Source organism: Burkholderia sp. BCC1972 (assembly GCF_905339605.1).
GTDB lineage: Bacteria > Pseudomonadota > Gammaproteobacteria > Burkholderiales > Burkholderiaceae > Burkholderia.
This window is the reverse complement of record NZ_CAJPGH010000001.1, coordinates 284,462-342,132: the sequence shown is the minus strand read 5'-3', so window position 1 is coordinate 342,132 and position 57,671 is coordinate 284,462. Positions and strand designations below refer to the sequence as shown.

Here is a 57,671-nt window from a genome sequence, read left to right as displayed (position 1 = left end):
CGTGGTTTTCGTCGATTCAAAAAATTTGCTCATTGAGTTCTGATTATTTGAATCATTTCGCCGCGCAAATGCCGTAGCATTGCCATCAAACCGGTGTCATTTCTGACAGGGCATCGATGAAGGCAATCGATTGAGAATTTCCATGATCCGGATTGGCACACTTCACGTTTTTCTCGACAGACGTGAAATTCGCTCGAACGGCAAACTGCTGCGTATCGGCAGTCGCGCATTCGAAATTCTCGAACTCCTGATTCGGGCGAACGGCGCATTGGTATCGAAAGACGAAATCATGCAGCGCGTGTGGCCGCACACGATCGTGGAGGAAAACAACCTGCAGGTGCATATCGCCACGTTGCGCAAGGCGCTGGCCGACGACCGGAACCTGATCGTCACGGTGGCGGGGCGCGGCTACCGGCTGGTCGGCCGGCAGTCCGAAGGCGCGACGCCCGCGCGTCCCGCGACGTCGCGGCTGACGGCCGCACCGACCGCGCTCGTCGGCCGTGAGCAGGCCGTCGCCGAGGTCCTCGCGGCGCTCGACACCGCGCGCGTCGTGACGCTGGTCGGCGCGGGCGGCATCGGCAAGACGCGGGTCGCGCTCGAAGCCGCGATGCGGGCCGAGGGGAGCTATCCGGATGGCGCCGCGTTCGTGTCGCTGGCCACGGTCGCGTGTCCGCAATTCGTGCCCGACGCACTGGCTGGTGCGTTCGGCATCGCCCAGCCGGCCGGATCGCTGACGCTCGAAGCGGTGCTGGCCAGCGTGGCGAACCGCCGGATGTTGCTGGTGCTCGACAATTGCGAACATCTGCTCGATGCCGCCGCGCAGATCGCGACTGCACTGACCGAGTCCGACGCCGGATTGCGCGTCCTCGCGACCAGCCGCGAGGCGCTGCGGATCCAGGGCGAGCGCTTGTGTCCGATCCTGCCGCTCGACGTCCCCGGCGAAGGCGCCGACGATGCGGAGATCCTGGGCGCCAGCGCGGTGCAGCTGTTCTCGGCGCGCGCGTGTGCCGCCGATCCCCGCTTTCCGCTCGACGAACGCAGCGTGGCGCTGATGGCATCGGTGTGCCGGCGTCTCGACGGCCTGCCGCTCGCCATCGAACTGGCGGCGGCCCGCGCGGCCGTGCTCGGCATCGACGTGCTGGCCGCGCATCTCGACGACCATTTCAGGTTGCTGACCGGCGGTTTTCGTACGGCGTTGCCGCGTCATCAGACGCTGCAGGCGATGTACGACTGGAGCTACCGCTTGCTCGGGGACGCGGAGCGCCTGCTGTTGCGGTGGCTCGGCGTGTTTCGCGACAGTTTCTCGATCGATGCGGTGCGGAATATCGTCGGAACGAAGGGGCTGGCCGATGCGGACCTGCTCGATACGATCGCCGGCCTCGTCTCGAAGTCGCTGCTGAGTCTCGAGAGCGCGCACGGCGCGCCGCGCTACCGGCTGCTGACCACGACGCGCGCCTATGCGCTGCAACAGCTCGAGAACAACGGCGAATGCGCGGCCGCGGCACGCGCGCATGCGAACTACTTCCATGCGTTGTTCAGGCTTGCGCCCGGCGCCGGCGACGGGCTGCGAGCCGAATCGCGGCTCGACGTGGTCCGGCGCGAACTCGGCAATCTGCGCGCGGCGCTCGACTGGGCGTTTTCGCCGAATGGCGATGCGGACGTCGGCATCGCGCTGGCGGCTGTCGCGGTCCCGTGCCTGTTCGATCTGTCGCTGGCGGACGAATGTCGCGAACGGGCGCGCGCAGCGCTCGATGCCATCCGGAACATGGACGAGACTCGGGCGCGCGCGGATGCACGCGTGTGCCTGCTGGCCGCCTATGCCGCCGCGCTCGCCCATACCTCGGGGCCGCCGCGCGTCGTACACGACGCATGGTCCGAACTGCACGCACTCGGGTTCGAGGCGGGCGAGGCCGAGGTGCCGCCAGGCGAATCGTAACGGCGCGCATCGCCGGCGAATTCAGAACGTTTCAGCCTCGACACAGGACCTCCCCGGCCGGTGCGTCTACATTGCATGTACGGCGCCCCTCGGCGATTGGCACGCATGCGGCCGGGAGACCGGCTCGCCCGGCATGCGTCGATGTCGCGACGCCACTGAATGCCAGCGCGGGGCGGCGGCACATGCGTTGCCGCCGCGACTTCGCGCGTCATTGAACGACTACCGCATGAAACCTGTCCAGTCCGACCTGTCTCGCCACGATTCGCTGCCGGCGGCCGCTCGCCGGATCGGGTAGCGCACGCCATGCAATCGCGCAGATTCTCCGCCCGCCGCGCGGCACGCACGCGGCCCGTTCCGGCATGCTGAGCGTGTCCGCCACGGTCGCCTGGGGCGTGCCGATCGTCGTGGCCGACCTCGCCGCATGGCGGTGGCTCGGGCCGGGCCGTTCGACGACGAAGGCGGTCTGGCGCTGCGCGTCGTTCGCCGCGCTGACCTATGTGCTGTTCGCAACCGGCGTGAGCCCGCTCGCGGTGCCGCCGTCACCCGACCGGTTCGACCGGCTGGCGATCCAGGCGATCGGCGTCGCGTGGTGGCTGCAGTGCGCGCTGGTGTTCAGCCTGTTGCTCGACCATCTGCTGTTGCCGCGCGCGTGGCGCAACCAGCGGCTGTTTCACGACATCGCCGCAGGCGCCGTGTTCGGTGCGGCCGCGGTCGCCGCGCTGGGCTATGTACTGGGCCTGCCGCTGAGCGGCCTGGTCGCGACCTCGGGCGCGGTGGCCGTGATCCTGGGCCTGGCCGTCCAGAACACACTGAACGACGTGTTCTCGGGCCTCGTGCTGAATACGACCCAGCCGTTTCGCCTGGGCGACACGGTGGCGATCGGCGAGCTGGAAGGGCAGATCGTCGAAAGCAACTGGCGCGCGACCAAGCTGATCAACAGCCTCGGCAACCTGGTCGTCGTGCCGAACAGCGCGGCCGCGAAGGCGACGATCGTCAACCTGAGCGAACCCCCGAGCGTGCACGGTGTGACGCTGGCGATCGAGATCGATCCGGAAGTACGGCCGGCCGTCGTCGTCGATGCGCTCTACCGCGCCGCCGCCAGTTCGCTTGACGTGCTGGCCAGCCCCGCGCCGGTCTCGGTCGTGAAGGCATTCAGGGCCAACTCCGTCGAATACGAGCTCGTCTGTTACGTCGACGCGCTGCAGAAAAAGGTGGCGGTGCGTAACCGGCTCTACGATCTGGCCCACCGGCACCTGGCCGCCGCCGACATCGCGCTGCGCCCGCTCGGCGGGACGGCTGCTGCTCACCGGCCGGTGTCGCGCGGTCAACGGCTGCTGCGCGCGGTCGAACTCTTCCGGCAACTCGGCGACGACGATCTGGCCGTGCTGGCCGATGCGCTGGCGTCACGCGTATTTCACAAAGGGGAAGTCATCTACGCGTCGAATGCCGATACGCGCCTGCTGACGATCGTCGGGTCCGGTGTCGCATCGGTGTTCGTGCCGGGCGCGACCGGCGACATCGAGGTCAGGCGGATGGCGCCCGGCGATGCGATCGGCCAGTCCGTCGTGCTGGCCGGCACGCAGCTTCATGCGAGTGTCTACGCGGTGACCGCCGTGACGGCTTATCAGTTGAGCAGCCGCGACCTGACGCCGCTGATCGCGAAGAAGCCCGAAATCGGACGGCTGATGTGCGAATCCCTGAGCGAACACATCGCGACCGAGGAGAAGATGATGATCCCGCCGGCCGCGAAGGCGCATGCGTCGTTCAACCTGATCGAGTGGCTCGAGAAGGAGATGAAGCGCCTGCACGATTCGTTCGGCTGATGCGGCGGGAAAATGCGGGGAAACGTTCGACCGGGCGGCGCGGCCGACGAGCGGCGGAATCAGGCGAGCGCGGTGAACCGGTCGACGAGATCGGGGCGGGCGAGCTGATCGACCCACCAGTGCAGCGCGCGGCCGGCCTCGTCGCCGCGCCACGCGATATAGCAATGCGTCGTGTCGCGCATGCCGGTCACCTGGCGTGCGACGAGCTTGCCCTGCGCGATCGCGCGTGCCGCGATGCAATCCGGCAGCGTGCCCACGGCGAGCCCTTCGCACTGCGCGGCCAGTTTTGCGGCGAGCGTGGGGACCGCGAGATACGGCTGCCCGGCGTCGACGGCGACCGAGCGCGGCTGCAGTTCACGAGAGGTATCGCTGATGACGGCGCCGCGATGCTCGACGACCGACGCCATCGACAGCGGTTCGGGCAACGCGGCGAGGGGATGGGTCGGGGCCACGGCGAACACATGCTTGAGCGTGCCGATCGGCTTCGCGACGATGTCCGGCAGTTCCGGCGGCTCGCCGGCCGCGCCGACGACGAGATCCGCGCGGCGCGAGATCAGCGCATCCCACGTGCCACCGAGGACTTCGGTGGACAGGCGCAGCCGCGTGTTCATCTCCAGTCCATAGAACGTATGCACGTAGGGCCACAACGCCTCGAACGGCAGGATCTCGTCGATGCAGATGCGAAGCTCGGTTTCCCAGCCCTGCTGCGCGCGCAACGCCTTGAGTTCGAGCTGTTCGGCGGCATGCAGCAGCCGGCGGCCCTCTTCGACGACCACGCGGCCTGCGTGCGTGAGCTTCGCCCGCCGTCCGCTCCGGTCGAACAGTGCGACTTCGAGGTCGCTTTCGAGCTTTTGTACGAGATAAGTCAGCGCAGACGGGACGCGGTGCAGGAGTTCCGCGGCTTCGGCGAACGTGCCGGTGCGGTCGATCGCGTCCAGTGCCTCAAGCGCTTCGAATGACAGCTTCATAGTGAATTCCACGGGCGTCGGGCTGTCATGTTATCGCCAAGCACCGTCGAGTCCAATACGAATCGGAACAAATCGTCCGGGGGCGGAGCCGCGGCGCCATCCTGTTCCGGGCCGGATGGGCGCCTGCGGATGCAGCATCCGGTCAGCGTGGGGTACGACGATGTCTATCGACGCTTCTTTCCGGCGGCATCGGATGCCTGCGCACCGGGCAGGGCGCCGAACATGTGCTGGCTGCACTTCGCGTCACTCCATGCGGTTCGCAACTGGATCCCCGAGAGCATCCGGCGTGCGATCGGCAGGATCTGTTCGCCGGCAAGAATGCCCAGCAGGCCGGCCAGCGCGATCGTGGGCGGAGCGGGAGATTGCACGCCGATCAGGTAGTAGACGGCACCGGCGAGCATTCCGGCCAGCAGCGATGAAATATATGGCTTCATGATTCGGATGCAAGTAAATGACAACCGTTAAAAAATACGGATAACTACTGATCCGGAGGCGAGCATGAATTCATTCGATAGCGTAGCAGGTCTTTTTCGATGTGATCAATCGATTCGGCGGTTTTAAGATCTTTTAAGGCCTTTATTTAGGGATTTTATTAATCGATTTGATTAAGTGGCGTTAGCATGATTTCGCGTGTTGAATGACAACGGCTGGTAGCAGAACCTCCCGGCACAGCGCATTGGGCACCTCCCGGCTTGTCGGAGAGGCAGGCTCACTTTTCACCCGCGTCAAAGGACATGATCGCCATGAGCAATCCAAAACTTGAAGTACTCACCCCCCATAACAGCCAGCTGATCTTCATCGACCAGCAGCCGCAGATGGCGTTCGGCGTGCAGTCGATCGATCGCCAGGTGCTGAAGAACAACGTCGTCGGGCTCGCGAAGGCCGCGAAGGTCTTCAACATCCCGACCACGATCACGACGGTCGAAAGCGACAGCTTCTCGGGCCACACCTATCCCGAGCTGCTCGACGTGTTCCCGAACCAGAAGACGCTCGAACGTACGTCGATGAATTCGTGGGACGACCAGAAGGTTCGCGACGCGCTCGCCGCGAACGGTCGCAAGAAGGTGGTCGTGTCGGGCCTGTGGACGGAAGTCTGCAATACGACGTTCGCGCTCTGCGCGATGCTCGAAGGCGACTACGAGATCTACATGGTCGCCGACGCATCGGGCGGCACGACGCAGGCTGCGCACGACTTCGCGATGCAGCGCATGGTGCAGGCGGGCGTGGTGCCGGTCACGTGGCAACAGGTCCTGCTCGAGTGGCAGCGCGACTGGGCACGCCGCGACTCGTACGACGCAGTGATGGCGATTGCGAAGGAGCACTCGGGCGCGTACGGGATGGGCGTCGACTACGCATACACGATGGTCCACAAGGCACCGCAGCGCACCGCGACGCCGCACGAGTCGATCCCGCCCGTGCCGGCGAAGTAACCGCAGGCCGTTGCGACTGTCGATGCCGGTGCGGCGTGTTCCGGACGAACACGCCGCACCGGCGATACGAAATCGCGGGCGGCGGTACGTGGTCGATTCACGTATGCCGCCCGCCGCGTGTTTGCCAGGACGTTACGACCTGCATTCCAACCTGTCCGAGAAATTGATCGTATGGAATCCTATCTGGTTTCCCTTGGTGCGGGCTTGCTGATCGGTGTCATCTACAGCGCAATCAAGGTTCGCTCCCCGGCACCGCCGCTGATTGCCCTGGTCGGGTTGCTCGGCATGGTAATCGGCGTGCAGGCCATCCCCACCCTCAAACAGCTTTTTGGCTTCTGATCGAAACGAGGTGATGTATATGACCGCAACCGAGTCCCAACCGGATCTGATCCTTCACAACGGAAGGTTCACGACCCTCGACCGCGCCAACCCGACCGCGACGGCGGTGGCGATCGCCGCCGGCCGCTTCGTCGCGGTCGGCAGCGAAGCGGACGTGATGCCGCTCGCCGGCCGTGCGACGAAGGTCGTCGACCTCGGGGGCCGCGCCGTGCTGCCGGGCCTGATCGACAACCACTGCCACGTGATTCGCGGTGGCCTGAACTACAACATGGAGCTGCGCTGGGATGGCGTGCCGTCGCTCGCGGTGGCGATGGACATGCTCAGGCGCCAGGTCGCGATCACGCCCGCGCCGCAATGGGTGCGCGTGGTCGGCGGCTTCACCGAACACCAGTTCGCCGAGAAGCGCCTGCCGACGATCGAGGAACTCAACGCGGCCGCGCCCGATACGCCGGTGTTCATCCTGCACCTGTACGACCGCGCGCTGCTGAACGCGGCGGCACTGCGGGTGGTCGGCTACACGAAGGACACGCCGGAGCCGCCGGGCGGCACGATCCTGCGCGATGCCGCGGGCAACCCGACCGGGCTGCTGCTCGCGAACCCGAACGCGACGATCCTCTACGCGACGCTCGCGAAGGGGCCGAAGCTGCCGTTCGAATACCAGTACAACTCGACGCGCCACTTCATGCGCGAGCTGAACCGTCTCGGCGTGACGGGCGTGATCGATGCAGGCGGCGGTTCGCAGAACTACCCCGACGATTACGAGGTGATCCGCAAGCTGCACGACGCGGGCGAGATGACGATCCGGATCGCGTACAACCTGTTCACGCAGAAGCCGAACGCGGAGAAGGAAGACTTCGTGAACTGGACGAAGAGCGTCAAGTATCACGACGGCACCGACTATTTCCGCAACAACGGCGCGGGCGAGATGCTGGTGTTCTCGGCGGCCGATTTCGAGGACTTCCGCGTCGCCCGCCCGGACCTGCCGGCGCAGATGGAAGACGATCTCGAAGGCGTCGTGCGCGTGCTCGCGCAGAACCGCTGGCCGTGGCGCATGCATGCGACGTACGACGAAACGATCAGCCGCGCGCTCGACGTGTTCGAGAAGGTCAACAAGGACATTCCGCTCGACGGCCTGAACTGGTTCTTCGATCACGCAGAAACGATCACCGAGAAATCGATGGACCGGATCGCCGCGCTGGGCGGCGGCATCGCGGTGCAGCACCGGATGGCGTACCAAGGCGAATACTTCGTCGAGCGCTACGGCGCGCAGGCGGCCGAGGCGACGCCGCCCGTCGCGAGGATGCTCTCGAAGGGCATCAAGGTGTCGGCCGGTACCGACGCGACGCGTGTTGCCTCGTACAACCCGTGGGTGTCGCTCGCGTGGCTCGTGACGGGCAAGACGGTCGGCGGGCTGCGCATGTATCCGCAACGCAACCTGCTCGATCGCGAGACCGCGCTGCGGATGTGGACCGAATACGTGACGTGGTTCTCGAACGAGGAAGGGAAGAAGGGGCGTGTCGCGGTCGGGCAGCTCGCCGACCTGGTGGTCCCGGATCGCGATTTCTTCACCTGCGCGGAGGACGAGATCATCGACACGACCGCGCTGCTGACGGTGGTCGGCGGCAAGATCGTGTGGGGCGCAGGGCCGTTCGCGTCGCACGACGCGCCGATTCCGCCCGCGATGCCGGACTGGTCGCCCGTGCGCGAGTACGGCGGCTATGGCGGCTGGGGGGCGACGCAACGCAGTGGCGCACCGCTGCAGCGTGCGGCGGCTGCCGCGATGTGCGGCTGCGCGAGTGCGTGCAACGTGCACGCGCATGCCCATGCGAGCGCGTGGGGCAGCGCGTTGCCGACGTCGGACGCGAAGGGCTTCTGGGGCGCGTTCGGCTGTTCGTGCTGGGCGATCTGACATGTCGACGGCAACCGGCCGGTACAGCCCCGGGTGGATTCGTGTCGTGCTTGCGCAGCCGTGGGTCGCGGTGCTGGTACGGCTTGCGCTGGTTTCCGCCTTTTTGGTCGGAGGCATCAACAAGGCGATGCACTTCGGCGAGGCAATCGCGGAGCTGGCGCATTTCGGCCTGCACCCGGCCGCGCTCTGGGCTGCACTGGCGGTTGTGGTCGAGATCGGCGGTTCCCTGTGCGTGGTATTGCGCCGCTTCACGTGGCTCGGCGCCGGCAGCCTCGGCATGCTGACGTTCGTCGCGATGCTGGTGGCGAACGACTTCTGGAACCAGGCGGGCGTGGCGCGCTTCATGGCGCTCAACAGCTTTTTCGAGCACCTGGGCCTGATTGCCGCGCTCGTCCTCGTCACCATGCTCGGCGATGTTCGAAGTGGCGACGGTGACGGTCGCGCCTGATTTTCTCTATACATCGAGGCAGGAAGAAAATTCGATCCTTGGGGCACGGTCGCACGACCGTGCGCCGCGTGCCCACCTCCGATTGCCGGGGCGCATCGTAGGCCGTCCCGGACTGACCACCATGAGCATGCGGTAGCCGGATCGTCTGAAGGTCGTAGAGATCTCGATCGAGCAGCACTGCCAACTTCTTCTTCAGCCCCGTATTCTCCCGCTCGAATTGCTTGAGCCGCTCGACGTCGGCCGCCGCGAGGCCGCCGGCATGCCGCCGCCAGTTCCGAAAATTCCACGGCAGTTCACCCGCGCGCGATCGATCCGTTTGGCGTGCGTCGGCGCGATGCCGTAACGGCCGGGATCGCAAGACGTCGACGAAGCGCGACGGATCGAGTGATCGACGCATCCGTTGTCAATTGACTAGAGCGCCCTGTCTAACCGTCAGCGCAGTTCGATTGAACGTGCTTCACTTCGCCTGCTGGTGCGAAAACGTTCGTTTGTGTTCGTTTTTATTCGTTTTCGGGTGTCGGTGTTCGCCGTGGCAAGCGATCGATGCAGGTACGGCCGACACCACACGCGCGACGTTTCAACGTCGAAAACGTCGCCGCATCAGCGATTCTCGCGTCCTCATCCTCAAGCAATTGACACGTACGTAAAAAATGGAGAGCAAGATGAGCAGATCGATACGAGCGAAGACAGCGGCGGCCGTGGTCGCATTCGCGATGAACGCGGCGCCTGCCGCGAGTGTTGGAACCTTTTTGTCGCTGGCCGGCGCGCATGCCGCTTCCGCCGCGACGACCGCGGTCGACGATTATGCGGCGACCAAGTACCCGATCATTCTCGTGCACGGGCTGACCGGCACCGACAAGTATGGCGGCGTCGTCGAGTACTGGTATCACATTCCTGAGGATCTGCAGGCGCACGGCGCGAAGGTCTACGTTGCCAATCTGTCCGGCTACCAGAGCGACGATGGCCCGAACGGGCGCGGCGAGCAATTGCTTGCCTACGTGAAGCAGGTGCTTGCGGCGACGGGCGCACAGAAAGTGAATCTGATCGGCCATAGCCAGGGTGGCTTGTCGTCGCGCTACGTTGCATCCGTTGCGCCGGAGCTGGTCGCATCGGTGACGACGATCAGCACGCCGCACTGGGGCTCGCAATTCGCGGACTTCGTCCAGCAACTGCTGCAGACGGATCCGACCGGCCTGTCGTCGGCCGTCTTCAGCGCGTTCGCAAATGCGCTCGGCACCTTGACGAGCAGCAACTTCAACACGAACCAGGACGCGATTCAGGCGTTGTCGGTGCTGACGACGGCGAAGGCCGCCGCCTACAACCAGAAATTCCCGAGCGCAGGTCTCGGTGCGCCGGGTTCGTGCACGACGGGCGCGTCGACCGAGACGGTCGGCGGCAATACGCACCTGCTTTATTCGTGGGGCGGCACGGCGATCCAGCCGACCGCGACGATGGCCGGCGTGACGGGTGCCGTCGATACGAGCGTGAGCGGGGCTACCGATCCGGCGAACGTGCTCGATCCGTCGACGCTGGCACTGCTCGGCAGCGGTACGGTGATGGTCAATCGCGGCGCCGGCCCGAACGACGGCGTCGTGTCGCAATGCAGCGCGCTGTTTGGCCAGGTGCTGGGCACGTATCACTGGAATCACACCGATGCGATCAACCAGATCCTCGGCGTACTCGGCGCGAATGTGGAGGATCCGGTTGCGGCGATCCGCACGCACGCGAACCGGCTGAAAACCCAGGGCGTGTAATCGATGACCGGTAGCAAGCGCGGTATCGCGCGACGCATCGCGCTTTACGGGGTAGCGGGCGTGGTCGCGGCTGGCGCAGCCTGGTATGCGATCGGCGTTCGGAAGACGCATGACGCCGGCGAGTCCGGCGTCGTGCGTGCCGAGGCCGTATCGTTCGCGTCGGTGGGCGCGGCGGCCAGCACCGTGCCCGGTTTCGGCGCAAGCGCGCTGCCTCCGGCACTCGTCGGCTCGACCGCGCCGCGCCTGCCGCTCGACGCGCGCGGTCACCTCGAAAAGGTCGTGGCGGTGCGCGGCTTCTTCGATTATTTCCTGACCGCGCAAAACCAGCTGCGCCCCGTGGAACTGGATGCACTCGTTGCACGCGCGATTGCCGCGCAGCTCGACGGTACGGTTGCACAACGCGAGGCGCTCGACGTCTGGAAGCGCTACCGCGCGTATTTCGCCGGACTTGCGAAGCTGCCGGGCGGCGGCGCCGTGGACAACACGCTCGACCTGCAGGCATTGCAGCTCATGCTCGACCAGCGCGCGACGATCGCGAGCCGCACGCTGGGCGACTGGGGCGAGCCGTTCTTCGGCGCCGAGCAGGCGCTGCAGCGTGACGATCTCGCGCGCTTGAAGATCATCCGCGATCCGTTGCTGACGGACGACCAGAAGGCGGCACGTCTTGCCGCGCTCGAGCAGCAGCTGCCGGCCGATCGGCGTGCGGGGCTGGCGCGCCAGAAGGAGCAGAACAACGCGATCGCGCAGATCGACAAGGCACAGAAATCGAACGCGACGCCCGATGAAATGCGCGCGCAGCTCGCGCAAACGCTCGGGCCGGAGGCTGCCGAGCGAGTCGTGAAGATGCAGCAGGCGGACAACGCGTGGCATGCGAAGTACAACGAATATGCGGCGCAGCGCGCGCAGATCGATGCGCAGAACGTGTCGGCACAGGATCGCGATGCGCAGATCGCGCAATTGCGACAGCGCTACTTTACGGAGCCGGGCGAGGTGCTGCGTGCGGCGTCGCTCGATCGCGGCAGCGTGTCGACGCGCACGCAATAGATCCTGGCGCGATCGAGCGGATCGTCGTGCATCGAGCGATGTCCGCAACGCGTCGTCGACAACGATCGACGGGGCCTCGTTTTTGTCAGTGCTTCCGCGCGCTCGAGACGAGCCTCATTGCAGAACCGTCATGCCGGTCTAGAGCCATCGCTCTGAATCTCCATTGCACTGCCGCATAAAGCGGTCGCCAGCCGATGGAGATATACGGCACAAATCATTTCCCACACATTCGACACGATTCGCCGCGTTCCCCGGATACGCCCGTCCGGCAAGGGACACGGTTGATTTGCCGAGGTCGTTCCACCGCTTGCCGGGGCCGCTTTCGAGCATCCGGTTCGCGATCTGCATTCAAGCGACGAATGTGTGCATCGCAACAATCCATTTCATTCGCGGCAGTCGCGGCGGTAAGGTGAACGTACGTTCGAATTTGATCGAGCGAAGCGAATCCACCACTCGGCGATGCCATGAAAACGACTTCCGATCGACCTGCGCAAGCGGCACCCTCGACCTCCGGCGGCGCGCCGGAACGCGGCGGCAATGCGCACGCGACGGGCCTGCGCCTGCCGGCCACGCTGGTGGGCCCGATCGTGCTCGGCACGCTGCTCAATGCACTGAACTCGTCGATGATCGCGGTCGCGCTCGTCAGCATCCAGCAAGCGTTCAACCCGCACGCTGCCGCGCACGAACGCATCGACACGATGTGGCTCGTGTCGGGTCTCTATCTCGCGACGGCCGTCGGCCAGCCGACGATGGGACGGCTCGCCGACCGGTTCGGCGCGAAGCGGATCTTCTGCATCGGCCTCGCGATCGTCTTGATCGCGTCTGCGCTCGCGCCGTTCGCGCCGTCGCTCGGGTGGCTGATCGCGTCGCGCGTCGCGCTCGGCATCGGCACGTCCGCCGCGTATCCGGCCGGCATGGCGATGATCCGCACCTGGTCGCAGCGGCACGCGAACGGCGCGACGCCGACGGGCGGCCTCGGCGCGATCTCGGTCGCGGCGCAGGTGGCCGTCGCGTTCGGTCCGCCGCTCGGCGGCGCGCTCGTGCAGTTCGCCGGCTGGCGCGCGATCTTCTGGATCAACGTGCCGATCGTGCTGCTGGCCTTCGTGCTGGCGTGGCTGTGGATTCCGGCCGACGTCGTCCGGCGCGCCGTGCAGGGCCGCCGCACGCTGCGCGGCACGCTGAACGAACTGGACCTGCCGGGCGTCGCGCTGTTCATCCTGACGCTCGCGAGCCTGCTGCTGTTCCTGCAGTCGGTGACGCGCGAGCCCGACTGGCTGCTGCTCGTCGCGACGCTGGTCCTGTGTCCGGTGCTGGTGCGGCGCGAGCGGCTGGCCGCGTCGCCGCTGATCGACATCCGCATGCTGAGCGACAACCGTGCGCTCACTGGCACCTACCTGCGCTGCGTCGGCACCTACGCGGTGTTCTACGCGATCTTCTATGCGCTGCCGATGTGGTTGCAGGAGGCCAAGCACCTGTCCGCCGCCGACGCCGGCCTCGCGATGCTGCCGATTGCCGCGGTCGGCACGGTGGCGACGATGTTCGCGACGCGCCTCGCGCACCGTCACGGCTCGCGGCCGGTGCTGATCATCGGCTCCGCGATGCTGTGCGTCGGCAGCGTCGTGATGAGTCTGCTCACCAGTGCGATGCCGGTCTGGTCGATCGTGCTGCTGTCGATCGTGTTCGGCGTGCCGAACGGCTTCAACAATCTCGGCAACCAGGCGGCGCTCTACCAGAGCGCGCCGCATGACCGGATCGGCACGGCCTCGGGGCTGTACCGCACCGCGCAGTATGTCGGCGGCAGCCTGTCGTTTGCGCTCGTCGGGCTGGCGCTCGGCCATCCGGCGAGCGATCGCGGCCTGCGCGAGCTGGCCATCGTCCTGGCGGTCATCAGCGTGCTGCTGCTGCTCAACGCGGCATCGAGCCGGCACCTGGATGCCGCCGCTTCTTCCATCTCCCAACAGAAGTGAGGTTTCAACATGTCCATTCCGACGCTCAATCGCACGGTCGCCCTGGTCGCCATCGATCTGCAGAACGGCATCGTGTCGCTGCCGGTCGTGCCTTACACCGGCGCGCAGGTCGTGGCGAAGACGGTCGAGCTCGCGACCGCGTTCCGCGCGCTGCAGCTTCCCGTCATCTACGTGCACACGAGCTACCAGCCGGACGGCGGCGTTGCGCTGAAGGTCAGGACGGATGCGCCGTCGGCGCCGCCGAATCTCGATCCCGAATGGAGCGCGTTCGCGCCGGCGCTCGGCGTGGGGCCGTCCGACATCGTCGTGACGAAGCACCAGTGGGGCGCGTTCACCGGCACCGATCTCGACGTGCAGCTGCGCCGGCGCGGGATCACGGACATCGTGCTGACGGGAATCGCGACCAACATCGGCGTCGAGTCGACGGCGCGCCAGGCATACGAGAACAACTACAACGTCGTCGTCGTCAGCGACGCGGTCAGCACGTCGTCCACCGACGCGCAGACCTTCGCGCTGACGCAGATCTTCCCGAAGCTCGGGCAGGTCGCCGCGACGGCCGACGTGGAGGCGGCACTGGAGCAGGCCTATTCGCGCTGAACGAAGCGGTGTGTTCGGCGTGCACCATTCATACAGAGCCATTTAACGAGGCATGACGATGATCAAGACCGATGCATGGGTTCTCTACGCAGGACCGGAACCGAGCAGGAAGCAGGCGCCCGTGGCGGGCGAGCTGCGTCGCGAGACCTTCGAATTCTCCGACCCGGAAGCCGACGAGGTGCTGGTCGAGCCGCTGTACGGATCGTGGGAAGCGAACCTCGACCACGCGCTGTCGCGCAATCCGGTCGACATCTGCCGGCAGCGCCGCGAGGACAAGATCGTGCTCGGCAACGGCGCGCTGGTGCGCATCGTGGAGCGCGGCAGCGGCGTGAAGACGCTGAAGGAAGGCGATATCTGCATGGTGATGCCGTTCGGCAAGCGCGACGAATACGGGTTCGCCGAGCTCGTCTATGCGTACGACGCGCCGGGCACGATCGGCGTGATGGCGCAGCGGACCAAGATGCGCGCCGACAACCTCGTGGCCGTGCCGACGGACAGCCGGCATTCGCTGCTGCAATGGGCGACGTACGGCCGCTACTTCACCGCGTGGGACAACTGGAAGGTGGCGTCGGCATGCTGGCGCTCGCAGCTGCCGGACGTCGATCCGGCCGACTACCTGGTATTCGGCTGGGGCGGCGGCACGACGCTCGCCGAGCTGCAACTCGCGAAGCGCGAGGGCTTTCGCGTCGCGATGACGGCGAGCAACGACCGGCGCCTCGAGGAGCTCGCGAAGCTCGGCATCACGCCAGTCGATCGCCGCAAGTTCCCGAATCTCGCGTATGACGACGAGCGCTACAAGACCGATCCCGAGTACCAGGCGAGCTATCGCGAGTCGGAGCGCGTGTTCGCGGAGACGATCGCGGAACTGAGCGGTGGCCGCGGCGTCGCGATCTTCCTCGACAATCTCGGCGGCGCGCTGTATCGCGCGACGATGCGCGTGGTCGGCCGTACCGGCATCGTCACCACGGTCGGCTGGAAGACCGGGATGCGCCTGTGGAACCTGCGCGCGACGGAATGCATCAACCGCCGCCTGCACATCCACACGCATGCATGGCGCTACGACGACAGCATCACGATCCGCGACTTCCAGGAAACGAGCGGCTGGATCGGCCAGGAGCCGACCGAGATCTTCGATTTCGACGAGGTGCCGAAGCTCGCGTCCGACTATCTGAACGGGAAGATCCAGACGTATTTCCCGATCTACCGGATCAACGCCGTCTAAGCGGCAGGTCGCGCGCCGCGCCCGCATCGCAGCACGACGATTAGTCATGCAGACGATATCGGCGCGGCGTGCCGAGCAATTCATCTGACTGGAGAACGGCATGGCCACTGTGGAACTCGGAGACGTCGACGCCGGCGCGGCGTCGGACGCCTCCAAACCGGCGCCGCTCGACGGCATTCGCGTGATCGACGCCGCGACGTTGTTCGCGGGCCCGCTCGCGGCGACGATGCTCGCGGACTACGGCGCCGACGTGATCAAGGTCGAGCATCCGGACGGCGATCCGGCGCGCAAGTACGGCGCGCGCCGCGACGACGTGCCGTTGTGGTGGAAGGTGCTCGCGCGCAACAAGCGGGCGGTCACGCTGAATCTCGGCACGGCCGACGGCCAGCGGATCTTCCGCGAACTGGCGGCGCAGGCCGACGTGGTCGTCGAGAACTTCCGGCCCGGCACGCTCGAGCGCTGGGGGCTCGGCTACGACGTGCTGTCCGCGCTGAATCCGCGGCTCGTGCTCGTGCGGGTGACGGGCTTCGGCCAGTTCGGCCCGTATGCGAGCCGCCCGGGCTTCGGCACGCTGGCCGAGGCGATGAGCGGGCTCGCATCGATCACCGGCGAGGCGGACGGCCCGCCGCTGCTGCCGTCGTTTCCGCTCGCCGACACGATCGCGGGGCTGACCGCCGCGTTCGCGATCATGACGGCGCTCAAGGCGCGCGAGCGCACCGGGCGCGGCCAGGTCGTCGATCTCGCGATCATCGAGACGATGCTCGCCGCGATGGGCGCGCAGGTGGCGAGCTACGACCAGACGGGGCGGGTGCCCGAGCGCACCGGCAATCGTTCGCCGAACAATTCGCCGCGCGGCGTCTACCGCACGTCGGACGGCAAATGGGTCGCGCTGTCGACGTCGGCGCACAGCATCGCGGAGCGCGTGATGCACCTCGTCGGCCGCGCGGACCTGATCGACGAGCCGTGGTTCGCGAACGGTGCCGAGCGCGCGGAGCACGCGGACGAGCTGGATGCGGCGGTCGGCGGCTGGATCGGGCAGCGCACGCGCGACGAGGTGATCGCCGAATTCGAGCGCGCGCAGGCGGCGGTCGCGCCGATCTACGACGTCGCCGACGTGCTGCGCGATCCGCAGTACGCGGCGCTCGGCTCGGTCGTGTCGGTGCCCGACGCGGAGCTCGGCGCGTTCCGCACGCACAACGTGCCGTTCCGGTTGTCCGACACGCCCGGCGCGATCCGCTGGGGCGGGCCTGCACGCGGCACGCACAACGACGAAGTATTCGGCGCATTGGGACTGGAGCGGCGCGAGATCGCCGACTTGACCGAACGAGGCGTTTTATGAAAACCAGCGCAACTTACCGCAGTTACCTTTACGTGCCCGCGCACAAGGCGCAGGTGGTCGAGAAGGCGTATGCGAGCGAAGCCGACGCCGTCGTGCTCGACCTCGAGGATGCCGTGCCGGCCAGCCACAAGGCCGAGGCGCGCGAGGCGGCCGCCGCGATTCTCGCGGAAGGCCCGCCGAAGCCGACGTACGTGCGAATCAACCCGATCGGCAGCCCGTGGTGCCGCGACGACGTCGACGCGATCGCGCAACCGGCGCTGCAGGCGCTGCGCCTGCCGAAATGCGACCTGCCGCAGCAGATCCAGGAAGTGGCGGGCTGGCTCGATGCGCTCGGCTGCGATGCGGGCATCCAGATCCTGATCGAGTCGGCGTACGGCGTCGAGACGGCTTACCAGCTCGCGAGCGCATCGCCGCGGCTCGAACGGATCGGGCTCGGCGAGAGCGACCTGCGCGCGGACCTGCAGATCGGCGTCGACAATTTCACGCTCGAGGTGTGCCGTGCGCGCTGCGTGGTCGCGTCGCGCGCGGCAGGGCTGACCGGGCCGATCCAGACCGTCTATCACACGCTGCCCGATCTCGACGGCCTGAAGGAATCGACGCTGCGCGCGAAATCGATGGGGTTCCTCGGCCGCTTCGCGATCCATCCGTCGCAGCTGCCGGTGATCAACGCGGTGTTCACGCCGTCGGAGGACGAGATCCGCGCGGCCGAGCGCGTGCTCGAGGCGGTCGATGCGGCGGCGGGCAAGGCCTCGGCGTCGTCGGTGTTCGTGCTGCCGGACGGCCGCGTGGTCGCGCCGCCGTTGATCGCCAACGCGCGCGTGACGCTCGCGCTCGCGAACAATCTTCGACTCAGTGGAGCACTGGCATGAGCACACCCGAGACGCTTTCCGCGCCGGCCGCGACGCACCGGCCCGCGCCGCCCGACGGGATCGTCGGCGCGCTGGGCCGCTTCGCGGCGGAGGTGCGCGCCGAAGGGCTGGATCGCCGGCTGCGTGTCGAGGCCGCCGCGCGCGTGCTCGACGTGATCGGCAACAGCCTGATCGCGCATGACGAACCGGTCGCGCAGTCGGTGCTGCAGGTCGCGCGGCGCTGGGCCGGCGTCGGGCCGGCGGGCGTGATCGGCGCGCCCGACCGGCTTCCGGCCGCGAGCGCCGCGCTCGTCAACGGCACGCTCGCGCACGCGATGGACTTCGACGACTCGCACATGCTGTCGGTGCTGCATCCGAGCGCGTCGGTGATCCCGGCCGCGCTCGCCGCCGCGCAGGCGAGCGGCGCGTCGGGCGCCGCGCTGCTCGATGCGATCACGGTCGGCACCGAGGTGTGCATCCGGCTCGGCGTCGCCGCTTACAACGAGCGGCTCGGCAATTCGGTGTTCTTCGAGCGCGGCCAGCACGCGACGTCGATCTGCGGCACGGTCGGCGCAGCGGCGGCCGCGGCGATGCTGTTCGGGCTCGACGCCGCGCAGATCGCGGCGGCGCTCGGGATCGCCGCGAGCATGGGCGCGGGCCTGCTCGAGGCGAACCGCACCGGTGGCTCGGTGAAGCGCATCCACTGCGGCTGGGCGGCGCACGCGGGCGTGAGCGCGGCGGAACTCGCAGGCGCGGGCGTGACCGCGCCGCCGACCGCGCTGGAAGGCCGCTTCGGCTTCTTCCACGCATGGTGCGGCGAGCTGGCCGACGTCGACGCGGTGCTGCGCAACCTCGGCGACGAGTGGGAGACGAGCCGGATCATCTTCAAGCCGTACCCGTGCAATCACTTCACGCATCCGGGCATCGACGCGGCGTTGCGGTTGAAGGCGGAGGGCGTGACGGCCGACGACGTGGTGTCTGCCGAGCTGCGGGTCGCGACGTCGACGCTGCGCACGATCGGCGAGCCGGCGGAGCTGAAGGCGAATCCGCCGAACGGCTATGCGGCGGCGTTCTCGGGGCCGTACACGGTCGCGGCGGCGCTGCTCGGCGGCGGCGGGCTCGGCGTCTGGTTCGACGATTTCGACGATGCGCTTGCGCAGGACCCCGCACGGCGCGCGCTGGCCGCAAAGGTGCGTTGCGTCGCGGATCCGTGGTGCGACGAGCGATTCCCGCACTTCCTGCCGGCCGTGCTGCGCGTGGTGCTGCGCGACGGGCAGGTGCGCGAGGCGCGGATCGATTCGAGCAAGGGCACCAATGCGCGGCCGCTGACCGAGGAGGAACTCGTCGCGAAGTTCGTGCTGGCGGCGAGTTCGGTCATCGGCATGCCGCGCGCGCTCGAACTGCGCGACGCGGTGCAGGCGCTCGTCGACGACGCGCCGCTCGACGCGCTCGCGGAGCTGACGTCAGGTTCTGAAGGAGGACACCGATCTTGAGTGCACCGCGGTGGAAAAAACGGCCGCCCGGCTCGAACTGGGGCGATTTCGGCCCCGACGACCAGAAGGGTCGGCTGAACTGGCTGACGCCGGACAAGGTCAGGCAGGGCGCAGCCGAGGTTCGGGAAGGGCTGTCGTTCTCGTTGAGCCTGCCGCTCGACGTGCCGCGCGGCGGCGGGCTGAACGCGCGGCGCCGGCCGCCGGCGATCATGCCGGCGCTGCTCGGCGGCAAGCCGTATTTCGGCTATCGCGCGGACGAGCAGGTTGCGAACGCAACCGATGTGGTTTGCGACGATTCGTTCTGCATGCACTCGCAGTTCTCGACGCAATGGGACGGCCTGTCGCACGTGGGCGGCCTGTTCGACGCGGACGACGACGGCGTGCCTGAAATCGTGTTCTACAACGGTTTCCGGATGGGCGAGCATCTGCGGGTGCCGCAGGAAGGCGACGCGACGGGCGGCGCGCGCTCGCTCGGCATCGAGGTGATGGCGCAGACGGGCGTGCAGGGGCGCGGCGTACTGATCGACCTGCGGCGTCATTTCGGCGACGCACGCACCAAGGTCGGCTTCGCGCAACTGATGCAGGTGATGGACGCGGACCGCGTGCAGGTCGAACGCGGCGACATCGTCTGCATTCACACCGGCTTTGCGGATCTGCTGCTGAACGACGACGGCGGATCGCCGGCGACGGTCGCGAGCGCGTGCGTGCTGGACAGCAGCGACGCGCGGCTGCTGCAATGGATCGACGAATCGGGGCTGGCCGCGCTCGTGGCCGACAACCACGCGATCGAGGAGCGCCCGCAGCATGCGCAACCACTCGCGCAGCCGGGCGCACTGATGCCGCTGCACGAGCTGTGCCTGTTCAAGCTCGGCATTCACCTGGGCGAGCTGTGGCACCTGACGCCGCTCGCGAACTGGCTGCATGCGCACTGCCGGAACCGGTTTCTGCTGACCGCGCCGCCGTTGCATATCCGCGGCCTGGTCGGCGCGCCGGTGAATCCTGTCGCGACCGTTTGAGCCTGCGGGCGGCTGCTGTGGGGGCGGCCGCCCGCACTTTTTTTGCAACGCGACCGGGTTGCGGCAATCGGGAATTCAGCCGTCGATTGGCACGGTATCCGGAAGAATCGGCGCCAAACGTTTCAATTAAGTTAAAAACTTAACCAATGTCGTCCGACACCTAAAAATATTGGCAAGTCAAGATTGGACTATTCTTGTGCATTGCACTAAATATCAGGGGATTGCTCCCGTTGCGGAATATCGCAACCGGAGGCGGTGATTAACCTGTTTAGTGGATGGTCGCAAACATGAATTTACGTTCGATCGATCTGAACCTGCTGGTCATACTCGATGCGCTATTGACGGAGAAACAGGTCACACGGGCCGGCCAGAAGGTCGGCCTCACGCAGCCGGCCGTCAGCAACGCGCTGGCGCGGCTGCGGTTCCTGTTCAAGGACGAGATCCTGGCGCGCACCGCGGTCGGCATGGAATTGACGCCGCGTGCGCAGGCGCTGGCCATGCCGATTCGACAAATCATGCAACAAATCGAGGAATTATTTGAATCGGATTATCAATTCAATCCTTTTACGTCCGAGCGCCATTTTACGGTGCGCATGTCGGATCTCACCGAATTGCTGTTACTGCCGGCCCTGTTGCGCTGCATGCGATTGACCAGCCCGAATATCGGCATGGACGTCGTGCACATGAGCGCCGCCAAGACCGCCGACGCGCTCGAATCGGGGCTGCTCGACCTGGCGGTCAGCGCGGGCCTCGAACATTCGGGCACGCTGTCGTCGCAAATCGTGTTTCATGACCGGATGGTCTGCGTGATGAGCCGCAGTCATCCGGATGCCGGCAAGCCGCTGACGCTCGAACGATTCCTCGCGCTCGACTTCCTCAACGTGACGATCAACCCGGTCGACCACAGCCTGGTCGACAACCTGCTCGCGAACATGAACTGCACGCGGCACATCGCGCTCAACGTGCCGCACTGGCTCGTCGTGCCGAACATGCTGGACGCGCTGCCGTACGCGGTGATCATGTCGGAGCGGCATGCGGTGAGCCTCGACGATGCGCGGCTCGTGATCCGCGAGCTGCCGCTCGCGATGGAGCCCGTCGCGTGGTCGCTCTACTGGCACCGCCGCTACGACGGCAGCAACGCGCACGCGTGGCTGCGCGGGCGCATCGTCGAGGTCGCGGACGCGCTCGAGCGGCCGGGCGTCGCGGCGGAGGCCTAGGGCCTGCTCACGCGGGTCGGCCGACGATGAGCAACGGCGGCAGCGTCGCGACGTCGGGCTGCTCGTCGAGCCGCCACAGGTAATCGAGCGCCGCGCGGGTCTGCGTCGGGCTCCAGTGCCGCCGGCAGTTCTTCGCGAACTTCGTGTCGTAGTCGTCGCGCTGCATCGGCCGCGTCGGCGAGCCGGGCAGGTCGTCCACCTGCTTCGCGCAGGTCGTGCCGTCTTCGCACACGGCCGTCACCCGGTTCGGCGCCTGCGCAGGATACCGGGCGGTCAGCGCCGGGTCCTCGTGCACCGTGATCCGCTCGATCAACGCGCGCAGCGCCGGATCGTGCAGTGCATCGTGCCGGTAGCTCTCGGTCGTGATGTCGCCGTCGAGCATGGCACGCGCGACGATGTACGGCAGGCTGTGATCGGCGGTTTCGTGGGTCGACGGCGCCCATTTTTCGCGGTCGCGGCCGGCCGTCACATAGCCGACCGCGGTCGTGTGGATCTCGATGCGCCGGATGCGGCGCAGGTCGCCAACCTGCGCGGCGACGTCGAGCGCGGCCGGGATCGCGGTTTGCGTGAGCCCTTGCGCGGGATAGAGCTTCACGAAGCACTTGCCGATCCGGAACGCGCCGCCGCGCCCGCCGAATTCGCGCGTGTCGACGGCGAACGGCCCGGACACCTGCGGAAAGAACCCCGCCATGCCTTCGAAGATCGGCGCGGGGCCGGTCAGCCCGGCGCGGGCGAGCTGCGTCGAGAACACCGCGTTGCGCGCCGCGTCCGCATCGGCGAGCGCCTTCCAGTTCGACAACTGCTGCACGCGCGTCTGGTTCAGCGCGAGATGGCCGTTGATCGACAGGTTCACCGCCTGGACCAGTTGCGGCGCCGGCATGCGCATCAGCGTGCCGGCGGCGAGCGCGACGGCGGGCAGGCTGTAGCACGTGTGGTCCCAGCCGCGCGGGCTGATCGCGGCGGCATCCATCAGCCGGCACGCGATCTCGTACGCGATCGCGATCGACAGGATCAGGTCGCGGCCGTTCGCATGCTGCGCTTCGGCGACGGCGAGGCACGCGGACATGTTGTCGCTCGGATGACCGGTCTCCTTGCCGGCGTAAGCGTCGTTGAAATCGTAGTAGCGCAGCGCGGCGCCGGTCGCGAACGCGGCGAGATCGGCGCTCGTGCGCTGGTTCGTGCCGACGATCGTCGATACGCCGGCCGGCGCCGCGAGCGCCGCGTCGCGCGCGATCCGCACCGGGCGTTCGTCGTGCGCGGCGATCGCGCACCCGAGCGCGTCGATCAGGTGTGCCTTGATCGTCTCGATCGTCGCGGCGTCGAGGTCGCGATACTGCAGCCCGGCCGCGTAGTCGGCGAGCTGTTGCGCGAGATCGGGACGGTCGGCGGCCGCCGGCAGTGCGCCGGCGCGGACACGGGCGAGCGGCAGCGCGAGCGCGGCGCCCGTCAGCGTGGAAAGGAAGTGGCGGCGGTTCATGGTTTGAGGACTCCGAAAGTTCCTGAAAGTGCGGGAGAGGCGGGCTCAGAACAGCTTGCGCAGGCCGAGTGCCGCGCCCGCGCTGCCGGCGCGGTCGGCAGCCAGCGTGTAGTGGAGGAAGTTGTAGTTGTAGTTGTCGAAATCGAGCGCGGCGCGACGCGCGTAGCCGCCCGCCAGGTACAGCGTGACGGCCTTCGACAGAAAGTAGTTCAACTGCAGCGTGACCTGCTGCGGGTTGGCCGGGTGCGGCGCAGGCGTCCGCGCGTTCGGCGGATTCTGCGTGCGGATGTCCTCGTAATAGAACGCGCCGATCGCCTGCAGGTAAGGGGTGACCGCGTAGCGCACGCCGGCCCACCAGAACGTGTAGTGCGTCACGACCGACGGCGCGTCGACGCCGCTGCGGCCATGCGTGACGCCGGCCAGCAGCTGCGCGCGGTCGACGGACACGATCGCGGCGGCGGCGTAGCGGCGGAAATGCGCGAAGCCGCCCGGCTGCGGCGTGTTGACGTTGTCGAACGCGGCGGCGAACGAGAGGGCGCCGCCGGTATAGTCGAAGCCGGCGCCGTAGGCGGCGTTCGACTGGAACGCGCCGGGCGTGCCGCCGAACGAATAGTGCGTTTCGAGTGTCAGCGAGCCGATCTTCGCCAGGTACTTGGCGACGTTGTTTTCGCGGAAGTTGACGCCGACGATCGCGCCGGCCGGCTCGTACAGCGTCGAGTACGCGCCCGTCGGCGAATAGCGCTCCATGACGTCGAACAGCGTCGAATACTGGTGGCCGAGCCGCAGCGCGCCCCAGCGCTCATGCTGCAGCCCCACCCACGCGGAGCGGTCGAAGCCGCCCGCGCCGGTCCCGGTACCGTTGTTCAGGTTGATGCCGCTTTCGAGCCGGAACGCGGCCTGCCAGCCGCCGCCGAGATCCTCGACGCCTTTCAGGCCCCAGCGCGAGCCGCTTTTGCCGCCCGACGCCATCCGCACGAGCGATGCCGACGACTTGTCGCCGGGCGCGGCCTGGTGGGTGAGGAATTCCGTATAGATGTCGGCCACGCCATACAGCGTGATCGTGCTCTGCGCGCAGGCGCCGGCCGATACGAGGCCCAGTCCGCACAAGGCGGACATTCGCTTGCCCATGGCTTGTCTCCTTCCAGGGTTTCTATTTGTTTGATTGAGGCGCCGCGCCGGTCGAGCGGCGCGGCGGGTGCTGCGGGGCGACGCTATCCGGGCCGCGCGGCGAACCGGCTGCGTCGCGGCGAGATGCACGCGCGCACCGCGCGACGTGCGCCTGCGCAGCGATGAAGCACGGCGATGCAGGGCGCGCGCATCAGCGGGGCGTGCCGTCGGCACGCGCCTGCACGGCCGCGTGACGCGCGAGCACGCGCTTCGCGCGGGCGACGCCCGGCGCGTCGACCATCCTGCCGTCGACGCGCAGCGCGCCGCGCCCGTTCGCGCACGCGTCGTCGTAGGCGGCCAGCACCGCGTTCGCGTCGCGCACCGCGGCGTCGTCGGGGCGGAATGCGCGGTTGAGCGCGCCGACCTGCAGCGGATGAATGCAGGTCGCGCCCGCATAGCCGAGTTCCGCGGACGCACACGCGATGCGCTCGAACGCGTCGAGATCGTGCAGCTCGTCGAGGCCGCCGATGAGGCCGAGCGGCAGAATGCCGGCCGCGCGCGCGGCGATGATCAGCAGTTGCTTCGGCACGCGCAGCACGTCGGCGCTCGCGCCGCTTTCGCAATTCAGCGCGAAGTCGCCGCCGCCCAGCATCATCGCGACGACGCGCGGCGACGCCCGCGCGATCCGGTCCATCGCCTGGAACGCGCGCGGTGTTTCGACGATCGCGACGATCCGCGTGCGGTCCGGCGGCGCGCCGCTTTCCGCTTCGAGCGAGGCCAGCAGTTCGTCGATCGCCTCGACGTGCGAGCCGCCGCGCACCTTCGGCAGCACGACGCCGTCCACGCCGGCCCGGACGGCCGCGCGCAGGTCGTGCACCAGCAGGTCGAGCGGACCGTTGGCGCGCACCAGCACGTCGCGACCCGACGCGCGCAGCGCCGGCACGGCATCGGCCAGCCCGTCGCGGGCGGCTTCCTTGCACGCAGGCGGGACGCTGTCCTCGAGATCGAGGATCAGCACATCGGCGTCGCTCGCCGCGGCCGAAGCGACGAAACGGGGGACGTGGGCGGGGACGTACAGCAACGAGCGCCAGACGGGTTGAGGCAACGAATTCATCAGTGTTCTCTAAAAATAAAAGTCACTTTCATTTTTGTGATGGATGATGGCATTCGTCAAGATTATCGTTAACGCCTAGTTTCTTAGGAGATCGCGGGAAGATGAGCGAGCGAAGCTGCGATGATTCATGTTGATGTCATCGATGATCGGCGTATAATGAAAGTGACTTTCATTTTTGTCCGGATGTCGGCCGCCGTGATGCGGCGCGACTCCGGCGGCATCGCACGAGGTGGACATGAACAAGGTGGAGACAAGCAATCCCGCAGAGGGCGGCGTGGCGGCGGTCAACCGCGCACTGACCGCGCTGCTGGCGTTCGGCAACGCGCCCGGCGGACTGATGCTCGCGCAGGTCAGCGAGGAGACGGGGCTCAACATGAGCACGCTGTTGCGGATGTTCGAGTCGCTCGAGCAGTTCCGCTTCATCAAGCGCCTGCCGGACGGGCGCTACGTGCTGGGGCCCGCCGTGTTCCAGCTCGGGATGATGTATCGCGAGTCGTTCCAGCTGCGCGAGTACGTGATGCCGATCCTGTCGACGCTGTCGGTGCAAACCGGCGAGACGGCCGCGTTCTATGTGCGCGAAGGGGATCAGCGCGTGTGCCTGTTCCGCATCCAGGCGCAGCGCTCGGTGCGCACGCATCTGCGCGAGGGCGACCGCTTTCCGCTCGACGTCGGCGCGGCCGGGCGCGTGCTGCTCGCGTTCAGCGGCACGCGCGGCGGCGACTACGAGAAGACGGCCGAGCAAGGTTACGCGGTGTCGATCGCCGAGCGCGACCCGGAAAGCGCGGCGATCGCGTGCCCGGCGTTCGGCGTCGGCCGCGTGCTGAGCGGTGCGATCTCGCTCGGCGTGCCGCGCTATCGCTTCAACAAGAAGGTGCTGGCCGACTACCTGCCGCGCGTGCAGGCGGCCGCCGCCGAGCTGACGCATGCGCTGGGCGGCGATCTGCCCGCCGCGGGCGCGGCGTTCCGCGCAGCCGACCAGCTCGGCGTGCTGCTCGAATAGTACCGGCGCGCGGCCGAGCGCGCGCACTTAGAAGTCCGCATCGAACGACACACACCAACCAGGAGACAAGCATGTTCGTTCCCGACCCGCAGGCCGCTCACGCGGCCGGCGCGCGCCGTCGCGCGTCCACCGGCCCGATCCATCCGAAATCGTTCGACGCCGGTGCGCAGGGGCCGCTCGCGGGCGTGCGCGTCGTCGATCTGTCGCGCCTGATGGCGGGCAACATGCTGAGCGTGCAGCTCGCCGATTTCGGCGCGGACGTCGTGAAGGTCGAGAGCGAGCGCGGCGATACGCTGCGCGCGGTCGGCGCGGGCGGGATCAGCACGAACTGGAAGGTGTACGGACGCAACAAGCGCAGCGTGTGCGTCGACCTGCGCGCGCCCGAGGGGATCGACATCGTCCGCCGGCTGGTGCGCGACGCGGACGTGTTCGTCGAGAGCTTCAAGCCCGGCGTCGCCGAGAAGATGGGGCTCGGCCCGGACGACCTGCTCGCGATCCGTCCCGAGCTGGTGATCGCGCGGATCTCCGGGTGGGGGCAGACGGGGCCGTACCGTCACAAGCCGGGCTTCGGCACGCTCGCGGAGGGGTACGCGGGGTTCGCCGCGATCAACGGCTTCGCCGATCGCGAGCCGGTGCTGCCGCCGATGTTCCTCGGCGACATGACGGCCGGGCTGTCCGGCGCGATCGCCGTGCTGGTCGCGCTGCATGCGCGCGACGCGCACGGCGCGGCGGGGCAAGTGATCGACGTGTCGCTGTTCGAGCCGCTGCTGTCGATCCTCGGGCCGGCCGCCGCGAACTACGTGATGACCGGCGAGATCAAGGCACGCACCGGCAGCCGCTCGTCGAACACCGCGCCGCGCAACGCGTATCGCACGCGCGACGGCAAGTGGCTGTGCCTGTCGAGCTCGACGCAGGCGATGGCCGAGCGGCTGTTTCGCGCGATCGGCCGAGCGGACCTGATCGACGATCCGCGCTACGCGACCAACGTGCAGCGCGTGCGGCACGCGGAGGCGCTCGATGCGATCGTCGGCGAATTTATCGCCGCGCGCGATCTCGACGCCAATCTCGCCTTCTTCGAGGAAGCGGGCGTGACGGTCGGGCCGATCCAGGACATCGCGCAGATCGTCGAGGATCACTACGTGATCGAGCGCGAGGCGCTCGTCGAGTTGCCGGACGACGATGTCGGCAGCCTGCCGATGCACAACATCACGCCGCGCCTGTCGGCCACGCCCGGCGCGTTCCGCCGGCCGGCGCCCGCGCTCGGCGAGAACAATCGCGAGATCCTGCTGCCGCTGCTCGGCGAACGCGAGTATGAGCGGCTCGCCGGGCTGGGCGTGATCCGCACGCGCTAGGCGCGCCGTGCGAAGCGGCCGCGAACGACGGCCGCCGCACCCTGGACATTGCATGGAGGAGACACCATGAAGCCACGCTGGACCCATCGCCCGCCCGGCTCGAACTGGGGGGATTTCGGCCCCGACGATCAGAAAGGGCGCTTGAACTGGCTGACGGCCGACGCGGTGTTGCGCGGCGTCGCGGAGGTGCGCGACGGCCGCGTATTCTCGCTGAGCCTGCCGCTCGACGTGCCGCGCGGCGGCGGGCTGAACGCGCGGCGCCGGCCGCCGGCGATCATGCCGGCGCTGCTTGGCGACAAACCGTATTTCGGTTATCGCGCGGACGAGCAGGTTGCGAACGCAACCGACGTGGTTTGCGACGATTCGTTCTGCATGCACTCGCAGTTCTCGACGCAATGGGATGCGCTGTCGCACGTCGGCTCGCTGTTCGATCCGGCGGGCGACGGCGAGCGCGCCCGCGTGTTCTACAACGGCTACCGGATGGACGAGCACATCCAGGTGCCCGAAGCGGGGGCGCCGCGCGGCGGTGCACGCGCGCTCGGCATCGAGGTGATGGCGCAAACCGGCGTGCAGGGGCGCGGCGTGCTGGTCGACCTGCGCCGCCACTTCGGCGACGAGCGGCGCAAGATCGGCTACGCGGAATGGATGGCGGTACTGCGCGAGGACGATGTGGTCGTCGAGCGCGGCGACATCGTATGCGTGCATACCGGCTTCGCCGATCGCCTGCTCGACGCCGACGCGCGCGGCGAGCCCGGCGCACCGGACGTGTGCTGCATGCTCGACGGCAACGATCCTCGCCTGCTCGAATGGATCGACGCGTCGGGCCTCGCCGCGCTCGCGGCGGACAACCACGCGATCGAGGAGCGCCCGCGCCATGCGCCGGCGCGCGAGCGGCTCGGCGCGCTGATGCCGCTGCACGAGCTGTGCCTGTTCAAGCTCGGCATTCATCTCGGCGAGTTGTGGCACCTGACGCCGCTCGCCGACTGGCTGCGCGCGCACCGGCGCAACCGCTTTTTGCTGACCGCGCCGCCGCTGCATCTGCGCGGGCTCGTCGGATCGCCCGTCAATCCGGTCGCCACCGTTTGAACGCCGGCGCCGCGCGCTCCCGCGCCGGCGCCTGTCCGCCGCTTCGCGCAGACCGCGCGGGCGGATCATCGAGGAATCGCCATGTCCCATTCCCATGCGGCGTCGATCGCCGCGCGCATCGACCGCCTGCCCGCGACGGCCAGCATCTGGACGCTCGTGCTGTTCCTGAGCGTCGGCGGTTTTTTCGAGGTCTACGACCTGTTCCAGATGACCTACCTGCCGCCGGGGCTGATCCGCGACGGCATCTTTCACGCTGGCTCGCACGGCGTGCTCGGCATGTCCGACCAGGGCGCGCTCGGCGCGGCGACGTTCGCCGGGCTGTTTGTCGGCGAGATGTTCGTGTCGCGCCTCGCGGATCGCTTCGGACGGCGCGCACTGTTCACCGGCGCGCTGCTGCTCTACACGGCGGCGAGCCTTGCGATGTGCGTGCAGACCCATGCGCTCGGGATTCTCGTGTGTCGCTTCATCGCGGGCTGCGGCATCGGCGCGGAACTGATCACGATCGGCGCGTTCCTGACCGAGCTGGTGCCGAAAGCGGTGCGCGGCCGTGCGTTCGCGCTGTGCTTCGCGATCGGCTATCTCGCGATGCCGGTGCTCGCGCTGGTGTCGTGGCTATGGGTGCCGCGCGATCCGCTCGGGATGTCCGGGTGGCGCTGGGTCGTGCTGCTCGGCGGCAGCGGCGCAGTCGTCGTCTGGTGGCTGCAGTCGCGGCTGCCGGAGTCGCCGCGCTGGCTTGCCGGCATGGGCCGCGAGGCCGATGCCGAAGCCGTGTTGCGGCGGCTCGAGCAGGCGGTCGAGCGGGAATCCGGCCGACCGCTGCCCGCGGTCCGGATGCCGGCCGTCGCCATGCCGGCCGCGCGGCGCGCGCCGTCGATGTGGGATGCGCGGCATCGCGGCCGCACGGCGATGCTGATCGTGTTCAATGCATTCCTGAGCATCGGCTTCTTTGGCTTCAGCCAGTGGCTGCCGACGCTGCTCGCCGCACAGGGCGCGACCGTCACGAAGAGCCTCTGGTATGCATTCGTGATCGCGTTTGCGTATCCGGTGTCGCCGTTCGTCGCCGGCCTGCTCGCCGACCGGATCGAGCGCAAGTGGCTGATCGTCGCGTCGGCGTTCGGCGTCGCGCTGTTCGGCACTGCGTTCGCGATGTCGGCACAGGCTCCGTTCGTGATCGCGTTCGGCCTGCTCGTCACGCTGTCCAACACGGTGCTCGCGAGCAACGGCACGGCGTACCAGTCGGAAGTGTTTCCGACCGAGATCCGCGGGCGCGCGCTCGGCTTCGTGCATTCGATCGGCCGACTGACGGGCATCGCGAGCAGTTTCATCGTCGCGCTGCTGCTCGATCGCGCCGGGGTGTCCGCGGTGTTCGTGCTGATCGGCGGCAGCATGCTGATCGTGATGCTGTCGATAGGTGTGTTCGGGCCGTATACCAATAACCGGGCGCTGGATGAGATCACCGGGCGCAACGGCGATGGTGTCGAGAACGCGGTGGCGGCGGTGAGTAACACTGATCCGAGAAATTGTCCGGTTCAAAAGTAGGGAAATTCGGCATGTTGTGTCCAAGCTAATTGCAAGGGTACTAAAACTACATCGCAAAAGAAAATCCGTATCGGAACCATGTGTTCGTAACAGAGATTCGTTAAATCAAACCGCTGTCACGGACGACACACCCGGCGCCTGCGATTCACCGGCGCCAGTCGCGTCCCTGACGACTACGCCGGGCAGCCTGCGGCACCTTGCAAAAAACACAATAGACCCGTAACCGGTGTGCTCTTAAAAAGACATTCGCTCCCCATTTATTTTAATTCCTGTCTTACGAATTGACGCTACACTGCTTTAAAACTCAGTCGACATTCCAGCCGTGACGATTCATGCATCAGCGATCGGGAACGAAAAACCGCCGCTGATTGATTCAAAAAATGCTTCGGTTGGGCTTTGTCGATAAAATATCGAAAAAATCGCTCTCGAATTCGACCGAATAGGAAAGAGCATGTCAGAACCGGGGACAGAAATCCGCAGCGCGGGCAGATTGCCCGCTTTTGACGCGACGGCGTGCCCGGGCACCAGGGCCCGCCAGACCGGCGTCGTCAATCACCTGCGTGCCTGGCGATTTCCGCGTATCGCGCGATGAGTTCGATACGGAACGGGGCCGCCTCCGGCCCGGACGTGGGCGCGCGCGACCAGGACGCATCTGAAGCGCATGCGCTGATCGGCGTATCGCCTGCGCTCCGCCAATTGGTCGCCATGATCGACCGCGTCGCGCCGACCGGGCACACACTTCTCATCGTCGGGCCAACGGGTTCCGGCAAGGAACTCGTCGCGCGGCGTCTTCACGCGAACGGGCCGCGTCGCGACATGCCATTCATCGACGTAAACTGCGGCGCCATCCCCCACGACCTGATCGAAGCGGAGTTCTTCGGGCACGTGCGAGGCGCCTTCACGGGCGCCGTCGAACACCACCGCGGCCTGTTCGAGCAGGTAGGTTCGGGAACGCTCTTTCTCGACGAGATCGGCGAGCTTCCGCTTGCGCTGCAGCCCAAACTGCTCCGTGTGCTCGAAACGCGCACATTCCGGCCGATCGGGGCATCGGCAAGCCTGCGGTTTGACGGGCGCGTCGTCGCGGCGACGCATCGAAACCTGCTGGAAGACGCGCGCGCCGGACGGTTCCGCGAGGACCTTTTCTATCGGCTCGCGGTATTCATCCTCAACGTGCCGGGGCTCGCCCAGCGAAGCGAAGACATCCCGCTCCTTGCAGCCCATTTTGCGGCCCGGCAAGCGCGGGCGCTCGCGTTCACGCCGGCGGCAATCAAGCGCCTGTGCGAACAACCATGGCCAGGCAATGTTCGCCAGTTGCGCAACCTCGTGAGTCAGCTCAGCGTGTTTGCGCAGCATCCCCGGATCGATGCCGAGACCTTGGCGCCGTTTCTCGCGACGGACGCGCACGACGACGACGCGCGCGCCCATCTCGCGGATCGCCTGCTGGAGCTCGGCGGCGACGACAAGCTGGCCGCGGCCGAACAGTTGCTGATCGATCGCGCGCTGGAGAGGACGTCGAACAACAAGAGCGCCGCGGCCGCGATGCTCGGTGTAAGCCGCAAGGTCATCGAGCGCCGGCTCAAAGCACGCGAAGTGCAACATGGGGAAGCGAGGCAGTGCCTGGAGTGTGCGGAGGCGCTGATCGGCTCAGGCCAGCTTCGCGAAGCCGTTGCGCTGCTGCGTCGTTGCGTCGATCTGCTGCACAAGGCCAGCCAGACCGAAGATGGCTGCCGGCTGTTGTTCGGCGCGTATCGCCTGCTTGCCGTCAGCCTGCGCGGCGTCAATGGCTGGCAGTGTTCCGAGGCAATGGAGTGTTACAAGGCCGCGTTGTCGATCGGCGACGGCGTATGCGATGCGTTTGAACTCGCGGCGGTTCAGTTCGGCGTCTGGACGACGCAATTGGTGACATTGCAGCTCAGCAAGGCGCGCGCCACGGCCCAGGAACTCATTCAGCGTGCGCACGCGATGGGGGAACGGGCCGCGCTCGACGAGGCCCACGTCGCGCTGGCCAATACGCTTTTCTGGCTCGGCGACAGCGAGGAAGCGCTCGCGTCGCTGTCCCGCGGCGGGTTGCGCGGCATCGGCCGCGCTGACCGCAGGCTCGGGGTCCAGGGCGTCGATGTCGCAGGACTGGCATTGACGCTCGAGGGGCTCGCCGCATACCAGACCGGGTCGGTCGACGACGCGCGCCGTGCGATGGACGGGTTGATCGCGCGATCGGACGAAGAACATCCGCATTCGCCGAGTCGCGCGGTTGATCTGCAAGGTGCTGCGTGGCTCGCGATGCTGTTCTGCGACACAGATCGGCTCGGGGATCTGACGACCGCGCTCGACGCCGTATCGTTAGCGGGCCGTCCGGCTTGTTGCAGCGGGGCGGCCCGAATATTCAGGGCCTGCTATCTGAGCATGGTCGGCAAGGATGGCGAAGCCGAGGCGATGCTGCTGGATGGCTACGACAACGACATCGCGAAGCATGGCGGCGCGCTGTTCCATTCGATCAAGGCCTGGAAGCATGGCGAGCTCCTGTTGAGCACTGGGCGTGCTCGGCAATGCGAAGCGCTCGTTTCAGAGGCGATTGACGAGGTGATCCGCAGGCAGGAGCGTGCTTATCTCGGCGAGTTGCTGATCGTCAAGGCACGTGCACAATGGATGCTCGGCGACACCGGCGCGGCGGAGCAGGGGCTGCGCATCGCGATCTCGACGGCTCTGGCGCTCGGCTCGGTGCCCGCGCGCCTTGCCGCGACGACGTATCTGGCGGAACTGTTGCGACAGCCCGCACGGACGACGCCCGACGTCGAAGCGCACGAGCGACCGCTGCACGTGCCTGCGGTTGCGCTCGCGGGCCCGAACCACGCGCGTGGGATGCTGTAGCGATCGCATCAACGCGATTTCCCGAAGGTCCAGCACGGCGGTTCGGTTCCTCCGACTTCGGAGTCGTACGCCGATCAACCTTCTCCAGCTGCCGCGCTCGCGGCGGTCCCTCCATACCGCCTTCCGTCGAGTCCCGTCGAGCCCCGTCGAGCCCCGGACTTGCGTGCCGTTGCATCCCCGGAAACCGACCCATGTAGCCGCGCATGGACGAATTCGTCCATCGCGCTCGAAGCTACCGGACGAATTCGTCCTTCGATCGGCGAGCCGCAGTGGATCTCGCGGACGGATGCCTGACGTGCGGTAATTGGCACACGTGTTGCTTTGATTGTGCCTGCGGAGACTTCGCGAATCGGTGCGACCATCCTTTCAAGGAGAACGTTGTGAACAGGGAAACCGGGCATGTCATTCCGCCTTATGGCGTAGCGATCCATCAGGCCATATCGGACGGAGATGTAGCGAAGATGAAGGCCTTGCTCAGCCAGGCCGAGGAGGTTCTGAAGCAGCAGGGGGATCTTGCCGCCGCAGTCGGCAAGCTCAAGCTGGAGATTGCGAGGCGCGAGCAGGCCTGAGCGGCCGTCGCACGCTTTGCCGTTTCGTTCACCACCGAGGAGAACCACATGTCAGAGAACACACGTACCGGGCTGTTCCCGGCGGGCTACCTCATCGGCACCGGCATGCCCGGTGCGCCGTCGCTCAGGCTCGCATTGCTCGTGGATACGCCCGAAGGCAGTGTGGTGGGCACGGCAACGATCGGACAGGCCACGAATCCGCCGGTCGACTTCCATGCCGACGTCTGGGGCAACTTCACCTATCTGGCGCTGATGCCGCCGGTCAACACGCGCATCCTGGTGACGCTGCAAGGCAACGACGGCGGCCCGAACTCGAATTCCATCGTCACGTTCCGGCTGCATCTCGTGCTGGAAAGCGACTGGCAAAGCGGCATCGCGACGTACAGCTTCTTCGCCAACGGCAGCTGGCGCGAAGTCGAGAACGTGCCTGCCAGGATCGATCGGGAATTCGTGCCGCTCGAGCCGGGGCCGGTGATCGTCGAACCGCACGGCGGCCCGCGGCCGTTGTACGGCGCCCCGATTCAGCAAGCGGCGGCCTCCGGCGATCTCGCGCACATGAAGACGGTCGCGGCAGCGGCAAAGCACCAGTTGCAAAGCCGTGACGAAATCGCGGCGGCGCTCGTGGCGCTGAAGACCGAAATCGCGCGTCTGGAAGCCGGGAACTGAAGCCGGTCCGGTTGCCCCGATCCTTAATTGCTACGGGAGCCATTCAATGTCCGCCGCTCTTTTTCCCGTGACTTTCCGTGTCGCAACGCCGGCGATAGGCGCACCAGTCCTCACGCTCGCGCTATTGATCAACTCGGCCGCCAAGAAGGTCAGCGGCGTGGCGCGCGTCACCCAGACGACCTGGCCGCCGCTCGAATTCCGTGCGCAAGTATGGGGACAATTCAGCCCGCTCGTGCTGACCCCCGGTGGCAAGACGCAACTCGCCCTCAGCGTGGAGGGCAATCCATCCGGGCCGACCAGCGGCCTGGCCGAAACGTTCCGGCTGCAGGGCATCGTCGAGGCGGACTGGCAGTCGGGCGTCGCCAGCTACCGGTTCTTCGACGGCGCGCGCTGGCATGAAGTGGACCACGCGCTCATGACTGTGACCGGCGCGCTGCAACCGTTCGAGCCCCGGCATCCGGTTACGCCGTTGTACGGCGTCGGGCTGCAGCAGGCGCGGCAATCGGGCGATCTCGGCCGGATGAAGGCGCTGGCCCGCCAGGCCGAGCAGCAGCTCGCCGATGCGGGCCGCATCGAGGAAGCCCTCGCCGGCCTGAACGCCGAGATTGCCCGGTTGGAAGGCGTACGCTGAGCGTTTGCAAAGTGGAGGTGTCCGCCGCGGTGCGCGGGCGGGCACCTTCCCGGCGGCCAGCGAATTTCCGTGGCGGGGCAGGCGATACTCGAGGGACATCGATATGGAAGACAATCAATTGCGCCCGGTTCGCTTCCTCAGCGAAGAGGACTACGAACGATCTATCCCGGTTCACGTCGTGTGGGAAATCACGCTGGCCTGCGACCTGAAGTGCCTGCACTGCGGATCGCGCGCGGGCCACCGGCGCACCAGCGAGCTGTCGACCGACGAGTGCCTCGAAGTGATCGACGCGCTGGCCAGGCTCGGCACGCGCGAAGTGTCGATGATCGGAGGCGAGGCTTACCTGCGCAAGGACTGGGCGCAACTCATCAAGGCCATCCGCTCACACGGGATGTACTGCGCGGTGCAGACGGGCGGCCGCAACCTGACGCCCGCCCGGCTCGCGCAGGCCGTCGACGCGGGCCTGAACGGGCTGGGCGTGTCGCTGGACGGCCTGGCGCCGCTGCACGACAAGGTGCGCAACGTGCCGGGCTCGTTCGAGCGGGCCGTGGATACGCTGAAGCGCGCCCGCGCGCACGGTCTTGCCGTCAGCGTGAACACGCAGATCGGTTCGGAAACGATGCGCGACCTCCCCGCGCTGATGGATACGATCATCGAGCTCGGGGCCACGCACTGGCAGATTCAGCTGACGGTCGCGATGGGCAACGCGGTCGATCACGACGAACTGCTGCTGCAGCCGTACCAGCTCGAGGAATTGATGCCGTTGCTGGCGGACCTCTACAAGCGCGGGCTCGATCGCGGATTACTCATGAATGTCGGCAACAACATCGGCTACTTCGGGCCGTACGAGTATCTGTGGCGCGGTTTTGGCGACGAGCGGGTGCACTGGACCGGATGCGCGGCTGGGCAGACCGTTCTTGCGCTGGAAGCGGACGGCACCGTCAAGGGCTGTCCGTCGCTTGCGACGGTCGGGTTCGCGGGCGGCAACGTTCGTGACCTGTCGCTGGAAGAGATCTGGCGCACGAGCGACGCGATCCATTTCGGCCGGCTCCGCTCGGTGGACGACCTGTGGGGATTTTGCCGCACGTGCTACTACGCCGACGTGTGTCGCGGCGGCTGTACATGGACCTCGCATTCGCTGCTCGGCAAGCCGGGCAATAACCCGTATTGCCATTACCGGGTGCTCGAACTGAAGAAGCAGGGGCTCCGCGAACGCATCGAGAAGATCGAGGAGGCGGCGCCTGCGTCCTTCGCGGTTGGCCGCTTCGACCTGGTTACCGAACGCATTGCGGACGGCACGCCGGTGTCGAGCATTTCCCGTTCGGGGCAGACCGTCGAGCTGGCGTGGAAACACAAGGGCAAGCGTGCGCCGGCGGTCGGAAGAATCCCGCCGAGGCTGGCCGTGTGCCGTGCGTGCAACAGCTACGTGCATCAGCACGACGCCCAATGCCCGCACTGCGGCGCGGACATTGCGGCGGCCGAGCGGGCTTATGAACAGGACGCGCAGCGTCGTCATGCGCTCATCGAGGAAGTCGAGCGGCTGTTGAGTTGATCGGTACCGGCCACACGTCCTTGCTCGGGACAACGACCATGCGGGCCGCGATGCCGCGCCTGTTCGCCCGGCGATGTCGTGCATCGGGGTGCTGCCGACGAAGCGGAATCTGCAGGATGCGGGCGTCCTGACAGGACGCGAATCAATTTCCACAGGAGATAAGCCATGGATACGTGCATTTGTCAGCCGTCCGATCTATCGCCGTATTCGCCCTGTTGCGCACGGGTGCAATGAACATGGCCACTTACCCGATCAACGTCACCAGCACTTACGGTGCGGCGGTGAATGTTTACACGACGATGTCGCCGACCCCGACCAATCCGCCGTCGACCGATCCCTCGGCCTACGTGCCGACCTATACGCTGCTCGGCAGCGTCCCGGCCGACGGCACCGGTCATTTCACGACCGACGAGCCGATCGCGCGCGTCGTGATTACGCGTCAGACGGACGAATTTCCGCTCAAGGTGGCCGTCGTGGAAGCACTCACGCCCGGGTCGCAGACGATTCCGCTCGCGCAGTCCGACGCGGATGTCGCAACGGCGGGCTGGAACTTCTACCGGAATATCGTGAGCCAGCCGTTCACGCCGACGGCACTGAACTTCAACGCGCTGGTTGAGAACACGCCGGTGACCAGCCTGCCGGATGCGGCGGCGACCTATTTCTCGCAGAACGGCGCAGCGGGGCTTACGTTTGGCCTCTATTCCGCGCTGGGCTACTGGGCGACGAATCAGCTCTATGCATTTCCCGGCACCTACTATTGTTACGAACCGCCGGCAGCGAGTTCGATGGGCTTCATCGTGCCAACAACCTGCGTCGGCACACTGACGATCACTGACGGCAAGGCGGTGTACACGCCGACCGGAGGCACGCCGATTCCACTCGATTTCGCGACCTCACGGCTATCCAGTGAAGGGGCAACCGCTAAAAACGGCATGCTGCTCACGGCTGTCATACGCGACCTCGCGTGGGAAGGGCACCCGGACACGATCACGTGGGCTTTCGTCGGCACGTACAACGGCCAGCAGTTCATCGCGCAGTCGTACCAGGACCCGACGCTGCCCTGGTACGCGGTGCTCTACGATCTCGTCTACGGTGCGTTCTTCACCGTCCAGCTCGCGATGGCCGTGGATGCGGCGATCAACCTGCTGGGCGCGATTCCCGGCGGGCTGCAATGGCTCGCGACCAACGTCGGCGAGATCGCCGGCAAGATTCGCGGCGCGCTCAACGCGAACGGCGACAGCGCGGCCCCGGACAGCGCAGTGGGGGACGATGCCGATCCCATCAACGTGGACGTCGACATCGACATCGATGTCGATATCGACGTGGATGTGGACATCGATATCGACGTGGATGTGGACGTGGATGTCGACATCGACGTGGACGTCGATTTCATTGCCGTGGTCGACGTGGATGTCGATGTCGATATCGACGTCGACATCGATGTTGTGACCGACAGCGACATCGACGTGGACGTGGACGTGGATATCGACACCGACGTCGATGTGCAGCCAGGGACGCTATCGCGCGTGCTCGGCGCGGTCGGCAACTGGATCATGACCAAGGCGCTGCCGACGCTCGTAGAGGGCGTCGCGATCTACGTCGCGTTCCAGACAGCCGGCAAGCTGCTCGACGCATGGCGGCAGGCAGACGAGCGCGACATGCAGAATCTCCAGCCGCGCCAGACGTCCGGGCTGGGCCTGCTCGTCAACTACATGCTGAACGATCCGATCCCGGTCGACACACGCTGGACCACCTTCAGCCAATACGTGCAGGAAGTGCAGGGCGATTCAACCACGCTACAGGTGACGCTGTCGACCATCCTGCAGACGAAGAACAGCCTGGCGGATACCGAAGCGCAGAACTGGCGATGGCCGCAGGACGCCCAGAACGCACTGGTGGCACAGATGAAGCAGAACACCGGCACCAACGCGTACCTGGCGTTCCAGACGCTCGCGAAAGCGACGTACCAGAACCGGCCGCTGCCCGTGAAGACGGGGGCGTCCGTTGCGATGGTCTACCTGAAGGGCTAATTGCCCGTCCGTTACGAGGATCGATCATGAGCACTGCCTGGCCGCAGCCGGACCCCGAGCGCTATCCCGATGCGGAAACGCATCGCCGCCGCTGGCGGCATCTCGCGCGCGAGATTGCGGCGCGTGCGGCGTCCATTACCGACGATCCGGCTGCGATTGCGCCGCCGGACCGGCCCGGTTCGCTCGAGATCCTCGGCTCCGGGATCGAGGCGAGCGGTTTCACGCGTGCAGACGAGGCGCGCATTCGTGCGGCAGATCATGTGTTCTTCTGCGTCGCGGACCCGGCGACGAAGGTCTGGCTGCTGCGCGAGCGGCCCGACGCCTATGACCTCTACACGCTGTACGACGACAGCAAGCGACGCTACGTCACGTACATGCAGATGGCCGAGGCGATGCTGCATCCGGTGCGACAGGGGCAGCGGGTCGTCGCGATCTTTTACGGTCATCCGGGCATCTTCGTGCTGGCGACGCACCGTGCCGTCCGAATTGCAAGGCGTGAAGGGCATCGCGCGGAGATGCGTGCGGCGGTCAGCGCGCTCGACACGCTTTGCGCGGATCTCGGCGTCGATCCCAGCCAGCCCGGCATGCAGATGTATGAGGCGACGGACATGCTGATCCGCAGCCGCCGGCCGGATACGGGATTGCACCTCGTGCTGTGGCAGGTCGGGCTGATCGGCGAGCTCGGCTATCGCCGCCAAGGGTATCTGAACAGCAACTTCTCGGTGTTGCTCGACTATCTCGAGGCGATGTACGGCGCCGACCATCCGGTCGTGAACTATGTCGGCTCGCGCTATCCCGGCGTCGAGCCGCTGATCGACCGTCAGACGATCGCCTCGCTGAGGGATCCGTCGGTACAGAACTGGGTGACGGGCATCTCGACCTTCTACCTGCCGCCCAAGGACGCGGCCCTCGCGGATGCGGCGATGCTCGACCGACTCGGGCTGCTGCACCCGGGCCAGCCGCTGCGCACGAGCGCCGAAGCGTTGCGCGTGATCGATCGCTATGGTCCGCGCGAACGCCGGGCGTTCACCGATTTCGCGACCTTCGACGTGCCGCAGAGCTATCAGTGGCAGCCCGACAGCGCGGCCGCGCGGTTCGTGCTCGCGCTGTGCGACGATCCGCACCTGCGCGAGCGCTATCGCGACGATGCCGCCACGGCCGTCGCCGGCTGGCCGGGCCTGTCGCCACGCGAGCGCGAGCTGCTGAGCCGGCGCGATGCCGGAGCGATCCAGCTCGCCGCAAAGGGACTGCGTGCCGGCGGCGAGCCCGAAAACCGCCGGCTGCTGAGCCTGCTGCTCGACCGCAAGTCGGCGAGCGCGACGCTGCTCGCGACGGTCAAGCGCGCGCCGGCCGGCCACGTCCAGGCGGCGGCCGCCTCGTGGAGCGACGCACGGGGCATCGCGGCCGACTGGCCTGCGCTCACCGCCGATTTCCAGCAACTGCTGCGTCGCGACTTGGCGGTATGGAGCGGTTTCTATCTGGCCGCCGGGCACGCATTGTCGCTGTCGGTGTTCGGCCGGCCGGACGGCAGTGTCACGCGCGTCGACCTGAATGGGGTGCGCGTGCAGGCCGCGCGTTTCGACAAGGGCGTGCTCACGTGGTCCGCCGATGCCGGAAATCCTTGCTCCGGCTACTTGCAGCCCGATCTGCGTCCCGGCGGCCAGCGGCGCTGGGTCGGGCTGATCTGGCCGGCGGGTGCCCACCCCGATACATCGCACAAGCTCGTCGTGGACGAGTGCCTGGCGCGCTCGCGGCTCCCGGCAAGCGCGATCGCCGGAGTCTATCGATGGCTCGCGCCCGACGCCGGCGAGCACCTGATCGCGATCCTGCCGACGGCCACCGGGATGAGCGTGACGCTCAACGGCACGCCTGTCGACGAACCGCTGTCGATCGGCCGCGACCATTTCACGCTCGGCGTGCGCCGCGTGCCGTTCGCGGCCCGCATCTGCGACGACCTGCCCGCCGCGTACCTGCATGGCGAATACCGACTGCTGCTACGGCACGGGGCGCTGGCTGAAGTGACCTCTGCATGCGTCGATGCCGGCGGCTTCTCGATCGGCGGGCGGCGCGTGGCCGCGACGTTCGACGGCGAAGCGATGCAATGGCGTGACGGGCCGTCCGCGATGGCGAGCGGATCGCTGACATTCACGCTCGACCCGGTCACATTGCGTCCGCTCGTGCACGGCACCGCGCAAGGCGCTAGCGGCGCGAGCAGCGCGCTGCGCGGGATGACGGTCATGAGCGACGCCGACGCCGCCGTGCTCGCTGCGACACCGCGGCTCGGGCTGCCCGACTGGGCGTGGGCGCATCTTGTCGCGATCATGGCCGCAGCGAGCCGCAAGGGCGGGCTGTTCCTGTGGCACGGCTATGAGCGCGCATCGACCAATCTCGCGCGTGTCCGCCAGCTGCTTGCGCGACTGCACCGGGATGGAGCGGACCACCCATGAGCACCGTCATGGGCACGGATGCGTCGATTGCCGACGTCGATCGCGCGGAACTCGTACGCGAAGCCGGACAGCGCCCGCGGCGCACATGGGTGCTGTTCGACTACGACACGGCGCGCTTTCCATTCGCGGCCGTGCTGAGCCGCGACGTGTACAAGGTGCAGCGCCTCGACCGGCTGCATGAGTACCTGCTCGACCATCGGCGGCGTAACGGGCGCAGTGCTCGGATCGGCCCGCGCGACAATTTGATGGTGAGCGCGATGATGGAGCGTCAGTCAGCCGATGCCGATTTCTGGAAGCTCTACCACGGCTTCATGCTCGCTAAGCTCGCGCCCCTGGTAGGGCGCGGGATCTCGTACACGAGCCATCCGAAGCTGCGCATCCACCTGTCCGGCACAGCCAGCATCAGCTCGTTTCATCACGACATCTGCGTGACGCGCCGGATCGACCAGATCAACTTCTGGATGCCGTTCACCGACGTGTTCGACGGCGCGACGTTGTGGCTCGAGCGCGACTACGGCAGCGGCGAGTTTGAATCGGTCCCGGTGCGATACGGGCAAGTGCTGATCTTCGACGGCGGGTATCTGGGCCACGGCACGGTCGCCAATCATTCCGGCGTGACGCGTGTGAGCCTGGACATGCGGTTTTCCTACAAGCGGGCGACGACGCGCGCCGAAGGCGTCGCGCTGATGGACCGGATCGTCAACGTGCTCGAGCGGCCGTGCGGCAGCGGCGGCAACGCCGGGCCCGTCGGGCAATCCCTGATCACGCAGGAGGCACCATGATTCAGGAACTCGGGCAGCAGGCGCTGGCCGTCGCGGTGGACGTGACAGGCCTGGCGCGCAACCGGCCGCGATCGGTCGGCGCGGTGCATTACGGGCCCGACGGCGCGAGCGTCGCGACCATGGGCCACGCCAGCTACGCCGACGTGTCGGATGCGGGCGGCACGATCCGCTATGCGGCATCGCTCGCGGGCGGCGCGCCCCATTCGACGTCCGACATCGTCGTCGATGCGCAAGGCCGCGCGGTGTCGTCGGCGACGCGACTGCTCACCGCCGACGGCACGCTGCGGCGCACGGTGCAAGGCATCTATCGCGCGCTGGCGCTCGACCCCGCCGGCTGGCCGACCGAAGGTGTCGCGCAATTCTCGCTCGCCGGGCCCGACGGGTCGCCAAGCCATGTCGCCGAGATGACCTACGCGAACGAACGGCCTGCGCGTTACTCGCTCGTCAACGATGCATCCGGCGGGAACGGCGCGATCGCGAGCCGCCTCGAGATCGATTTCGCGAACGCCGTGCTGGTCGGCACGCGGCTCAGGGGCGGCGAACTGGCGATTTTCCGCCATGCCGGCCCTGCGCTGACGCTCGCGAGCACCGCGCGCTCGATCCTGACCGCACACGGAACGCCAGGCCGTCTGCTCGCCACCAACTACGCGGAAGACGGCTCAACGGTGCGCCAACGTGTCGAATCCAACTACAGCGGGGTCGCGTTCGATGCGCGCGGCAAGATTCTCGACGGGCATCTGCTCGTCACGCTGCAGCCGGGGGGCAGCAACACGCAGGTGCTGACGCTGTTTCGCTTCACGAACGGCAAGCTGACCTCGACACGCGTGCTGAAACCGGGGGACCCCGTGCCGCCGCCGCGCGAAGCCGCGCCGGCGAAACCTGTGCCGGAGCCCTGGCAGCCCACGCGTGCGCCGGATCGGACGCGGCGGGCATTCCGCGCCGATGGCAGCCTCGCGCAGGTGCGCGACGAATGGCTATCGAGTGGGGGCGCGGCGCCATGGCGCTCGCTCGTCACGGGTTTCGCTACCGACGGCCGGACCGTCGTGCGCGTGACCGACGTCGACTATCGCGCGGCGCAGTTCGCGACCGACGGGCAACCGATCGGCGGCACGATCATCTCCACCCGGTTCGAAGGCGGCGTTCGGTCGAGCACGACCCGCGTCGAGTACTAGATGCAGACGCGGCGTGCATGCCGCGAGCGACGTCATCACCGTCAACCTGTGTTGTTCCTACTCACCTACGGAGAAAAACGATGGCTATCAACAAGAACTGCTCGATCACCAACAAGTCGGGCAAGAGCGTCGTCGTGCTCAATGCGTTCAACTCGTCGACCAACGTCGCGCAGAACTCGTCGAAGCAGGGCTATCTGCAGGAGCTGACGTTGCTGGCGCTATCGTCGGGCGGCAAGGTGCTGGCCAACGGCGCGGCCGGCACGGTCACGCTCGACGGCACCTACACCGATTCGAAGGGGCAGACCAAGCCATGCTTCATTTACCAATTGCTGATTTCGCAGCCGGATTCACTGTTCCCGGTCATGTCGGTCGGCGAAGCACTCGATTTCAGCACGCAGGGCTACCCGCCGATCTCCGTGACCGAAGCTGCCGCCGCGAACATGGCCAAGGCGCTCAGCTTCTGCCAGAACATCATGACGTCGCCGACGTCGAAAATGGCGACCGGCTTCCAGAGCGCGATGACCGACGCGTTCAAGTTGCCGTCCGTGTCCGACAGCGAGAAGGCAATTGCCGCCTTCTTCAACCAGTACGACCTGTTCAAGGGGCTCGACTTCCCGAGCTACGTCGCGGTCAGCACCTGGATGCGCGGCTATGCGTATCTATGGGGCATGGACGACAAAGGCCAGCCGGGCCGGACCTACTATGTCTATTCGGCGCCGGGAGACGGCAAGACCGGCGCGACGTCCGAAGGCACGATCGTGTTCGCCAGGAAGTCGGGGGCACCGTCGCCGGCTGATCCGGCCGACCGTCTGAGCGGCATGACGATCACGCTCACCGGGTCAAGTAGCTCGACGAGCACGCTGTCGTTCGACAATGGGCAGATCGTCGATACCGCCGGTGCGGTTGCGCTCAATGCGGCATTCGGCTTCAAGGGGACCTTCACGGGCAAGGAGAGCGACACCACCGCGTGGCCGATCCTGACCGGCACGCTGCTCAACAAGAAGGTAATCGCGATCCCGCTCGCGCCGGAGTCGGGCTGGCACAAGTTCTGGTCGAACCTCACGTTCGAGAAGGTGCTCGGCTACTTCCTGTAGGCGATGGGCGTGTGGATGGCGCTCGATTTCCTGAAGCAAAAGCTGACCGGCAAGGACAACAAGCTCCAGGACGACCAGGCCAACGAGAATCGCGGCGATGCGCCCAACCAGCAACAGCAGCAGGATGCGCAGGATGCCGGCGACGCGATCGGCAACGACGCGCGGCAGCAGGACCAGCAACTAGCCGACCGGGCCGCAGGCGAAGGCAACGTGCAGGTGCCGGCGGACGATGCCGCATTCGCGAACGACGTGAGTGCGGCGCGTGCGTCGGGCTCCGAAGCATACAGCGAGGTGGCCGGGGACAACATCGGCGGCGGGATTGACAGCGCGAGCACACAGCTCAAGGATCTCGCGCAGATCGAGGTCAACGAGCAGATCGAGGAGGCCGAGGGCAACCTGGTCGACGCGAGCTCGAAGCTCGAAGCCGGTCAACTGAGCGAAGCGAACCAAAGCCTCGGCGAGGTCACGCAATCGCTTCCCGACATCGTCGAGAATCTGGGCGACCAGGTGAGCCAGCAATTGAAGGACCAGGTCGAGGAAGCCGTCGAGGTGCAGCAAGAGGCGTCCGACGTCGCCGAAGAGACGAGCGATAACGCCGACGAGGCAGGTTCCGGCGACGAGGAGCCGTTCGAGGATGGTGTCGTTCCCGAGTGACCGGGAGCGCGAAATTCGTCGATCCGCCGGGTCGCCCGTATGGGTGACCCGACATGGCCGTCTCTTTGGCTAGCCGAATCCCGTGGCACTCCCAGGGCTTCTCGCAGGCCAGCGTCGGCCCGAATCCGTTCCGTTGCAGCCATTGAAGCCTCCGGAGCTGGATTGCCAGCGGCCGGACAGCTTACGATGGGTCGGAAAGCGGACATTACTAAATGGCCGTTACAATCAAAAAAGTGATCATCAGCATTATGTCAAATATGGTGCTAGACGCAAGTTCATGGAAGCCGGGATCCAGCAGCATCAGATGCATTAGCAGCATCTGATGCCGTAGCGCGCCGAGTCGACAGTGGATCGCATGACTGGTACTACCGACCGTCAGGCGATAATCAACGCGACCGGAAGATATTGCATCGATTTACATTCTAAATCTCGTAACACGCAACACAACTGTCTCCGTCAGGCGTTCACTGCGGATTTGTTGGCATTGACATCAAAAAGAGAAAATATCGACGGCATTATCAATGCCGCTCGAGAGTGCCAAAAATAGCAACCATCACCACAAATATTTAATAAAAAAGCTTCATCCATCTCCTCGATTCTGCTTCCACTCATCCATCGGCCCACCCGCCCTGCATCACACGCTGCCTTGCCCGGAGCGGCGCAACGCTTGCCCCCGTGCTTTCGACGTAATGTCCCCCTACCTCCAAGACGGCCGACAGAATCATTTCAAATTTCTCACCAAATCACGACTCGATTAACGAGGCTGATATGAAAATTTAATATCAATAGAAACATCTTGTAATTATAAAAGCCACCCTCTAGCATGCCTCTGCTGTTCGCGACATGTCTTACATCGAAGTCTTCACTTGATTCATTCCTCGAACAAACCCACTCATAATCTGGGGAATTACATGAAGAAACTGTCTCGACTGCTGCCCATCACCGCGATTACCGTCGCGAGTCTCAGTGCTTTTGCCCAGGCCGGCGACCAGTCGGCCGCGGTCGACAAAGCGCTGCAACTGATCCAGCAGAACCCGTCCGCCTTCAGCCTCGCCATCGGCGGCACTGCACGTACGTTGAAGTTCGCGGGGCCGCAAGCGAACGCACCGACGGATGGCGATCAGTTCCAGGTACGCGACGTGATCGTCGATCCCGACGGCACCGAGCACGTGCGCTTCGATCGCTTCTACGCGGGCCTGCCCGTGATCGGCGGCGACGTTGTCGTCCATTCGAGCAAGGGGCAGTTGAAGCAAGCCAGCCTGACCCAGCTCGCACCGATCAATCTCGCCGCCACGATCGGCAAGGTCGGGAACCGCTCGGTGGTACGCAACGCACCCGACGTCGGCGCGGTCAAGGCCAGACGCATCGCGGCCGCGCGCTTCGACTCGGACGTCCGTCGCGTCGATGACGCGGGGCTCGTCGTATTCGCACGCGATGCCGCACCGGTCCTGGCCTACGCGGTGCGCGTATATGGCAAGGCGACCGATGCGCACGGCGATGCGGTGCTGTACTACGTCGACGCGCGCACGGGCACCGTGCTCGACGCGCAAGACCTGATCAAGACCGCCGCCGCGACCGGTACCGGCCGCTCGCTGTACTACGGCAACCTGACGCTCACCACGGACCAGACCGGCACGAACGCGTACCGCATGCTCGATCCGAGCCGCGGCAGCGGCTCGGTCTATGATGGTCGCGGCTTGAGCTCGGACGATGTCGAGCAAGCGACCGACCTGCCGATCTTCACGAGCAGCACGAACGTGTGGGGCAACAATACGACGACCGACCGGCAGACCGTCGCGGCAGACATCGACTATGGTCTCGCATTGACTTGGGACTACTACAAGACAACGCACAACCGCAACGGCATCTTCAACGACGGCCGCGGCGTGAAGAGCTACGCTCACGTGGTATTCAACACCGGCAGCGGCACGACCGGCGCCAATGCGGCATGGCTATCGTCGCACGTGATGGTGTATGGCGACGGCGATCCGGGCACCCGCCTGCCGAAACCGGTCGTTTCAGTCGATGTCGCCGGGCACGAGATGAGCCACGGCGTGACCGAGGCCACCGCCAACCTGAACTATTCGGGTGACGCCGGCGGCCTGAACGAATCGACGTCCGACATTTTCGGCACGCTCGTGAAGTACTACGCGAACAACCCGAACGATCCCGGCAACTACGTGATCGGCGCACGTGTGGTGAGCGGCGGCCTGCGCAAGATGTACAAGCAGGATCTCGACGGCCGGTCGTTCAGTTGTTATCCGTCGGGCGGCTTCTCATGGTCGAATCCGCGCCACGATCCGCACTTCACGTCGGGCGTCGGCAACCGCTTCTTCTACCTGTTGTCGGAAGGCCCGGCGGTACCGTTGACCGACACCGGCCTGTCGCGGACGCAACTGGTCTGCAACGGCGACACGACCTTCAGCGGCCTGGGTCGCGAAAAGGCCGGCAAGATCTGGTACCGGACGCTGACCGTGTACCTGAACGCCAACTCGAGCTACCCGAACGCGCGACGTGCGTCGATCCAGGCGGCGAACGACCTGTATGGCGCGAACTCGGCGGAAAGCGCAACGGTCGCACGCGCCTGGAGTGCGGTCGGGGTGAACTGACGGCGCGTGTGTGAGCCCGTCGAACGCCTGGTGATCGCGTAGCAGTACTTCGCTCCGGAGGGAGGTAATCCGAACGAGGTCACGCGACGCTCGGGCGAACGACGGGCCGGTGTCGATCAACCGTCTGCGATTTTCAGGCGGTTGATCGGCAGACATTGCTCCTTGGGTGGATTGACACCCACAAGGTCGCGCTCGGTCGCTGGCTGCAATGCCGCCCTTCCCTCATTTGCTGTCATGCCTCACCGCGTCGCCGCCTTCGAAATCGCCGGCCGCTATCGCCAAGGTCACGACACGTTGCGCAACATCACCGCGCGGGCCAGCCTCGTGCGTAACGCGTCCGGCGTCAACTGGGCCGCCGAGGCGTCGCCTCCGTCCAGCACGACCGAATGCATCGGCTACTTCGAGGGTGCGCTGGAGTCCGGGATCAGGGCCGCCGATGAGGTGATCAAGGCATTGCGCTGACCCGTCGGCCCGCATCCCGGCATCTTCGGGTTCACGCCGTGCTGGCAGCGTGCCGACAACGCGTTATATTCTCGTCCGAGGCAGGACGCGCGCTCGCATCCGCGGAAGGCGTCCCGCCGTCGCCGCATTCTCCGACGCGTTTGCTCACCCAGCGAGAACAAATAGATGGACCACGCGCAATACTTCAACCAGAGCTCGATCCAGGCCGCGAATCTTCGTCTGCACTATCTGTCGCAGTTGCTGCGTGAACAAACGGGTTCGATCGTCCAGTACGGCATCCTTCGCGGCTATCCCATCGGCTTCAGTCAGTGGGCGGAGGTCGCGGTCGGCGGCTACCTGCTCGGCACCTATGAAATCGCGGTGTGCGCGATTCTGGAAGCGCTCGGCTCGCGCGAAAAGGTGCTGGTCGACCTCGGGGCTGCCGACGGGATCTTCGGCATCGGCCTGGTGCGGAACAACGTCTTTGCCCGCAGCCTGTGCTTCGAGATGGACGACCAGCGCCGCCAGGCCATCCAGCACCGCGCCGCAGAGATGGGGCTGGCGGATCGCGTCGCCGTCTACGGCAAGGCCGATCGCAACCTGCCGGCGATACTCTCGGAGCACGGTGGCGCCCCGGCTGACCGGGTCATCCTGTGCGATATCGAGGGCGCGGAGTTCGACCTGTTCGACGATACGCTGCTGGAACAGCTCTCCGGCAGCCACGTGATCATCGAAATTCACGACTTTCTGCTGTCCGACCCGGAGCAAGCCGCACGCGCATTCGACGAACTGAGCCAGCGCGCGAGCCGGCACTTCCACGTGTACGAGATCCGCGACGGGTTGCGGGACATTCGCAATATCCCGTTGCTGCGCCACTGGTCGGACTGGGATGCCTGGCTGATGTGCGTCGAGGCGCGTTACCGGATGATGCGGTGGCTCTGGCTCGAGCCGAAAAGCCAGCCGCGGCGCGCCGACCAGGACATCGATCGGCTGATCCTCGACTACCAACGCCGGATCTTTGCGGTCTGACGAACTCGCGCAGCGCGGATCGGCGCGGCGCATCGGGCGAACGCGACGAGTCCGTCGCGCGCTGCGATAACGGGTAGCCCGGATTTTCCATCAGTCCGGCTACATGATTTGCGCGCGCAATCAATTATCGGGAAGCAATTGAGCCCGATTCGTCGCCATGCGATAGCGCGGCGAATCAAATTTTCGGCCTTGGCACGCATTCGCTCGTGACGAATGCGACGCTCGAACGCAATTGAACGCATTGCCCGTCAATCGGCTCCACGCAAGGCACCGCGCTGCGATTCCAGCGCGTCGCGCACGGCTTCGGTGACGCTTCGCCAGTTGCCGGGTGTCGCCTGACGAAAGACACGAATGTCCGGGTACCAGGGCCCCGTGTCGCCGCGCGCGCCCCAGCGCCACTCCGGCGCGCCGAGCATGACCCACGCCGGCAGCCCGAGCGCGCCGGCCAAATGCACGGGCGCCGAGCAGATCGAGATGGTCAGGTCTAGCGATGCCGCAAATACAGCCGTATCGTAAAGATCGTTCCATTCATCAGATCGATTCAGGATCGACAGTCGGCTGCGAGCCGCGAAGTCCGGCTCGAGCGGATGCTTCTGGAGCACGAACCAGTCGACGTTCTCGATCTCGGCCAACGGCTGGAGATCTTCCGGCGCAAGACTGCGAGCACGCCCCGCAAAGTAATTCGGCGACGTGTCCCAGCACAAGCCGATCCGCAGCCGGTCGGATGCGCTTCGACGGTCGGCCCTTGCCTTGGCGACATCCGGGTCCCTCAGTTTGATATAGCCGTCCCGATAGGTCGGCACCTCGCCTTCGATTGCGCCCAGCCGCGCAGGCAGCAAGTTCTCGAATATCCAGTAGTCGTAGGTGCCCCAGGTCTCGACGGGCCACGCGCTCAACAGCTCGTCGACACCGTCGAGGCCGTGCAGAAGCTGCATCAGTTCCGGTTTGACGCAGAGCGTGACATGGGCGCCCGCTGCCTTCAGGGTTCGAGCGTAGCGTGCGTACATCAGGCAATCGCCGAGGCCGAGATGGCTGATCACCAGCAGGCGCTTGCCCTCGAGAGGCTGCCCGCGCCACAAACGATCGTGATGAGCAGTCAATACACCGGGGCCACTGCCGAGCGGCGCGAGATCCGCGAGCATTTCGTAGCGACGCCAGCCTGCTCTCGTGTCGCCCAGCAACAGGAGCAGATTCGCCAGCGGAAAAAGAACATCGCCTCGGTACGGATCCTGTTCGGCGGCCCGATACAGATAGCCCAGGCTTTCCTCCAGGCGGCCCAACAGGTAGAGCGAGATTCCGCACTGCACCAGCGTGCCGAGATCCGCCGGATACTGTTCCAGGATGGCGCGGGCGATCTGGACGGCACCTTCGTGGTCGTCGAGGAATCGATGGCGCGCCCTCAATACGATCCCCGGATCGCCGGATTCGGCGGCCTTCGCGCCATGCCGGCGTGCGGCATCGAAGTCGAGCACCTGAAAACTCGCGTCGGCCAGCATCAGATGCAACTCGGCATTCGATGGAAATGCGTCCACGCCCGCCTTCAAACTGGCGATGGCGGCGGCGCGATCGTTCAGGTGATTGAAACAGATCAGCGCCTTTTCCCGCCATGGAATGGTCGATACAGGCGTCGCAGCGATGGCGCGATCGCAGGCTTCGAGTGCCGCTCCGGTGCGACCCGAGCGCAGCAGTGCATCCACGTAGGGGCGAAATACCGTATCGCTATTCGGATACTTTTCAAACAGGGCCCGGAACAGATCCGCCGACCGGTCGAACTGCCCGACATCCTCTGCTTCGCGCGCCTGTGCGGCAATGCTATTGAATTCCTCTTCAAACGACATTCGTGCTCCGATCGAAAATCACTTAACCAGCCAGTCCCGACATGTCGATGATTTGTCCCGGACTACGAATGGTTGGCAACGTCGACGAACCGGCGCATGGCGTCTACACGCTCGATACGGCCGAAAGCGACCGCGCCTACCAGATCGCATCGTTGCCAGACAACGCATCTGCCATCTCCGATATCGGTTTGCTCCAATCGCCCAATGTGGCTTGTCGATACAACTGCATGGACCTGTACCACGGCGTATCACGATGGCTGTTGTACCAGCGCTCATCGCAGGCAGCCGACAGCAACACCCATACCGGCCGGCCGAGTGCGCCAGCGAGGTGGGCCGGTCCGGTATCCACCGTAATCAATAGATCCAGCGCATTGAAGACGACGGCGGTGTCGCCGAGATCGCTCAACTCGTCACTAATGACGCTAATGCCGTGCTTATTGAGCACTGCATGTTCATTGTCGGTAAGCTGGCCGAACTGCAGCGCGTGGAAGCGGCTCCCCGGCGCGCTGAACAATGGCGAAAGTTGCTCCAGCGAAATGGATCGGTACGGTTCGTGGCGCACCGCGGTGTTGCTGCGCCAGATCAGGCCGATCTCGCGAACCCCCTGGCGTCGATTCCTGAAAGTGTCGGCAATACGGGGCGGCAATGCTCGTCCGGCCGGCGCCTGCACGTACGAACCGCTGTAGCCCGGGAAGTATGGCGTCGTCTGATATCGGGCAAAGAGGTCGAAGGTACAGATGATGCAATCACTCTGGTCAATGGCACTGCGGGCGTCCGCAACGATCGTGATCCAGTCCACGGCGGAAAAAACCGGCGCCAGCGTGTCCGGTGCCTGCAAGACGACAGCCAGCGCGCCTTCATCCCGCAAGAGGTGCAAGTACCGGGAAAACATGATCACGTCACCCAGTCCGCCTTCCTGAATGATGAGGACACGCTTGCCCGCGACCGATTCGTCGAATCGCAGCAACTTGCCGACGACCTTCTCGTACTCGATGGTATTGCCTGGATAGATATTCGAAACGATGGCGGCCCGCCCCCATGCATCGCGTAGCCGTCGACTCAGGGCATGGGCTTCACGAAAGCGACCTTGAGCGTATTGCGAGATCGCGAGCTCAACCCTCAGGACCCTGAGGTCCGGTTCGTGGTGAAGCTCGGTGAGTGCCCGAGTCAGCAGCGTTTCGGCCTGCGCAAAGAGGCCGAGATAGTTCATGTCGATGCCGATCTGCGCGCGCAAGAATGGTTCTTCGACTCGTTCCGCGAGCTCTTTCACGACGCGGATTGCTTCCTCCGCGTGACCCGAGAGTCTGAGCGCGCGGCTCAGCGCGAGTCCGGCGCTTGCGGATTTTTCCCGGAGGTAGGCGTTGTATGCACTGTCGAGCCCGATTTGGTCGCCGATCAATTTATCCCCGCGTGATTTTCTGTTTGCCCGCGATGTTCGATTATTACCACGGCGCGGGGTCCCGATGTGGCATAAAAGCACGCCACTCGGCCGAACATTTGTTAAATAGCTTGAATGACCGACAACCGGCCGGCAATTTGCCTTAACATCCGGCCGTCATCCTCGCTGATGCCGAGCACGGTCGACCGGCCGCAGGCAACGGCCACGGTATTTTCTTTCGGGCGCCCGAGCCGGGCGCCGATTTCATTCGCACGCCAGGACCGATCATGTTCCAGTCCCCGGGAGATTCATTCGTCAGCGGCTCGTTGCTCGGCCTGTGCGTCGAGGTGCCGCTCGCCGCGCTGGTTTCGCTGGCGATGCACGGTGTCGACTGGAACGGGCAACGCATCGCGATGCTCGTCGCCACGCCCGTGCTGATCGCATGCATCGCGCTGCTCACTCGCCCGGTGGCATTCAGCACGATCTGGAAGCACAAGCGCTCGCCTTTCGTGCTCGACGACAATGTTCGTGCATCGATTTACGGCCGGCTCAGCGGAATCGCGCTCGGGCTGGTATTCGGCATCATGGTCGCGACGACGTTCTCATGATCCCGCCAGGCCGTATCGCTCGGCACTGTCCGCGTCGAGCCTGAAGCATCGCCCCGTTCACGGGGGCATCGTCCTGCGGCACCGGCTTACCCTGCCGCAACCACCGAATTGAACGACGTATCCCACAACGGCGCGACGTTGGCCGGCCCGTCAAGCACGCCGATCCGCGCGAACACATCCGCGACCTGTTGATGCTGCGCGACCACGTCGGGTGTCACCGGCAGTAGCGCAAAGTCCTCGCTGCGCTGGTCGAACATCGTGACGAGATCGGCCACCGGCACGCGCGTCTCGCGGTTCTGCGCGAGTGCGTAGTCGCGGAAATGCCCGTTTGCCCATGCATACGCGTGCCGGAACCGCAGCAGCAGATCGGCGGTGGCCGCCCGGCGGCGCGCGTCGTCGAGCGTGCGGGGATTCGCGTACACGGGGAAATTGCCCGACAGATAGCCCTTCCCCGTCTTCAGCACGCGCGCGCCGTAGCGATTGCGTGCGAGCTGGCCGTTGTAGCCGTAGATCGCCCACGCGTCGATGTCGCCGCGATCGTATGCGGACAGCCCATCGGTCGGCGACAGGTTGATCGGCTGGATGTCGTCGAAACCGAGGCCGGCCTCCGTCAGCTGGCGATACAGGAAATAGTGCGACGTCGTCGCGCGCACGTAACCGACGCGCTTGCCCTTCAGGTCCGCGATGGTGCGGATCGGCGTGTCCCTGCGCGCGAGCGTGACCTGGTTGTTCAGGTCTTCGCGCACTCGCGAAATGAACCGCACATTGGCTTTCTGGCGCGCGGCGAATACCGCGGGTATTTCGCTACCCGAACCGATATCGAGCGCGTCTGCATTCAGCGCCTCGATATGCAGCACGCCATTGTTCAGTTCGCGCCAGTCGATCCGGTACGGCGTATCGCCGAGCCCGGCCGCCTGCAGCAGCGCACGCCAGCCACCTTTGTAGGTCGCGACGCGCAACGTCGTGCCGGCGAGATCGGTGTTGACGGCCGGTGCCGCGAATGCGGACCTCCCGGCCAGGGGCGCCGCCGCGGCCGCAGCGCCGGCGAGCAGCAGGCGGCGGCGTGCCACCGAGATTGACGACATCGAATGCTCCTGTCGATCGAATGAGTCGTTGGAATCGTCGCGTCAGTGCAGCGCCGGAAATCCGTGGCGTTCGGCCAGCAGCTCGAGAATGCGGCGCGCGTCGGTGACGAAGCGCACGTCGCCGAGCGTCTGCGCATCGTCCGGCGCCGGCTGGTCGCGACCGAGTACGAGGACCGGCAGGCCCTGGTGCGCCTCGTCGAGCGCGGCGATTACCGCGGGCCGCGGCCGCTCGAAGCCGACGCGTTTCACATCGATGCGGCCGGCACGATCGGGCGCGCTCGCCAGCAGCCCTTCGATCGACAGTCCGTGCGGACAGACGAAGCGTTGGCCCGGATGCTTCGGATCGGCAAAGCTCGGTTCCAGCAGAAACAGCACATCGCGACTCATGTCAAACGGCTCCTGTATTCGTTGATCCATCCAACCGGGATGAACGCGCACACGCGTGCGCTGCGGTTCCCGGCGCATGCCGGCCCGCGACCGGATGCCAGACTCTACCGTTACGCGCCGGACGGCCCTACCAACGTTTTGCGGAATCGATATGCGGGCACGCGTAGCGCATCGGTGGTCCGCCGCACAGTGCGGCGTTGCGTAAAAACATCGCGAGCGTGGCCGCATGTGATGCGGACATCGAACGATTTCATCGATCGATATGACGGCGTGCACGGGTTCGAGGCGCCCGGCGTACGCCGTCCGATCGATGCATTCGCCGCAGCATGCGCGCCGGACGCGATTGCGACGGACATGCCGGGGCGGCGGCAACGCACATTACAAATCGGACGCGCAGCGATTTGCAAACCACGGATCGACCGTTCGTCGGCGCGCCTGTCGTCAATAGCATCGTGATCCTCGCAGATGTACCCATAAAAAACAGAGGATAGTCATGATCAAAAAATCGGTAGTCCTGGGTTTGGTTTCGATCGGTTCGGTCAGTGCGTACGCGCAGAGTTCGGTCACGTTGTACGGCGTCGTCGACGCCGGCATCGCATATACGAACAACCAGGGCGGCGCAAGCAACATCCAGCAGACGAGCGGCAAGCTGAGCGGCAGCCGCTGGGGCCTGAAAGGTGTGGAAGATCTCGGCGACGACCTGCAGGCGGTCTTCACGCTCGAAGGCGGGTTCCGCCCGAGCGACGGCGGGCTCGGCCAGGGCGGCCGCCTGTTCGGCCGCTCCGCATACGTGGGCCTCGGCAAGAAGGGGCTCGGCACGCTGACGTTCGGCCGCCAGTACGAGCCGATCACCGACCTCGTCGCGCAGTACTCGGGCGCCGGCTTCTGGTCGCCGGCCACGCACGTGGGCGACAACGACAACCTGAACCAGAGCTTCCGGCTGAACAACGCGGTGAAATTCCGCAGCGACACGATCGCCGGCTTCACGGCCGACCTGCTCTATGCATTCAGCAACCAAGCGAACGGCGGCGCGGGTACCGGCTTCTCGAACAACAACGCGTGGGGCGCGTCGGCGAACTATGTGAACGGCCCGCTGTCGGTCGGCGGCGGCTACGTGCGATTCAACCACCCGAACGCGACGTCGAACACGAGCGGCGCGGTGGGCGGCGCGACCTCGACCAGCGGCAACGACTACAGCGGCGCATTCTTCTACGGGCTGAACGGCGGCGTGCTCAAGCAGCAGATCGGTGCACTCGGCGCGAACTACGCGCTCGGCCGCGCGACGCTCGGCTTCGCCTGGAGCCACACGCAGCTCAACTATGTCGACGGCTCGTCGCGCAAGTTCAACAACTACGACGTGAACGCGCGCTACCAGGTCACGCCGGCCGCCACGCTGATCGGCGTCTACACGTTCACCGACGGGCGCGCGAGCGGCCTGCCGGGCACCGGCGGCCAGACGCTGAAGCCGCGCTGGCACCAGTTCACGCTCGGGTTCGACTACGCGCTGTCGAAGCGCACCGATATCTACGTATCGGGCATTTACCAGCTCGCGGCCGGCGATGCGAGCACGGCCACGTCGGGCGGCTATCGCAAGATCGCGGCGATCTCGAACATCGGCAGTGCGTCGTCGACGAACCGCCAGCTCGCGTTCGTCAGCGGGCTGCGCGTGAAGTTCTGACGGCACGCGCAGCGGGCGCAGCGCAATAGGCACGATAAGCAAAGCGGGAATCGTTGTTTGCCGCGCCGCGCCCGGTTGCCGAGAATGTTCGTTTCCCTGCGCGCGGCTCCCGCGCGCAACCTGCGTTCGACCATGACCGATTCCCGCTTTCCTCCCCGTGCACCGCGAAGCGGCCGGCGCGCCGCACTGCGCCAGTTGGCCGGCGGCTGGGCGGCGGCGATGCTGCCTGCCGGCGGTGCGCTCGCGAGCCAGCCGCTCGATGTGCCGCCGTGGACGCGCGCGCCCGGTGCGCCGCTGTTGTCGCCGCCGTACGGCATGCCGGGGCAGCACGAGCGCGACGTGATCCGCCGCAGCGCGCGCTCGCCCGTGCTACCCGGTTCCGGCTCGTCGATGACGCCGCTCGCCGACCTGTTCGGCGACATCACGCCGAACGGGCTCGTCTACGAGCGTCATCACGCGGGCGTACCGGACATCGATGCGCAGCGTCATCGCATCGTCGTGCACGGCCTCGTGCGCGAGCCGCGCGTCTTCACGTTGGACGACCTGCTGCGTTTTCCGTCCGAATCGCGGATCCACTTCCTCGAATGCTCGGGCAATACCGGCAGCGAATGGAACGGCCCGAGCGGGCTGCCGGTTCAGTTCACGCACGGGCTGCTGTCGTGCTGCGAATGGACCGGCGTCCGGCTGTCGACGCTGCTCGATGAAACGGGCGTCGATGCCGACGCACGCTGGCTGCTCGCCGAAGGCGCGGACGGCGCGGCGATGACGCGCAGCCTGCCGCTCGACCGGATCCTCGAGCGCGCGCTGGTCGTCTATGCGCAGAACGGCGAACGACTGCGGCCGGAGAACGGCTACCCGGTGCGGCTGATCGTGCCGGGTTTCGAAGGCAACACGAACATCAAGTGGCTGCGGCGGCTGAAGCTGGTGCGTGCGCCGGAGATGACACGCGAGGAAACGTCGAAATACACGAATCTGCTGCCCGACGGCTGCGCGCGCCAGTTCGTGTTCGAGATGGACGCGAAGTCGGTCATCACGCGGCCGTCGGCCGGCCATCGACTCGCCGCGCACGGCTATTACCCGATCAGCGGCTACGCGTGGTCGGGCCGCGGCCGGATTCGCGCGGTCGACGTATCGACCGACGGTGGTCGCACGTGGCGGCCCGCACGGCTCGCCGGCGACGTACGCGACCGTGCGTTGACGCGCTTCGAGGCCGACTGGGTGTGGCGCGGCGAGCCGGCCGACCTGCAAAGCCGCGCGACCGACGAGACGGGCTACGTGCAGCCGACCCGCGACGCGCTCGTCGCCGCGCGCGGCCTGAACTCGCAGTACCACTACAACGGCATCCAGAACTGGCGCGTCGGCGCGGACGGCGAGGTGCGCAATGCGTAAGCCGCTCGCTTGCCTGCTGGCGGCCTGCGCGATGACGTCGAGCGCGTTCGGCGCCGGCTTCGGCCTCGGGCAGCCAGTCGACCGCGCGGCGCTCGCCGCGTGGGACATCGACGTCGCGCCGGACGGCAGCGGCTTGCCGTCAGGCGCGGGCACGGTCGCGCGCGGCGGCCGCGTGTTCGCCGACAAATGCGCGATGTGTCACGGCGCCGGCGGAGAAGGCGGCGTCGGCGATCCGCTCGTCGGCGGCATCGGCTCGCTCGCGAACGTCAAGCCGAAAAAGACGGTCGGCAGCTACTGGCCCTACGCGACGACGCTGTTCGACTACATTCGCCGTGCGATGCCGTACAACGCACCGCAATCGCTGAGCGCGGACGACGTCTATGCGGTCACCGCGTATGTTCTCCACCTGAACGGCATCGTGCCCGGCGACGCCCGGCTCGACGCACGTACGCTGCCGCATGTGCAGATGCCGAACCGCGACGGCTTCGTGCCCGACCCGAGGCCGGGCAAGCTATGACGCGCGCCGCTCCGCTTGCCACCGTATCGGGCACCGCAGTCGCATGAATCGTGCCGCACCTTTCAGCAAGGAACCCGTAATGAGTGATCCATCCCTCGCCGCCCCGCTCGCGCCGTCGCCGTTCGTCGACGTCCGTTCGCCGGCGGATTTCCCCGACAGCCCCGTGTCGCGTGCGCTCGCGCAGCCGCTGATGCTCGGGCTGTTCCTGCCGATCCAGGCCGG

The 57,671-nt window shown here is 66.3% G+C and carries 50 protein-coding genes (2 of these 50 running past the window's edge); 40 read left to right on the top strand and 10 right to left on the bottom strand.

The annotated features are described in order from the left end of the window. From U5798_RS01600 to U5798_RS01590, 3 genes are all read left to right on the top strand, one after another. Positions 1-43, top strand: partial view of a hypothetical protein gene (locus tag U5798_RS01600; protein ID WP_322080955.1) — the 3' portion only. Its footprint begins 92 nt before the window's first position; 43 of the gene's 135 nt are visible here — the last part of the coding sequence; its start codon lies off the left edge, out of view; it ends in the stop codon at positions 41-43. A gap of 99 nt (positions 44-142) precedes the next feature. Beyond that, positions 143-1,936 carry a winged helix-turn-helix domain-containing protein gene (locus U5798_RS01595; protein WP_322080954.1) on the top strand — a complete coding sequence of 598 codons (1,794 nt, stop codon included), beginning with the start codon at positions 143-145 and terminating at the stop codon, positions 1,934-1,936. A gap of 359 nt (positions 1,937-2,295) precedes the next feature. Next, the gene (locus U5798_RS01590) at positions 2,296-3,759 is read left to right on the top strand and encodes a mechanosensitive ion channel family protein (RefSeq protein WP_322080953.1); all 1,464 of its coding nucleotides are present in this window, start codon (positions 2,296-2,298) and stop codon (positions 3,757-3,759) included. A gap of 59 nt (positions 3,760-3,818) precedes the next feature. Here the strand turns inward: U5798_RS01590 and U5798_RS01585 are convergent, their stop codons facing one another. Next, positions 3,819-4,727: a LysR family transcriptional regulator gene (locus U5798_RS01585; protein WP_124448197.1), complete on the bottom strand. Its 909-nt coding sequence runs from the start codon at positions 4,725-4,727 to the stop codon at positions 3,819-3,821. Positions 4,728-4,891: 164 nt separating this feature from the next. Then, positions 4,892-5,161 carry a XapX domain-containing protein gene (locus U5798_RS01580; RefSeq protein ID WP_322080952.1) on the bottom strand — a complete coding sequence of 90 codons (270 nt, stop codon included), beginning with the start codon at positions 5,159-5,161 and terminating at the stop codon, positions 4,892-4,894. A 309-nt stretch (positions 5,162-5,470) separates the two neighbouring features. Here U5798_RS01580 and U5798_RS01575 point away from each other — a divergent pair, with 309 nt between their 5' ends. The 4 genes from U5798_RS01575 (at position 5,471) to U5798_RS01560 (ending at position 8,853) form a co-directional block, all read left to right on the top strand. Further along, positions 5,471-6,157, top strand: coding sequence for a hydrolase (locus U5798_RS01575; protein ID WP_124448193.1), 687 nt, complete (start codon positions 5,471-5,473; stop codon positions 6,155-6,157). Between the two features lie 171 nt (positions 6,158-6,328). Beyond that, positions 6,329-6,496 carry a DUF1427 family protein gene (locus tag U5798_RS01570; protein ID WP_124448191.1) on the top strand — a complete coding sequence of 56 codons (168 nt, stop codon included), beginning with the start codon at positions 6,329-6,331 and terminating at the stop codon, positions 6,494-6,496. A gap of 19 nt (positions 6,497-6,515) precedes the next feature. After that, complete coding sequence (locus tag U5798_RS01565) at positions 6,516-8,405, top strand: amidohydrolase (RefSeq protein ID WP_322080951.1); 1,890 nt, start codon at positions 6,516-6,518, stop codon at positions 8,403-8,405. Between the two features lies 1 nt (position 8,406). Beyond that, the gene (locus tag U5798_RS01560; RefSeq protein WP_322080950.1) at positions 8,407-8,853 is read left to right on the top strand and encodes a DoxX family protein; all 447 of its coding nucleotides are present in this window, start codon (positions 8,407-8,409) and stop codon (positions 8,851-8,853) included. Here the strand turns inward: U5798_RS01560 and U5798_RS01555 are convergent. Continuing rightward, positions 8,804-9,250: a hypothetical protein gene (locus U5798_RS01555; RefSeq protein WP_322081213.1), complete on the bottom strand. Its 447-nt coding sequence runs from the start codon at positions 9,248-9,250 to the stop codon at positions 8,804-8,806. The two genes, U5798_RS01560 and U5798_RS01555, sit on opposite strands and share 50 nt — an antisense overlap. A 265-nt stretch (positions 9,251-9,515) precedes the next feature. Here U5798_RS01555 and U5798_RS01550 point away from each other — a divergent pair, with 265 nt between their 5' ends. The 10 genes from U5798_RS01550 to U5798_RS01505 all read left to right on the top strand — a co-directional run bounded on the left by U5798_RS01550 (position 9,516) and on the right by U5798_RS01505 (position 21,350). Further along, a complete protein-coding gene (locus U5798_RS01550) occupies positions 9,516-10,607 on the top strand; it encodes a triacylglycerol lipase (protein ID WP_322080949.1) in 1,092 nt (363 codons plus the stop codon). A gap of 3 nt (positions 10,608-10,610) precedes the next feature. Next, positions 10,611-11,651, top strand: a complete 1,041-nt coding sequence (locus U5798_RS01545; protein WP_322080948.1) for a lipase secretion chaperone — start codon at positions 10,611-10,613, stop codon at positions 11,649-11,651. A gap of 464 nt (positions 11,652-12,115) precedes the next feature. After that, a complete protein-coding gene (locus U5798_RS01540) occupies positions 12,116-13,618 on the top strand; it encodes an MFS transporter (RefSeq protein ID WP_322080947.1) in 1,503 nt (500 codons plus the stop codon). Positions 13,619-13,627: 9 nt separating this feature from the next. Continuing rightward, on the top strand, positions 13,628-14,215 hold the full coding sequence (locus U5798_RS01535; protein ID WP_322080946.1) for a hydrolase: 588 nt from the start codon (positions 13,628-13,630) through the stop codon (positions 14,213-14,215). Between the two features lie 58 nt (positions 14,216-14,273). Beyond that, the gene (locus tag U5798_RS01530) at positions 14,274-15,437 is read left to right on the top strand and encodes a zinc-binding alcohol dehydrogenase family protein (RefSeq protein WP_322080945.1); all 1,164 of its coding nucleotides are present in this window, start codon (positions 14,274-14,276) and stop codon (positions 15,435-15,437) included. A gap of 100 nt (positions 15,438-15,537) precedes the next feature. Further along, positions 15,538-16,776 (top strand): CoA transferase, encoded by a 1,239-nt coding sequence (locus U5798_RS01525; RefSeq protein WP_322080944.1) that lies wholly within the window; start codon positions 15,538-15,540, stop codon positions 16,774-16,776. Continuing rightward, complete coding sequence (locus U5798_RS01520; protein ID WP_124448173.1) at positions 16,773-17,645, top strand: HpcH/HpaI aldolase/citrate lyase family protein; 873 nt, start codon at positions 16,773-16,775, stop codon at positions 17,643-17,645. Before U5798_RS01525 ends, U5798_RS01520 begins: the two co-directional genes overlap by 4 nt. Next, positions 17,642-19,117, top strand: coding sequence for an MmgE/PrpD family protein (locus U5798_RS01515; protein WP_322080943.1), 1,476 nt, complete (start codon positions 17,642-17,644; stop codon positions 19,115-19,117). Before U5798_RS01520 ends, U5798_RS01515 begins: the two co-directional genes overlap by 4 nt. Continuing rightward, a complete protein-coding gene (locus U5798_RS01510) occupies positions 19,114-20,133 on the top strand; it encodes a cyclase family protein (protein WP_322080942.1) in 1,020 nt (339 codons plus the stop codon). Before U5798_RS01515 ends, U5798_RS01510 begins: the two co-directional genes overlap by 4 nt. A 287-nt stretch (positions 20,134-20,420) precedes the next feature. After that, positions 20,421-21,350 (top strand): LysR family transcriptional regulator, encoded by a 930-nt coding sequence (locus U5798_RS01505; RefSeq protein WP_124448167.1) that lies wholly within the window; start codon positions 20,421-20,423, stop codon positions 21,348-21,350. A gap of 7 nt (positions 21,351-21,357) precedes the next feature. On the opposite strand, the gene U5798_RS01500 is transcribed toward U5798_RS01505, so the two are convergent. From U5798_RS01500 to U5798_RS01490, 3 genes are all read right to left on the bottom strand, one after another. Continuing rightward, the gene (locus U5798_RS01500) at positions 21,358-22,827 is read right to left on the bottom strand and encodes an MmgE/PrpD family protein (RefSeq protein WP_322080941.1); all 1,470 of its coding nucleotides are present in this window, start codon (positions 22,825-22,827) and stop codon (positions 21,358-21,360) included. 45 nt (positions 22,828-22,872) lie between these two features. Further along, a complete protein-coding gene (locus tag U5798_RS01495; RefSeq protein WP_322080940.1) occupies positions 22,873-23,955 on the bottom strand; it encodes a porin in 1,083 nt (360 codons plus the stop codon). A 190-nt stretch (positions 23,956-24,145) separates the two neighbouring features. After that, positions 24,146-25,048, bottom strand: a complete 903-nt coding sequence (locus U5798_RS01490) for a CoA ester lyase (RefSeq protein ID WP_322080939.1) — start codon at positions 25,046-25,048, stop codon at positions 24,146-24,148. 235 nt (positions 25,049-25,283) lie between these two features. On the opposite strand from U5798_RS01490, the gene U5798_RS01485 reads away from it, so the two are divergent. The 18 genes from U5798_RS01485 (at position 25,284) to U5798_RS01400 (ending at position 48,569) form a co-directional block, all read left to right on the top strand. Continuing rightward, a complete protein-coding gene (locus tag U5798_RS01485) occupies positions 25,284-26,048 on the top strand; it encodes an IclR family transcriptional regulator (RefSeq protein ID WP_322080938.1) in 765 nt (254 codons plus the stop codon). A gap of 71 nt (positions 26,049-26,119) precedes the next feature. Next, entirely contained in the window at positions 26,120-27,400 is a 1,281-nt protein-coding gene (locus tag U5798_RS01480; protein ID WP_322080937.1) for a CoA transferase, read from the top strand. Between the two features lie 66 nt (positions 27,401-27,466). Beyond that, the gene (locus U5798_RS01475) at positions 27,467-28,486 is read left to right on the top strand and encodes a cyclase family protein (RefSeq protein ID WP_322080936.1); all 1,020 of its coding nucleotides are present in this window, start codon (positions 27,467-27,469) and stop codon (positions 28,484-28,486) included. A gap of 81 nt (positions 28,487-28,567) precedes the next feature. Beyond that, the gene (locus U5798_RS01470) at positions 28,568-30,025 is read left to right on the top strand and encodes an MFS transporter (protein WP_322080935.1); all 1,458 of its coding nucleotides are present in this window, start codon (positions 28,568-28,570) and stop codon (positions 30,023-30,025) included. 588 nt (positions 30,026-30,613) lie between these two features. Then, positions 30,614-32,893: a sigma-54-dependent transcriptional regulator gene (locus U5798_RS01465; RefSeq protein WP_124452747.1), complete on the top strand. Its 2,280-nt coding sequence runs from the start codon at positions 30,614-30,616 to the stop codon at positions 32,891-32,893. Positions 32,894-33,273: 380 nt separating this feature from the next. Further along, positions 33,274-33,462, top strand: coding sequence for a DUF1843 domain-containing protein (locus U5798_RS01460; RefSeq protein ID WP_124452745.1), 189 nt, complete (start codon positions 33,274-33,276; stop codon positions 33,460-33,462). A 48-nt stretch (positions 33,463-33,510) separates the two neighbouring features. Then, complete coding sequence (locus tag U5798_RS01455; RefSeq protein ID WP_322080934.1) at positions 33,511-34,128, top strand: DUF1842 domain-containing protein; 618 nt, start codon at positions 33,511-33,513, stop codon at positions 34,126-34,128. A 46-nt stretch (positions 34,129-34,174) separates the two neighbouring features. After that, positions 34,175-34,759 (top strand): DUF1842 domain-containing protein, encoded by a 585-nt coding sequence (locus tag U5798_RS01450; RefSeq protein WP_124452741.1) that lies wholly within the window; start codon positions 34,175-34,177, stop codon positions 34,757-34,759. Between the two features lie 103 nt (positions 34,760-34,862). Next, entirely contained in the window at positions 34,863-36,311 is a 1,449-nt protein-coding gene (locus U5798_RS01445; protein ID WP_322080933.1) for a GDL motif peptide-associated radical SAM/SPASM maturase, read from the top strand. Between the two features lie 230 nt (positions 36,312-36,541). After that, complete coding sequence (locus U5798_RS01440; protein ID WP_322080932.1) at positions 36,542-38,341, top strand: hypothetical protein; 1,800 nt, start codon at positions 36,542-36,544, stop codon at positions 38,339-38,341. A 26-nt stretch (positions 38,342-38,367) separates the two neighbouring features. Beyond that, positions 38,368-40,788: an SAM-dependent methyltransferase gene (locus U5798_RS01435; protein WP_322080931.1), complete on the top strand. Its 2,421-nt coding sequence runs from the start codon at positions 38,368-38,370 to the stop codon at positions 40,786-40,788. Then, on the top strand, positions 40,785-41,570 hold the full coding sequence (locus U5798_RS01430; RefSeq protein ID WP_124452736.1) for a streptomycin biosynthesis enzyme StrG: 786 nt from the start codon (positions 40,785-40,787) through the stop codon (positions 41,568-41,570). Before U5798_RS01435 ends, U5798_RS01430 begins: the two co-directional genes overlap by 4 nt. Next, positions 41,567-42,742 (top strand): hypothetical protein, encoded by a 1,176-nt coding sequence (locus U5798_RS01425; RefSeq protein WP_322080930.1) that lies wholly within the window; start codon positions 41,567-41,569, stop codon positions 42,740-42,742. The genes U5798_RS01430 and U5798_RS01425 overlap by 4 nt, the downstream gene beginning before the upstream one ends. Before the next feature lie 80 nt (positions 42,743-42,822). After that, the gene (locus tag U5798_RS01420) at positions 42,823-43,836 is read left to right on the top strand and encodes a hypothetical protein (protein ID WP_322080929.1); all 1,014 of its coding nucleotides are present in this window, start codon (positions 42,823-42,825) and stop codon (positions 43,834-43,836) included. A gap of 9 nt (positions 43,837-43,845) precedes the next feature. Continuing rightward, positions 43,846-44,490, top strand: a complete 645-nt coding sequence (locus tag U5798_RS01415; protein WP_322080928.1) for a hypothetical protein — start codon at positions 43,846-43,848, stop codon at positions 44,488-44,490. A 911-nt stretch (positions 44,491-45,401) separates the two neighbouring features. Further along, the gene (locus U5798_RS01410) at positions 45,402-47,099 is read left to right on the top strand and encodes a M4 family metallopeptidase (protein ID WP_322080927.1); all 1,698 of its coding nucleotides are present in this window, start codon (positions 45,402-45,404) and stop codon (positions 47,097-47,099) included. A 234-nt stretch (positions 47,100-47,333) separates the two neighbouring features. Continuing rightward, positions 47,334-47,561: a hypothetical protein gene (locus U5798_RS01405; protein ID WP_322080926.1), complete on the top strand. Its 228-nt coding sequence runs from the start codon at positions 47,334-47,336 to the stop codon at positions 47,559-47,561. A 165-nt stretch (positions 47,562-47,726) separates the two neighbouring features. Continuing rightward, the gene (locus U5798_RS01400; RefSeq protein ID WP_322080925.1) at positions 47,727-48,569 is read left to right on the top strand and encodes a hypothetical protein; all 843 of its coding nucleotides are present in this window, start codon (positions 47,727-47,729) and stop codon (positions 48,567-48,569) included. Positions 48,570-48,817: 248 nt separating this feature from the next. On the opposite strand, the gene U5798_RS01395 is transcribed toward U5798_RS01400, so the two are convergent. Continuing rightward, positions 48,818-50,407, bottom strand: a complete 1,590-nt coding sequence (locus U5798_RS01395) for a tetratricopeptide repeat-containing glycosyltransferase family protein (RefSeq protein WP_322080924.1) — start codon at positions 50,405-50,407, stop codon at positions 48,818-48,820. Positions 50,408-50,543: 136 nt separating this feature from the next. Next, positions 50,544-51,806 carry a glycosyltransferase family 9 protein gene (locus U5798_RS01390; protein ID WP_124452726.1) on the bottom strand — a complete coding sequence of 421 codons (1,263 nt, stop codon included), beginning with the start codon at positions 51,804-51,806 and terminating at the stop codon, positions 50,544-50,546. Between the two features lie 266 nt (positions 51,807-52,072). Between U5798_RS01390 and U5798_RS01385 the strand changes: the two genes are divergently transcribed. Then, positions 52,073-52,393, top strand: coding sequence for a hypothetical protein (locus U5798_RS01385; RefSeq protein ID WP_124452724.1), 321 nt, complete (start codon positions 52,073-52,075; stop codon positions 52,391-52,393). Positions 52,394-52,479: 86 nt separating this feature from the next. On the opposite strand, the gene U5798_RS01380 is transcribed toward U5798_RS01385, so the two are convergent. Both U5798_RS01380 and U5798_RS01375 read right to left on the bottom strand, forming a co-directional pair. Further along, the gene (locus tag U5798_RS01380; protein ID WP_322080923.1) at positions 52,480-53,478 is read right to left on the bottom strand and encodes an ABC transporter substrate-binding protein; all 999 of its coding nucleotides are present in this window, start codon (positions 53,476-53,478) and stop codon (positions 52,480-52,482) included. Positions 53,479-53,520: 42 nt separating this feature from the next. Continuing rightward, positions 53,521-53,865, bottom strand: coding sequence for a DUF3088 domain-containing protein (locus U5798_RS01375; RefSeq protein WP_322080922.1), 345 nt, complete (start codon positions 53,863-53,865; stop codon positions 53,521-53,523). Positions 53,866-54,358: 493 nt separating this feature from the next. On the opposite strand from U5798_RS01375, the gene U5798_RS01370 reads away from it, so the two are divergent. From U5798_RS01370 to U5798_RS01355, 4 genes are all read left to right on the top strand, one after another. Further along, on the top strand, positions 54,359-55,543 hold the full coding sequence (locus tag U5798_RS01370) for a porin (RefSeq protein WP_322080921.1): 1,185 nt from the start codon (positions 54,359-54,361) through the stop codon (positions 55,541-55,543). Positions 55,544-55,675: 132 nt separating this feature from the next. Continuing rightward, positions 55,676-56,932 (top strand): sulfite dehydrogenase, encoded by a 1,257-nt coding sequence (gene soxC / locus U5798_RS01365; protein ID WP_124452799.1) that lies wholly within the window; start codon positions 55,676-55,678, stop codon positions 56,930-56,932. Continuing rightward, the gene (locus tag U5798_RS01360) at positions 56,925-57,449 is read left to right on the top strand and encodes a c-type cytochrome (protein ID WP_124452716.1); all 525 of its coding nucleotides are present in this window, start codon (positions 56,925-56,927) and stop codon (positions 57,447-57,449) included. Before soxC ends, U5798_RS01360 begins: the two co-directional genes overlap by 8 nt. A gap of 79 nt (positions 57,450-57,528) precedes the next feature. Beyond that, a protein-coding gene (locus U5798_RS01355) for an LLM class flavin-dependent oxidoreductase (protein ID WP_124452714.1) crosses the window boundary here: on the top strand, positions 57,529-57,671 show its start. Its footprint extends 1,045 nt past the window's final position; only the first 143 of its 1,188 coding nucleotides appear in the window; its start codon is at positions 57,529-57,531; the stop codon falls past the right edge of the window.

Coding starts and splice junctions, on each gene's coding strand:
- U5798_RS01555 (WP_322081213.1), bottom strand. CDS start 9,250: ATGCGTCGATCACTCGATCCGTCGCGCTTCGTCGACGTCTTGCGATCC.
- U5798_RS01410 (WP_322080927.1), top strand. CDS start 45,402: ATGAAGAAACTGTCTCGACTGCTGCCCATCACCGCGATTACCGTCGCG.
- U5798_RS01405 (WP_322080926.1), top strand. CDS start 47,334: ATGCCTCACCGCGTCGCCGCCTTCGAAATCGCCGGCCGCTATCGCCAA.
- U5798_RS01395 (WP_322080924.1), bottom strand. CDS start 50,407: ATGTCGTTTGAAGAGGAATTCAATAGCATTGCCGCACAGGCGCGCGAA.
- U5798_RS01450 (WP_124452741.1), top strand. CDS start 34,175: ATGTCCGCCGCTCTTTTTCCCGTGACTTTCCGTGTCGCAACGCCGGCG.
- U5798_RS01560 (WP_322080950.1), top strand. CDS start 8,407: ATGTCGACGGCAACCGGCCGGTACAGCCCCGGGTGGATTCGTGTCGTG.
- U5798_RS01465 (WP_124452747.1), top strand. CDS start 30,614: ATGAGTTCGATACGGAACGGGGCCGCCTCCGGCCCGGACGTGGGCGCG.
- U5798_RS01430 (WP_124452736.1), top strand. CDS start 40,785: ATGAGCACCGTCATGGGCACGGATGCGTCGATTGCCGACGTCGATCGC.
- U5798_RS01455 (WP_322080934.1), top strand. CDS start 33,511: ATGTCAGAGAACACACGTACCGGGCTGTTCCCGGCGGGCTACCTCATC.
- U5798_RS01595 (WP_322080954.1), top strand. CDS start 143: ATGATCCGGATTGGCACACTTCACGTTTTTCTCGACAGACGTGAAATT.
- U5798_RS01550 (WP_322080949.1), top strand. CDS start 9,516: ATGAGCAGATCGATACGAGCGAAGACAGCGGCGGCCGTGGTCGCATTC.
- U5798_RS01360 (WP_124452716.1), top strand. CDS start 56,925: ATGCGTAAGCCGCTCGCTTGCCTGCTGGCGGCCTGCGCGATGACGTCG.
- U5798_RS01535 (WP_322080946.1), top strand. CDS start 13,628: ATGTCCATTCCGACGCTCAATCGCACGGTCGCCCTGGTCGCCATCGAT.
- U5798_RS01530 (WP_322080945.1), top strand. CDS start 14,274: ATGATCAAGACCGATGCATGGGTTCTCTACGCAGGACCGGAACCGAGC.
- U5798_RS01580 (WP_322080952.1), bottom strand. CDS start 5,161: ATGAAGCCATATATTTCATCGCTGCTGGCCGGAATGCTCGCCGGTGCC.
- U5798_RS01490 (WP_322080939.1), bottom strand. CDS start 25,048: ATGAATTCGTTGCCTCAACCCGTCTGGCGCTCGTTGCTGTACGTCCCC.
- U5798_RS01500 (WP_322080941.1), bottom strand. CDS start 22,827: ATGAACCGCCGCCACTTCCTTTCCACGCTGACGGGCGCCGCGCTCGCG.
- U5798_RS01370 (WP_322080921.1), top strand. CDS start 54,359: ATGATCAAAAAATCGGTAGTCCTGGGTTTGGTTTCGATCGGTTCGGTC.
- U5798_RS01440 (WP_322080932.1), top strand. CDS start 36,542: ATGAACATGGCCACTTACCCGATCAACGTCACCAGCACTTACGGTGCG.
- U5798_RS01400 (WP_322080925.1), top strand. CDS start 47,727: ATGGACCACGCGCAATACTTCAACCAGAGCTCGATCCAGGCCGCGAAT.
- U5798_RS01525 (WP_322080944.1), top strand. CDS start 15,538: ATGGCCACTGTGGAACTCGGAGACGTCGACGCCGGCGCGGCGTCGGAC.
- U5798_RS01470 (WP_322080935.1), top strand. CDS start 28,568: ATGTCCCATTCCCATGCGGCGTCGATCGCCGCGCGCATCGACCGCCTG.
- U5798_RS01435 (WP_322080931.1), top strand. CDS start 38,368: ATGAGCACTGCCTGGCCGCAGCCGGACCCCGAGCGCTATCCCGATGCG.
- U5798_RS01590 (WP_322080953.1), top strand. CDS start 2,296: ATGCTGAGCGTGTCCGCCACGGTCGCCTGGGGCGTGCCGATCGTCGTG.
- U5798_RS01585 (WP_124448197.1), bottom strand. CDS start 4,727: ATGAAGCTGTCATTCGAAGCGCTTGAGGCACTGGACGCGATCGACCGC.
- U5798_RS01425 (WP_322080930.1), top strand. CDS start 41,567: ATGATTCAGGAACTCGGGCAGCAGGCGCTGGCCGTCGCGGTGGACGTG.
- U5798_RS01515 (WP_322080943.1), top strand. CDS start 17,642: ATGAGCACACCCGAGACGCTTTCCGCGCCGGCCGCGACGCACCGGCCC.
- U5798_RS01480 (WP_322080937.1), top strand. CDS start 26,120: ATGTTCGTTCCCGACCCGCAGGCCGCTCACGCGGCCGGCGCGCGCCGT.
- U5798_RS01565 (WP_322080951.1), top strand. CDS start 6,516: ATGACCGCAACCGAGTCCCAACCGGATCTGATCCTTCACAACGGAAGG.
- soxC (WP_124452799.1), top strand. CDS start 55,676: ATGACCGATTCCCGCTTTCCTCCCCGTGCACCGCGAAGCGGCCGGCGC.
- U5798_RS01375 (WP_322080922.1), bottom strand. CDS start 53,865: ATGAGTCGCGATGTGCTGTTTCTGCTGGAACCGAGCTTTGCCGATCCG.
- U5798_RS01420 (WP_322080929.1), top strand. CDS start 42,823: ATGGCTATCAACAAGAACTGCTCGATCACCAACAAGTCGGGCAAGAGC.
- U5798_RS01505 (WP_124448167.1), top strand. CDS start 20,421: ATGAATTTACGTTCGATCGATCTGAACCTGCTGGTCATACTCGATGCG.
- U5798_RS01445 (WP_322080933.1), top strand. CDS start 34,863: ATGGAAGACAATCAATTGCGCCCGGTTCGCTTCCTCAGCGAAGAGGAC.
- U5798_RS01485 (WP_322080938.1), top strand. CDS start 25,284: ATGAACAAGGTGGAGACAAGCAATCCCGCAGAGGGCGGCGTGGCGGCG.
- U5798_RS01570 (WP_124448191.1), top strand. CDS start 6,329: ATGGAATCCTATCTGGTTTCCCTTGGTGCGGGCTTGCTGATCGGTGTC.
- U5798_RS01495 (WP_322080940.1), bottom strand. CDS start 23,955: ATGGGCAAGCGAATGTCCGCCTTGTGCGGACTGGGCCTCGTATCGGCC.
- U5798_RS01380 (WP_322080923.1), bottom strand. CDS start 53,478: ATGTCGTCAATCTCGGTGGCACGCCGCCGCCTGCTGCTCGCCGGCGCT.
- U5798_RS01575 (WP_124448193.1), top strand. CDS start 5,471: ATGAGCAATCCAAAACTTGAAGTACTCACCCCCCATAACAGCCAGCTG.
- U5798_RS01540 (WP_322080947.1), top strand. CDS start 12,116: ATGAAAACGACTTCCGATCGACCTGCGCAAGCGGCACCCTCGACCTCC.
- U5798_RS01475 (WP_322080936.1), top strand. CDS start 27,467: ATGAAGCCACGCTGGACCCATCGCCCGCCCGGCTCGAACTGGGGGGAT.
- U5798_RS01385 (WP_124452724.1), top strand. CDS start 52,073: ATGTTCCAGTCCCCGGGAGATTCATTCGTCAGCGGCTCGTTGCTCGGC.
- U5798_RS01545 (WP_322080948.1), top strand. CDS start 10,611: ATGACCGGTAGCAAGCGCGGTATCGCGCGACGCATCGCGCTTTACGGG.
- U5798_RS01520 (WP_124448173.1), top strand. CDS start 16,773: ATGAAAACCAGCGCAACTTACCGCAGTTACCTTTACGTGCCCGCGCAC.